61 protein-coding genes and 1 riboswitch (1 of these 62 cut by a window edge) are annotated in these 55,861 nt (G+C 47.2%); of the genes, 19 read left to right on the top strand and 42 right to left on the bottom strand.

Annotation, left to right across the window (positions count from 1 at the left end):
• From ACFYU8_RS23285 to ACFYU8_RS23255, 7 genes are all read right to left on the bottom strand, one after another.
• Positions 1–130, bottom strand: partial view of a tripartite tricarboxylate transporter TctB family protein gene (locus ACFYU8_RS23285; protein ID WP_390304263.1) — the start only. The gene continues 332 nt to the left of window position 1, outside the view; 130 of the gene's 462 nt are visible here — the first part of the coding sequence; it begins with the start codon at positions 128–130; the stop codon falls past the left edge of the window.
• A gap of 81 nt (positions 131–211) precedes the next feature.
• Positions 212–1,237, bottom strand: a complete 1,026-nt coding sequence (locus ACFYU8_RS23280) for a tripartite tricarboxylate transporter substrate binding protein (protein WP_390304261.1) — start codon at positions 1,235–1,237, stop codon at positions 212–214.
• Between the two features lie 201 nt (positions 1,238–1,438).
• The gene (locus ACFYU8_RS23275) at positions 1,439–2,506 is read right to left on the bottom strand and encodes an AbrB family transcriptional regulator (protein WP_390304259.1); all 1,068 of its coding nucleotides are present in this window, start codon (positions 2,504–2,506) and stop codon (positions 1,439–1,441) included.
• A gap of 288 nt (positions 2,507–2,794) precedes the next feature.
• Complete coding sequence (locus tag ACFYU8_RS23270) at positions 2,795–3,667, bottom strand: LysR family transcriptional regulator (protein WP_390304257.1); 873 nt, start codon at positions 3,665–3,667, stop codon at positions 2,795–2,797.
• A 2-nt stretch (positions 3,668–3,669) separates the two neighbouring features.
• Positions 3,670–4,371: a TerC family protein gene (locus tag ACFYU8_RS23265; RefSeq protein ID WP_390304256.1), complete on the bottom strand. Its 702-nt coding sequence runs from the start codon at positions 4,369–4,371 to the stop codon at positions 3,670–3,672.
• A gap of 138 nt (positions 4,372–4,509) precedes the next feature.
• Positions 4,510–4,806 (bottom strand): hypothetical protein, encoded by a 297-nt coding sequence (locus ACFYU8_RS23260; RefSeq protein ID WP_390304254.1) that lies wholly within the window; start codon positions 4,804–4,806, stop codon positions 4,510–4,512.
• Between the two features lie 37 nt (positions 4,807–4,843).
• A complete protein-coding gene (locus tag ACFYU8_RS23255) occupies positions 4,844–5,065 on the bottom strand; it encodes a hypothetical protein (RefSeq protein WP_390304252.1) in 222 nt (73 codons plus the stop codon).
• Between the two features lie 169 nt (positions 5,066–5,234).
• Here ACFYU8_RS23255 and ACFYU8_RS23250 point away from each other — a divergent pair, with 169 nt between their 5' ends.
• The gene (locus ACFYU8_RS23250) at positions 5,235–5,504 is read left to right on the top strand and encodes a hypothetical protein (protein WP_390304250.1); all 270 of its coding nucleotides are present in this window, start codon (positions 5,235–5,237) and stop codon (positions 5,502–5,504) included.
• A 62-nt stretch (positions 5,505–5,566) separates the two neighbouring features.
• On the opposite strand, the gene ACFYU8_RS23245 is transcribed toward ACFYU8_RS23250, so the two are convergent.
• From ACFYU8_RS23245 to ACFYU8_RS23220, 6 genes are all read right to left on the bottom strand, one after another.
• Positions 5,567–5,908: a GRAM domain-containing protein gene (locus ACFYU8_RS23245; protein WP_390304248.1), complete on the bottom strand. Its 342-nt coding sequence runs from the start codon at positions 5,906–5,908 to the stop codon at positions 5,567–5,569.
• Positions 5,909–6,045: 137 nt separating this feature from the next.
• Entirely contained in the window at positions 6,046–6,681 is a 636-nt protein-coding gene (locus ACFYU8_RS23240; RefSeq protein ID WP_390304247.1) for a hypothetical protein, read from the bottom strand.
• Positions 6,682–6,784: 103 nt separating this feature from the next.
• Positions 6,785–7,321, bottom strand: coding sequence for a GNAT family N-acetyltransferase (locus tag ACFYU8_RS23235; protein ID WP_390304245.1), 537 nt, complete (start codon positions 7,319–7,321; stop codon positions 6,785–6,787).
• Between the two features lie 118 nt (positions 7,322–7,439).
• Positions 7,440–9,419 carry a methyl-accepting chemotaxis protein gene (locus tag ACFYU8_RS23230; protein ID WP_390304243.1) on the bottom strand — a complete coding sequence of 660 codons (1,980 nt, stop codon included), beginning with the start codon at positions 9,417–9,419 and terminating at the stop codon, positions 7,440–7,442.
• Positions 9,420–9,635: 216 nt separating this feature from the next.
• On the bottom strand, positions 9,636–9,938 hold the full coding sequence (locus ACFYU8_RS23225; RefSeq protein ID WP_390304241.1) for a hypothetical protein: 303 nt from the start codon (positions 9,936–9,938) through the stop codon (positions 9,636–9,638).
• Positions 9,939–9,956: 18 nt separating this feature from the next.
• Positions 9,957–10,889 (bottom strand): 3-hydroxyacyl-CoA dehydrogenase family protein, encoded by a 933-nt coding sequence (locus tag ACFYU8_RS23220; protein ID WP_390304239.1) that lies wholly within the window; start codon positions 10,887–10,889, stop codon positions 9,957–9,959.
• A gap of 201 nt (positions 10,890–11,090) precedes the next feature.
• Here ACFYU8_RS23220 and ACFYU8_RS23215 point away from each other — a divergent pair, with 201 nt between their 5' ends.
• Positions 11,091–11,792: an SDR family oxidoreductase gene (locus ACFYU8_RS23215; protein WP_390304237.1), complete on the top strand. Its 702-nt coding sequence runs from the start codon at positions 11,091–11,093 to the stop codon at positions 11,790–11,792.
• Between the two features lie 27 nt (positions 11,793–11,819).
• Positions 11,820–12,587 (top strand): SDR family NAD(P)-dependent oxidoreductase, encoded by a 768-nt coding sequence (locus ACFYU8_RS23210; protein WP_390304235.1) that lies wholly within the window; start codon positions 11,820–11,822, stop codon positions 12,585–12,587.
• A gap of 493 nt (positions 12,588–13,080) precedes the next feature.
• On the opposite strand, the gene ACFYU8_RS23205 is transcribed toward ACFYU8_RS23210, so the two are convergent.
• The 3 genes from ACFYU8_RS23205 to ACFYU8_RS23195 all read right to left on the bottom strand — a co-directional run bounded on the left by ACFYU8_RS23205 (position 13,081) and on the right by ACFYU8_RS23195 (position 15,807).
• A complete protein-coding gene (locus ACFYU8_RS23205) occupies positions 13,081–13,608 on the bottom strand; it encodes a hypothetical protein (RefSeq protein WP_390304233.1) in 528 nt (175 codons plus the stop codon).
• Positions 13,609–14,067: 459 nt separating this feature from the next.
• Positions 14,068–15,489 (bottom strand): SpoVR family protein, encoded by a 1,422-nt coding sequence (locus tag ACFYU8_RS23200; protein ID WP_390304231.1) that lies wholly within the window; start codon positions 15,487–15,489, stop codon positions 14,068–14,070.
• Between the two features lie 135 nt (positions 15,490–15,624).
• Positions 15,625–15,807, bottom strand: coding sequence for a hypothetical protein (locus ACFYU8_RS23195; RefSeq protein WP_069846451.1), 183 nt, complete (start codon positions 15,805–15,807; stop codon positions 15,625–15,627).
• A gap of 368 nt (positions 15,808–16,175) precedes the next feature.
• Here ACFYU8_RS23195 and ACFYU8_RS23190 point away from each other — a divergent pair, with 368 nt between their 5' ends.
• The 3 genes from ACFYU8_RS23190 to helD all read left to right on the top strand — a co-directional run bounded on the left by ACFYU8_RS23190 (position 16,176) and on the right by helD (position 19,978).
• The gene (locus ACFYU8_RS23190) at positions 16,176–16,550 is read left to right on the top strand and encodes a DUF423 domain-containing protein (RefSeq protein ID WP_056497169.1); all 375 of its coding nucleotides are present in this window, start codon (positions 16,176–16,178) and stop codon (positions 16,548–16,550) included.
• Between the two features lie 184 nt (positions 16,551–16,734).
• Positions 16,735–17,358, top strand: a complete 624-nt coding sequence (locus ACFYU8_RS23185; RefSeq protein WP_390304229.1) for a DUF6143 family protein — start codon at positions 16,735–16,737, stop codon at positions 17,356–17,358.
• Between the two features lie 259 nt (positions 17,359–17,617).
• Positions 17,618–19,978 (top strand): RNA polymerase recycling motor HelD, encoded by a 2,361-nt coding sequence (gene helD, locus ACFYU8_RS23180; protein WP_390304227.1) that lies wholly within the window; start codon positions 17,618–17,620, stop codon positions 19,976–19,978.
• Positions 19,979–20,029: 51 nt separating this feature from the next.
• Here the strand turns inward: helD and ACFYU8_RS23175 are convergent, their stop codons facing one another.
• From ACFYU8_RS23175 to ACFYU8_RS23145, 7 genes are all read right to left on the bottom strand, one after another.
• Positions 20,030–20,368, bottom strand: coding sequence for a DoxX family protein (locus ACFYU8_RS23175; RefSeq protein ID WP_007722256.1), 339 nt, complete (start codon positions 20,366–20,368; stop codon positions 20,030–20,032).
• Between the two features lie 53 nt (positions 20,369–20,421).
• Positions 20,422–21,594, bottom strand: a complete 1,173-nt coding sequence (locus ACFYU8_RS23170) for a bis-aminopropyl spermidine synthase family protein (protein WP_390304225.1) — start codon at positions 21,592–21,594, stop codon at positions 20,422–20,424.
• A 373-nt stretch (positions 21,595–21,967) separates the two neighbouring features.
• Entirely contained in the window at positions 21,968–23,206 is a 1,239-nt protein-coding gene (locus ACFYU8_RS23165) for an MDR family MFS transporter (protein ID WP_390304223.1), read from the bottom strand.
• Between the two features lie 51 nt (positions 23,207–23,257).
• Positions 23,258–24,178, bottom strand: a complete 921-nt coding sequence (locus ACFYU8_RS23160) for an ArsR/SmtB family transcription factor (RefSeq protein ID WP_390304221.1) — start codon at positions 24,176–24,178, stop codon at positions 23,258–23,260.
• Positions 24,179–24,302: 124 nt separating this feature from the next.
• Positions 24,303–25,265 carry a metal-dependent hydrolase gene (locus ACFYU8_RS23155; protein WP_390304219.1) on the bottom strand — a complete coding sequence of 321 codons (963 nt, stop codon included), beginning with the start codon at positions 25,263–25,265 and terminating at the stop codon, positions 24,303–24,305.
• A gap of 180 nt (positions 25,266–25,445) precedes the next feature.
• Complete coding sequence (locus tag ACFYU8_RS23150; protein ID WP_390304217.1) at positions 25,446–27,236, bottom strand: M3 family oligoendopeptidase; 1,791 nt, start codon at positions 27,234–27,236, stop codon at positions 25,446–25,448.
• 125 nt (positions 27,237–27,361) lie between these two features.
• Positions 27,362–28,303: an MBL fold metallo-hydrolase gene (locus ACFYU8_RS23145; protein ID WP_390304215.1), complete on the bottom strand. Its 942-nt coding sequence runs from the start codon at positions 28,301–28,303 to the stop codon at positions 27,362–27,364.
• Positions 28,304–28,468: 165 nt separating this feature from the next.
• Here ACFYU8_RS23145 and ACFYU8_RS23140 point away from each other — a divergent pair, with 165 nt between their 5' ends.
• Complete coding sequence (locus ACFYU8_RS23140; protein ID WP_390304213.1) at positions 28,469–28,978, top strand: Crp/Fnr family transcriptional regulator; 510 nt, start codon at positions 28,469–28,471, stop codon at positions 28,976–28,978.
• 20 nt (positions 28,979–28,998) lie between these two features.
• Here the strand turns inward: ACFYU8_RS23140 and hmpA are convergent, their stop codons facing one another.
• Positions 28,999–30,216 (bottom strand): NO-inducible flavohemoprotein, encoded by a 1,218-nt coding sequence (gene hmpA / locus ACFYU8_RS23135; RefSeq protein WP_390304211.1) that lies wholly within the window; start codon positions 30,214–30,216, stop codon positions 28,999–29,001.
• A gap of 224 nt (positions 30,217–30,440) precedes the next feature.
• Here hmpA and pdxR point away from each other — a divergent pair, with 224 nt between their 5' ends.
• On the top strand, positions 30,441–31,883 hold the full coding sequence (gene pdxR, locus ACFYU8_RS23130) for a MocR-like pyridoxine biosynthesis transcription factor PdxR (RefSeq protein ID WP_390304209.1): 1,443 nt from the start codon (positions 30,441–30,443) through the stop codon (positions 31,881–31,883).
• Here the strand turns inward: pdxR and ACFYU8_RS23125 are convergent.
• From ACFYU8_RS23125 to ACFYU8_RS23095, 7 genes are all read right to left on the bottom strand, one after another.
• Positions 31,861–32,397, bottom strand: coding sequence for a pyridoxamine 5'-phosphate oxidase family protein (locus tag ACFYU8_RS23125; protein WP_390304207.1), 537 nt, complete (start codon positions 32,395–32,397; stop codon positions 31,861–31,863). The genes pdxR and ACFYU8_RS23125 overlap by 23 nt on opposite strands.
• A gap of 162 nt (positions 32,398–32,559) precedes the next feature.
• The gene (locus tag ACFYU8_RS23120; RefSeq protein ID WP_390304205.1) at positions 32,560–33,048 is read right to left on the bottom strand and encodes a DUF2199 domain-containing protein; all 489 of its coding nucleotides are present in this window, start codon (positions 33,046–33,048) and stop codon (positions 32,560–32,562) included.
• Positions 33,049–33,216: 168 nt separating this feature from the next.
• On the bottom strand, positions 33,217–33,735 hold the full coding sequence (gene mobB, locus ACFYU8_RS23115) for a molybdopterin-guanine dinucleotide biosynthesis protein B (protein WP_390304203.1): 519 nt from the start codon (positions 33,733–33,735) through the stop codon (positions 33,217–33,219).
• Positions 33,736–33,738: 3 nt separating this feature from the next.
• Positions 33,739–34,998: a molybdopterin molybdotransferase MoeA gene (locus tag ACFYU8_RS23110; protein ID WP_390304201.1), complete on the bottom strand. Its 1,260-nt coding sequence runs from the start codon at positions 34,996–34,998 to the stop codon at positions 33,739–33,741.
• A gap of 42 nt (positions 34,999–35,040) precedes the next feature.
• A complete protein-coding gene (locus ACFYU8_RS23105) occupies positions 35,041–37,389 on the bottom strand; it encodes an FdhF/YdeP family oxidoreductase (RefSeq protein WP_390304199.1) in 2,349 nt (782 codons plus the stop codon).
• A 194-nt stretch (positions 37,390–37,583) separates the two neighbouring features.
• Positions 37,584–37,949 (bottom strand): Na-translocating system protein MpsC family protein, encoded by a 366-nt coding sequence (locus tag ACFYU8_RS23100; RefSeq protein ID WP_007722503.1) that lies wholly within the window; start codon positions 37,947–37,949, stop codon positions 37,584–37,586.
• A gap of 53 nt (positions 37,950–38,002) precedes the next feature.
• Complete coding sequence (locus ACFYU8_RS23095; RefSeq protein ID WP_390304488.1) at positions 38,003–39,277, bottom strand: L-lactate MFS transporter; 1,275 nt, start codon at positions 39,275–39,277, stop codon at positions 38,003–38,005.
• Positions 39,278–39,680: 403 nt separating this feature from the next.
• On the opposite strand from ACFYU8_RS23095, the gene fdhD reads away from it, so the two are divergent.
• Complete coding sequence (gene fdhD, locus ACFYU8_RS23090) at positions 39,681–40,478, top strand: formate dehydrogenase accessory sulfurtransferase FdhD (protein ID WP_390304197.1); 798 nt, start codon at positions 39,681–39,683, stop codon at positions 40,476–40,478.
• Between the two features lie 145 nt (positions 40,479–40,623).
• Positions 40,624–41,085, top strand: a complete 462-nt coding sequence (locus ACFYU8_RS23085) for a hypothetical protein (protein WP_390304196.1) — start codon at positions 40,624–40,626, stop codon at positions 41,083–41,085.
• Between the two features lie 37 nt (positions 41,086–41,122).
• Here the strand turns inward: ACFYU8_RS23085 and mobA are convergent, their stop codons facing one another.
• Positions 41,123–41,755 (bottom strand): molybdenum cofactor guanylyltransferase, encoded by a 633-nt coding sequence (mobA, locus tag ACFYU8_RS23080; protein ID WP_390304194.1) that lies wholly within the window; start codon positions 41,753–41,755, stop codon positions 41,123–41,125.
• Between the two features lie 87 nt (positions 41,756–41,842).
• On the opposite strand from mobA, the gene ACFYU8_RS23075 reads away from it, so the two are divergent.
• Positions 41,843–42,280, top strand: a complete 438-nt coding sequence (locus ACFYU8_RS23075; protein ID WP_327949407.1) for a Dps family protein — start codon at positions 41,843–41,845, stop codon at positions 42,278–42,280.
• 99 nt (positions 42,281–42,379) lie between these two features.
• Here ACFYU8_RS23075 and ACFYU8_RS23070 read toward each other — a convergent pair whose 3' ends face one another.
• The 7 genes from ACFYU8_RS23070 to ACFYU8_RS23040 all read right to left on the bottom strand — a co-directional run bounded on the left by ACFYU8_RS23070 (position 42,380) and on the right by ACFYU8_RS23040 (position 47,134).
• On the bottom strand, positions 42,380–42,841 hold the full coding sequence (locus ACFYU8_RS23070; protein WP_390304192.1) for a hypothetical protein: 462 nt from the start codon (positions 42,839–42,841) through the stop codon (positions 42,380–42,382).
• A gap of 235 nt (positions 42,842–43,076) precedes the next feature.
• The gene (locus ACFYU8_RS23065) at positions 43,077–43,466 is read right to left on the bottom strand and encodes a hypothetical protein (protein WP_390304190.1); all 390 of its coding nucleotides are present in this window, start codon (positions 43,464–43,466) and stop codon (positions 43,077–43,079) included.
• A gap of 192 nt (positions 43,467–43,658) precedes the next feature.
• Positions 43,659–44,825 (bottom strand): dicarboxylate/amino acid:cation symporter, encoded by a 1,167-nt coding sequence (locus ACFYU8_RS23060; RefSeq protein ID WP_390304188.1) that lies wholly within the window; start codon positions 44,823–44,825, stop codon positions 43,659–43,661.
• A gap of 191 nt (positions 44,826–45,016) precedes the next feature.
• Positions 45,017–45,949 carry a hypothetical protein gene (locus ACFYU8_RS23055; protein WP_390304186.1) on the bottom strand — a complete coding sequence of 311 codons (933 nt, stop codon included), beginning with the start codon at positions 45,947–45,949 and terminating at the stop codon, positions 45,017–45,019.
• A 36-nt stretch (positions 45,950–45,985) separates the two neighbouring features.
• A complete protein-coding gene (locus ACFYU8_RS23050) occupies positions 45,986–46,351 on the bottom strand; it encodes a phosphotransferase (RefSeq protein WP_390304184.1) in 366 nt (121 codons plus the stop codon).
• A gap of 215 nt (positions 46,352–46,566) precedes the next feature.
• Entirely contained in the window at positions 46,567–46,695 is a 129-nt protein-coding gene (locus ACFYU8_RS23045) for a hypothetical protein (RefSeq protein WP_390304182.1), read from the bottom strand.
• 244 nt (positions 46,696–46,939) lie between these two features.
• Positions 46,940–47,134: a BhlA/UviB family holin-like peptide gene (locus tag ACFYU8_RS23040; RefSeq protein WP_390304180.1), complete on the bottom strand. Its 195-nt coding sequence runs from the start codon at positions 47,132–47,134 to the stop codon at positions 46,940–46,942.
• 179 nt (positions 47,135–47,313) lie between these two features.
• On the opposite strand from ACFYU8_RS23040, the gene ACFYU8_RS23035 reads away from it, so the two are divergent.
• From ACFYU8_RS23035 to ACFYU8_RS23025, 3 genes are all read left to right on the top strand, one after another.
• Positions 47,314–47,760, top strand: a complete 447-nt coding sequence (locus ACFYU8_RS23035) for a helix-turn-helix domain-containing protein (protein ID WP_390304178.1) — start codon at positions 47,314–47,316, stop codon at positions 47,758–47,760.
• A gap of 72 nt (positions 47,761–47,832) precedes the next feature.
• Complete coding sequence (locus ACFYU8_RS23030) at positions 47,833–48,357, top strand: ImmA/IrrE family metallo-endopeptidase (RefSeq protein WP_390304176.1); 525 nt, start codon at positions 47,833–47,835, stop codon at positions 48,355–48,357.
• Between the two features lie 33 nt (positions 48,358–48,390).
• Positions 48,391–48,789, top strand: a complete 399-nt coding sequence (locus tag ACFYU8_RS23025) for a hypothetical protein (protein ID WP_390304174.1) — start codon at positions 48,391–48,393, stop codon at positions 48,787–48,789.
• Here the strand turns inward: ACFYU8_RS23025 and ACFYU8_RS23020 are convergent.
• Together ACFYU8_RS23020 and ACFYU8_RS23015 are read right to left on the bottom strand one after the other, a co-directional pair.
• On the bottom strand, positions 48,767–49,519 hold the full coding sequence (locus ACFYU8_RS23020) for an alpha/beta fold hydrolase (RefSeq protein ID WP_390304172.1): 753 nt from the start codon (positions 49,517–49,519) through the stop codon (positions 48,767–48,769). The genes ACFYU8_RS23025 and ACFYU8_RS23020 overlap by 23 nt on opposite strands.
• A 105-nt stretch (positions 49,520–49,624) precedes the next feature.
• On the bottom strand, positions 49,625–50,182 hold the full coding sequence (locus tag ACFYU8_RS23015) for a CGNR zinc finger domain-containing protein (protein ID WP_390304170.1): 558 nt from the start codon (positions 50,180–50,182) through the stop codon (positions 49,625–49,627).
• A gap of 167 nt (positions 50,183–50,349) precedes the next feature.
• Here ACFYU8_RS23015 and ACFYU8_RS23010 point away from each other — a divergent pair, with 167 nt between their 5' ends.
• From ACFYU8_RS23010 to ACFYU8_RS22990, 5 genes are all read left to right on the top strand, one after another.
• Positions 50,350–50,844, top strand: a complete 495-nt coding sequence (locus ACFYU8_RS23010; protein WP_390304168.1) for a DinB family protein — start codon at positions 50,350–50,352, stop codon at positions 50,842–50,844.
• An 84-nt stretch (positions 50,845–50,928) separates the two neighbouring features.
• A riboswitch (Lysine riboswitch) is annotated at positions 50,929–51,115 on the top strand.
• A gap of 112 nt (positions 51,116–51,227) precedes the next feature.
• Entirely contained in the window at positions 51,228–52,676 is a 1,449-nt protein-coding gene (locus ACFYU8_RS23005) for an amino acid permease (RefSeq protein WP_390304166.1), read from the top strand.
• Between the two features lie 331 nt (positions 52,677–53,007).
• Positions 53,008–53,199 carry a hypothetical protein gene (locus ACFYU8_RS23000; RefSeq protein ID WP_390304164.1) on the top strand — a complete coding sequence of 64 codons (192 nt, stop codon included), beginning with the start codon at positions 53,008–53,010 and terminating at the stop codon, positions 53,197–53,199.
• On the top strand, positions 53,192–53,338 hold the full coding sequence (locus tag ACFYU8_RS22995) for a hypothetical protein (protein ID WP_390304162.1): 147 nt from the start codon (positions 53,192–53,194) through the stop codon (positions 53,336–53,338). Before ACFYU8_RS23000 ends, ACFYU8_RS22995 begins: the two co-directional genes overlap by 8 nt.
• Before the next feature lie 217 nt (positions 53,339–53,555).
• Entirely contained in the window at positions 53,556–54,611 is a 1,056-nt protein-coding gene (locus ACFYU8_RS22990) for a TolC family protein (protein WP_390304160.1), read from the top strand.
• Between the two features lie 72 nt (positions 54,612–54,683).
• Here ACFYU8_RS22990 and ACFYU8_RS22985 read toward each other — a convergent pair whose 3' ends face one another.
• Positions 54,684–55,595, bottom strand: coding sequence for an aminoglycoside phosphotransferase family protein (locus ACFYU8_RS22985; protein ID WP_390304158.1), 912 nt, complete (start codon positions 55,593–55,595; stop codon positions 54,684–54,686).
• Positions 55,596–55,861: the final 266 nt, after the last annotated feature.

Below are 55,861 nucleotides of genomic sequence, written 5' to 3'. Positions count from 1 at the left end.
CCATCGGAAAAATGTTTGGTCCGACATTGCTGCCGTAAGCACTCGCGGAGATGTTTTGGCTCCCAACCACAAATGCTACGCCCAACACGAGAAAAATCAGACTGGCGAAGCGGTCAAATGTTTTGCTCACCTATGTTCCCTCCTGTTCATACAAGATTCCAGAATGAAGGAGGAGAAGGATCGCTCCTTCTCCATCCCCCATCAAACCTTTTTATTTCGCCATTCCGAGCAAGCCCAGGATTTCCTTGAACATTTTTTCTTGCTCAGCCAGGTAGCTCTTGAAGTCTGCACCGCTTTTGTATCCATCGTCCCAGCCGTTTGCTTCCAGCTCTGCTTTCCACTCTGGAGTCTCTGTCATCGCTTTCAATTTTTGCTCCCAGTAAGCAACAGCATCTGGCGCCATTTCTTTTGGTCCGAATACACCGCGCCAGTTGATCAGCTCCGTGTCATAACCGGATTCTTTGTAGGTCGGGGTGTCCTTGAACATACCTTTCAAGCGCTCAGGGGAAGAAACACCCAGGATTCTTACTTTGCCGGATTTCAAGTATTCACCCGAACCGGATACATCCGTTGCCAGTACGTCAGCATTGCCACCTAAGAGTGATGCGATCGCTTCGCCTCCGCCATCGTAGGAGATGTATTTCACTGATTTCGGATCAATTCCCGCTTTTACAGCTGGCATCAAAAAGGTCAAGTGATCAAGCGAGCCAGGAGCAGAACCGCCTGCAACCGTTACTTTGGTTGGATCTGCTTTGATTGTATCCATTAACGATTTCAGATCCTTGTATGGAGAATCGGCTGCTACTACGATTGCGCCGTAATCTTTCGTCAATTGTGCCAATGGGGTCATATCATTGTAGGAATGCGGGCTGTTCCCTTCTTTTTTCACATTGTTGATAACGATTGGTGTAGAGGGAAGCAAGAGCTTATAGTTGTTTTTCTTATCCTTCGTCACGAAGTCAGCCAAGCCTACTGCCTGTCCGCCACCTGGCTTGTTTTCGACGGAGATCGTCTTGTCCACCAGCTTGGTTGCTGACATCACCTTTGCGAGGGAGCGCGCTGTTTTATCCAAACCGCCGCCTGCACCCGACGGAGCGATTACCGAGATTGGTTTTTCCGGATAGGTAGAAGCTCCTCCAGAGGATGCTGTCTGCCCACCGCTGCCTCCACAGGCTGCGAGGCTAAGTGCCAGTGCTGTAGTGAGGAGTACTCCGGTCCATTTCTTTACTTTTTTCATTTTATTAACCCCCTCGATTGTTAGCGTTTTCAATTAAGTTAAAGAGATCATAGCATTGGATGAAAACGCTTCCTAGTTTGTTCAGATTATTTGGATAAACTCCATATTTATGATTTTTTTCATTTTTTTCACGCCAAAAAGACCTGCCGTTCCGATCAGGGAACGTACAGGTCTTGCAATCAATTCGACTGTAAAACAGCTTCAGGCGCTGGTCTCCTTTGGCTGTTTTATCCTGCTGTGGCGGTTCGCCCACGCACGAGCACCGAAGGAAAATAGAGTAAGGACAAGAACCACACGAAACAAATGAAACGCCGTCACCAAGAGCGGATCGGCTCCTGTCGCCAAGGCAGTCAAGCTCATCTCGGCGAGTCCACCTGGCACTGTAGCCAGAATCGACGTCACGATATCGGTAGCGGTCACGTAAGAAATGCCGATGGCAAGCGCAATCACCATGACGAACAAGAACAGGGAATGCATCAGGCCGAACAGAAAGAATCGGCGGTTTTTGGCGATGTCCTCTCGTTTGAAGCCAAGACCGATGCTGACCCCGATGAATATTTGCGCCACTTGGACCAAGGTGCTTGGCAACACAGGAGCCTCTCCCACAAGGGATGTATTCATCGAAATCAAAGCGGTCACGAGTAAGGCACCTAGCAGGAACGGGGCAGGTATATAACAACGTGACGCAATCAGCGCTCCAATGACACCAGCCACTAGGATCATTACTGTTTGTCCAAGCCCCAGCATGTGTTCGGTAGTAGCCATCTGTATCGCAGCATGGGTAGGTAGAAATGTCACAAGATAGGGAGTACAAAGCACGACGCTGATCGCACGGATTGAGTGAAAAATCGTGATGACTTGTTGATTTCCTCCCGCCGTTTGCCCGACTGATACCATTTCCGATAATCCGCCGGGAATATTGCTGAAGATCGCCGTTATTCCGTCCACTCGGCAAACTTTATAAAATACCCAAGCGTTCACCAAACTGATCAAGATCGTCAAAATCGTAGTCACGAGCATCAATCCGATGTGCCCCGTCATCGTCTCCACGATTTCAGGTGTCATACGTAGTCCAAGGGTGATCCCGATCACAGTCAATCCAGCTTGACGAAACCAACGGGGAATCCACAGATTTTTGACCCCAATCATATTGCAAACAACTGTCGTGACCAGCGCTCCGAGCAGCCAAGGAAGTGGGCTGTGGATGGTAGCAAACAGCCAGCCTCCCAGTGATCCGAGCAGCAATGTAAACAGAATACGTAGCAGCATAAGCGTTCCCTCTCCTACTTTCTGACGTTGTACGAAGCTTCTAAGGTGGGGGTACACCTAGTGTAAAACAATTGTTCTCGCAGCAAAAATACAAAATGGTTATCGTTGGCGATTCCTTGAATGAATAACAACACGGTCATGACCGTGTTCCCCTCTCTTCGGGGGACAAAAGTGTTGACCACAAGCGGTCGCATCCACTTTTATGAAAAACGTCGAGACGTTTTTCATAGAAAAAAAACTGCTGGCTCCACAGATTCGGAGAGTTCCCAGCAGTTCCTTTTTCCTTGCTTAATCGATGAATGGTATCTCACCCTGCTCCATGAAGCCCACAAATGCCTTAACCATTTGCAATTCCATCGAGTCAGCATGATAAAACATCCAGGTACTTCGCTTGATCGGCTCCCCTTCTGCTGTAGTCAGCTCAATCATGTGCAGATCGTCTTTGCCATTCAGCACGCCTCGTGGAAGTATGGCGTACCCCAAACCGTTTGCTACCATTTCACTGCATGTATCTGCCTTGTCGACCTCCATGCCAATCAGCGGTGGTTGGGAAAATCGTTCGGTCCACCAGTTGTCCACTAATGCACGCAGCATCGGATCTGTCTCATAGTCGATTCGCGGCAGGGTGGGCAGATCATCGATATGAATAGGTTCCGTGGAAACGACATAGACCGATTCCTCGAACAGCAAATGCTTTTGGTCGGACCAGTTGTAGCTTCCCCGGACGAAGCCTACGTGCACGTCCTGATTGTACACGGACTTGTACACGTCTTTGCTCCATCCGGTCATCACCTTGTACTCGACGTTTGGATAGGCTTCCTTGAACTTTTTCAAGATCATCGGGAGCTTGTACCGTGCAAAATAGTTGGAAACCCCCAGCCGGAGTGTACCATTGACCTCGTCTCCCATGTTCAAGACATGCTCCTTGATATTGCGCAGTCTGAGGAGCATTTCATCCGCGCATTTGGCCAAATACTCGCCTTGAGGAGTGAAATGAACACCTCTACTCCCCCGTTGCACAATCTGTACGCCAAATTCTTTTTCAATCTGCCGCAGTCTTTTGGTCAGTGCAGGCTGGGACAAATACAAGCTTTCGGCTGTTTTGGTGATGTTTTGTTCCTGGTACAAGGTTTGGAGAATGTACCAATCGCGATATTCCATAGCTAAAGTGTCTCCGCATGATTATTTGTCACTTCTTTATTTAACACATTTTTCTCCTTCCGTTTCAAATAGTTTCCAATCACAATCACCAAAAGTGCCAATGCTACCGGCAAAATCATATGCAACGACGGCATTACCCCATCCAGGAAGCTGCCAACCGCTTTGTCTCCAACAATCATTTCTCCTGCTGTATATCCGAGCAAAGCCGCCCCCAACAATACGATGATAGGAAAGCGGTTCATCAACTTCATCAGCAGCTGGCTTCCCCAAATGATGAGCGGGATGCTGATTGCAAGACCGATGATGACCAAAACCAGATTCCCGTTCGCTGCTCCGGCTACGGCAATGACATTGTCCAGACTCATAATCAGATCGGCAAAAATAATGGTTTTGAGTGCCTCAACAAAACTCGATCCGCCACCAATATGACTGTCCTCTTCTTCACCTTTTAACAGCTTGACCGCAATCCAGATGAGCAAAAGTCCCCCGACGACTTGGACAAACGGAATATTCAACAGCCAAATGGCAATGAAAGTAAGGATGATCCGCAGTCCGATAGCACCGAAGCTCCCCCAAAAAGTGGCTTTCTTCTGTAGCTCTGGATTCAGGTTGCGACAGGCAAGAGCAATAACGACTGCATTGTCTCCGCTCAGGACCAGGTTGATCATAATGATTTGTAGTAAGCTAAGTAAGTATTCTGTCATGATGTCTCCCTCCAAAATTACTGATACTGACAATAATAGACCTATCTTTTTGTTAGTGCAGTATTATTTCTATTATTTGCATATATTTTTTTTGAAAGCGCTTGTCTGGAAATAGAAAAAACCTGTCTTCGGGACAGGCTACTTCTTGTATCCATACACAGAATAATCCGCCCGCACTTTTCGAATTGCTAGCCAAACCGGCAATCCCCTCGCTACCCAACGCAGAGCAGACATTATATTTTGTTCATTTTCAAACTGCTCGACAATGATGACGGTCTTTTCATTGATGTACGTCTGTAGCTCATCCCAGCCCATTGCCGAATAGCGGTCATTTCCGTACGTTTTCAACGCCAAAAAGTCTTCACGTTTCGGGTCCTTTAGCTGGAGGAGATGTTGTATGGCTCTCGCGCATTCGGGATGAATGGTATTATTCATGATGTCATGCCTCACTTTGGTACGGGATGACTTTATGTTAAACGATTGCAGCAAGCTTCGCACGCAAATAAAAAAGGCCATCATCACTTTGGTAGGATAACGACCTTTTGTGCTTCTGCTGATTCAGTTTTTCTGCTCTAGTCTTCGTCGTCCGTTGTCCCATGTCTGCGAATGCAAAGATGCTTCTGTTAAGCTCTGGATTTCTTTTGCCTTCACGAGCCAGTTTTTCCCGCTGCTTGCGTGCTTCGCTTTTTGCCATACGTCTTTCACTCCTTTTTGACGGCTCTTACGATGAATACCGTCCTTGGTGTTATCATAGAACGCTTCCTGCATTGTTGCAACGAAAATAGTGAAATCGCCCACAACACTTGTCCACTCTTTTTTCTATTCCCTGAATAGGATAGATTGACAGGAGGTGTTGATACTCGATGAAAAAGAAAAAAATCACTGCGACACGCGTGGAAAACCAAGTGTACTCCAATAGGGTTCTACGCTCTGAATTTGATCGCAACTGGCGTACCGTGATCTCCAGAACGGGTTACGTTATTTATATTGCAACAACGAATCGGGCAAAAATAACTGTCCTGCTCTCAGATGGCTCAAGGAAATTGCTCATCTTCAGACAGGGCGGAAGAGTATTGGTTGGCGGTGGAGGTACCAGTCATTATAGCAAACCACACATTGCAAAAGATTTGTAATGTATGGGAATCGCCCTGCCCTGTATTCCTTGAGGTAGGGCGATTTTCATTGAACGGATAGCTTACTTCGTCTTAATAATCACCGTCATTTTTTGCTTCATTTTTGTGTCCTGAATCAATCCAATAAGCTCTGCTCGTTTCCACACAACAAATTTATGTTCTTGTCCGTTATGCATCTTGATCTTCATTCCATTTGGGATCACGAACATAGTATTCCGCTTTTCAACCGACTCAATATCTTTCAAGCTTAGTTCGAGAAGTTGTGTTTGAATATTGAAACTGTGTGGTTGAAAATAGAGTCTTTCACTCGTAATCGTCAACTTTCCACCTACTCCTTCCATTCCTCTGAATAGGTTGGCGGCTATATCCTCTTTGACAATCGATTCGTTTGGCCTGAGTTGCATTGCATCCTCTCCCCGTTGAAATACGAGTATGTTTTGGTTCGAATTGGTAGGCATTATATATTACCATAATTAGTCATTCGTATGTACAAATGAAAAACACAACAGATTTTGTCCACGATCTGTTGTGCCTCAATATACTAATCACGGCATCTATACTTGAATGGAGGCTCTGTCTGAATATAAAACCCATTCCGCACCTGCGCCGCCCAATTGGCAAAAACTTCTCGCCATTGAACCGTGTTAAAGAATTCATCAACCGTTTGATTATCAGAATCCCACACAATAAACGTGTTGAGTGGAGCAATACCTCCTGCCCATATTCCATTCGTGGCATCAGTGTCGTCTTCTCTGATCAATAATATGGGCAAGCCATATTGAAAAGCCATAGAAGGCTCAATTTGCAAAAAAACGGACCCTTCCCAGAAAGGAGTAGTGGAAGGAGGAGGACCTACATTCGTTTGTTTGATTTCAACGAGAAAGCGTCGAAAGTTGATTGCCAACAGCCCATAGCTGGATAAAACTAGCCGTCGTATGCTCGTCAGGATGGTTTCGGGGTACTGTTCACTTACAGGTAGTGTACGAGGAAAGAGCAAAGCATTCTCAATTTCGGAAATAAGCCGGTTTTGAAACTGACGCTGTTTGTTGTTCAACGTATTTGTCGTGCTTAAAAAAACCGGAATGCGAAAGGCGCGATCTAGGCATTCCTCGTATTTTTGGGATGAATGAAGAGCTTCCGCGCTAAAGGAATCTTTTTCGCTTCTCACATTTCTCATCTCCTTTGCTCTCTATCTTATTAGGAGAGGAGTAAATAAGATTGGACATAACACCCAGACTTCTCGGCCTTTTTTGCTACTGTTTTATCCAACGCTCACTGCCTTATTCAAAAAAAGCGCTGGAATATTCAACTACTCCTGAAACATTCGCCAAAGCATTCACTTGCAGCTCCATCGCCATAAATACCTCATCGGGTACTTCGAAAGGTGCTTTTATGCCCCATCGGGAAGCTTTCTGAAAGCCAAACTTCGGGTAATATTGTGAATGCCCGAGGACAACCACCGATTGGTATCCCAGTTCTTTGGCTTTTTGGAGGGCTTCGAGAATTAACTTCTTTCCTATGCCTTTGCTTTGGTAATCGGGTAGGACAGACACGGGGGCAAGCGCAAGTGACTCTACGCTTTGAGAGTCATTGCGAATGTTTATTTTCGACAAAAGAATATGTCCCACGATTTCTTGATTCTCTTCATCCATCGCGACTAGTGATAGCGCTGGGATGAATGAATCTGATTTTCTGATGCGAGACACCAAATCATGTTCTTTTTGGTCGCTAAACTCCGCATTCGCGAATGCACTTTTTACGACGTGTTCCGTAACAGAATAATCATCTGTATGTTCAATTCTGATTCTCAAGTTCATCGTTCCCATCTCCTAATTCCATATCGCTTGTGTTGCCCATATGTTATCGCATCTATACGGCAAAACGCCCTGCTCGTATGTCTGGAGACAGGGCGCTTTGTTTGTTTAAAGACACAAATTAATAAGTAAACTTGTTGATCAAAACTTTCAGCTCTTCCGCCAATGACGACAAGGATTGAGCGGAGGATGAGATCTCTTGCATGGATGCGAGCTGCTCCTCAGTAGAGGCTGCTACTTCCTCTGCTGTTTCAGCATTGCTTTTCGCGATGGTAACGAGCACATTGGCTGTCGCGGTTACCTCCTGAACAGCAGCAGAGATTTGTTGCGCGATTGAAGAAACCTCTGCAATATGCGGATTAGTCAATCTGGTGCTTTCCATAATGCCTTCGAACTTGTGGATCGTCTCCTCCGAAACGTTCAAGCCTTCTGCAACATCCAGTCTGACTTTTTCCATGTTGTCGACGGATTGCTTGGTTTCGCGTTGAATCTCTGTGATCAATTCAGAAATTTGCTTGGCCGATTCTTGTGATTGCTCAGCCAAGAGTCGCACCTCTGTAGCTACAACCGAAAACCCTTTGCCATGCTCACCAGCCCGTGCCGCTTCAATTGCTGCATTCAAGGCCAGCAAATTCGTCTGCTGGGCAATCCCACTGATGACATCCGAGATCGTACCGATTTCTTTCGAGCGATCATAGAGCGATTTGGTCATGCGATCCGACTCTTCTACCGATTCATGAATCGACTTCATTTGACTCATAACCTGAGCGACAAAGTTGCCTCCTTCTTCCGCCTGAACCGTAGTTTGCTGGGCAGTATCCGACAACACATTGACACTCTCTACAATCCGTGTGACCCCTTCCGAAATGTCCTGCAATGAGTGAACATTTTGGTCGATTCCGCTCGTTTGTTGTTCCGCGTTGCCAGCTACCTCCTGAACGGCTGTCGTTACAAGCTCGGTTGCTATGCTCGTCTGCTGCGCACTTGCAGTCAATTGCTCCGAAGACGCTGCTACTTGCTCCGCTCTGGCTTCGACATCTGAAATGAGAGCACGCAGGTTATCCTGCATCGTGTTAAACGCATGGCCGAGCTCACCGATCTCATCGGTTGACCGCACGTTAATCGGGTCAGTTAAAATGCCTTGGCTTACTCTGACCGCATGTACCTTCACTTCCTGGATAGAATGGAGAAGGGAACGCAGTACAGCTGCTACAATGAGTCCCCCCAGCAGCAAGCAGATCGTGATCGTCCAAAACGTTTGCGCGAAAATCGGCTGTGCAGCATCCTCAACCTCTGACAGGTACATCGACCCGGCGATTTTCCAGCCTGTAGCCGGATTCGTCACATAGTAGATCTGTTTAGGGATGCTTTGCTCTTCGAAATTGAATTTACCTGCTTCTGCTTGGTACATGTTGTCGTAAAAACTCTCTTGAGCCTGCGTTCCTGCCTGATTTTCCGGGTGGACGACATACTTCTTATTGCTGTCCACTATGATGACATCTCCATCGGAACCGATGCTGACTGAGTTTGTCAGTTGTTTGATCTGTTCAATTCCAACTGTAATGCAGATAACCCCTGCGCCATCGTCCGTCGTTCTCGCTACCGCTACCAAAACCTCACCTGATACCGCCGAAATATATGGCTCCGTTACAACGACAGTTCCCTTTTTCTCCATCGCTCTTTTGTACCAATCTCTCGTACGCGGATCAAAATCTGCCTGTACTTCTTGCTTGGGAGCTCGGAAGTACTGTCCATCAACCGTTCCCAGACTGATACTGGCTGCATCCGGATGCATGCCCATATACGAATTCATATCATGCATAATTTTTTCTTGGACATCCGCTGATTTCACGCTTGGTGTGATATCTTTTGCCAAATAATCAGCATCCTTCTTTTTGCCCTCGAACGTACTGCTGACGATGGAATTAACCAAATCGACATTTTCGTTGGCGCTGTCCATGATCTGTCTTTCAATTTCTTGTCTCGCTTGATTGTAAGCCAGGCTTCCAACAACAAGGGAAGGGACTAGCAGAATCAAGAGAAACGTGATGATTAATTTGGTTCGATAACTTCTGAACCAATTTGATAAGTTCACTCTCACTTCATTTCATCTTCTTTCTAAGTTGTATTAGGATAAACGATTCACGGTAGAGAAATCCTAATTTTTTATATCGGTAACGGAGGAAGGTTAATTAAGTAAAAAATATATAGAACTGTAATAGTATAAAAAAAGCCGGGATTATACCGCCCCCGAAGACATAAGAAAACCGCCCTGCTTATGCGTGATAGGCAGGGCGGTCGGTATTGGCTGGCTTATTTAGTAGCGAAATTTATTGATCATCGCATTCAGCTCTTCCGCCAATGATGACAGGGATTGGGCAGATGCTGAAACTTCTTGCATCGATGCGAGCTGCTCTTCAGTAGAAGCGGCTACTTCCTCTGCGGTTTCTGCATTGCCTTTTGCAATCATCGCCAACTCGTTCGCTGTCACCTTCACTTCCGCAACAGTCGCTACGATTTGTTGTGCGATCGACGAAACCTCCTCAATCCGCGGATTCGTTTGTTTGGTGCTTGTCAAAATTTCCCCGAATTTATCAATCGTACCTTTAGAAATTCGCAAGCCTTCCGTAACATCGCGTCAACCGCGCTTCATCTTCCCCAAGCGGATGAACTGTTCGTCACGTGCACGAAGCTTTTCTGAGACAGACGTATCCGTATACGAGTAAATACCCGCTCCGGTCTTGGTGCCGAGATTGCCTTCTGCTACTCGTTCCTCAATGATGGCGGGTGCTTTTGTCGAGGCATCCAGCTCAGGCGCCAGGTTATCCATCACGCGCTTCCACGTATCGAGTCCGCCAAAATCTGCCGTCTCAATAGGCCCGACAAATGCCCAACGGAAGCCAATTCCATCCTTCATCACCGTATCGATCTGGGCTGCATCTGCCACGCATTCTGCGAGCAAATGAAAAGCTTCTCTCATCAAAGCTGTTTGCAGCCGATTGGCGATAAAGCCCGGTACATCCTTTTTCAACAAAACGGGGGACTTCCCGATTTCTAGCATCAACTGCATGGTTTTTTGAACCACTTCCTGCGCGGTCTTCTCGTGCCTGACTACCTCGACCAACGGAACCAATTGGGCCGGATTGAAAAAATGTGTAATCATATAGCGTTGTGGCGTGGTTGCTTTTTCTATTAGTCGTGCTATCGAAAACGTAGACGTATTGGAAGCAATAATGGCATCTGGCTTCGCGTATTGCTCCAGTTTTTCAAAGAGCTCCCACTTTAGCTCGATGACTTCTGGTACTGCTTCTGTTATGACTTCTGCATCAGATACTGCCGCTCGCAAATTTGTGGTCAGAACGATGTGCTCGAGCGCTTCTACTCTAGACTGGTCTGAAATCACTCCCTCTGCAACTAGTAGGGAAAGGCTATGCTCGATGCTAGCTCTCGCTTTCATCAAAAACTCTTCCTGCAAATCGTAAAGAGAAACACGAAATCCAGCCAATGCGTATAACTGTGCAATTCCATGTCCCATAACACCTGATCCGATAACAGCCGCATGCTTTTCCATAGAAAGAGCCTCCCAGGGTGAATTAGGTTTACGAACAAAGCTTCTACGATCAAATACCTAGTTCCTGCCCAGCAAATCCTACTACTTTTATCGAATTTCATCCCTATGGCGCTTGCTGGGGAAGTCAAATTTTTGTACCATAAAAAAACATGTTTACAAATACAATTATTAGAATATAACGTTTCGTATCCGGAGGTACATATGAAACTACTGAATAAAGTCGTGGTCATCACAGGAGCCAGTCGAGGATTGGGTCTTGAAATGGCAAATGCTTTGGCAAATGAAGGAGCGATTGTTTGGGCAACCTCTCGAACCGCACCTCATCCGAACGAAATCACTCACTGTGCACCGGGAAGTGTGACGGATGTACAGCTAGACGTGACAGACGAGCAAAGTGTATTAACCCTCTTTGGTCATGTCCAAAGGTTATACGGACGTCTAGATGTCCTCGTCAACAATGCAGGAGTCGGCGTGTTTAAGCCTGTTGAACAAACAAGCTTAGAAGAATGGGAAAATGTTTTCCGCACCAATGTTACCGGATTATTTCTTTGCAGCCGTGAAGGGTACAAGATAATGAAAGCTCACGGAGGCCGAATCATCAATATCTCTAGTGTCTCAGGGTATATTCCCATTGCGGAAAACGGTGTGTATGGTGCTTCGAAATTTGCCGTCCAAGGCTTTTCCCAAATTTGCAATGAAGAATGGAAAAACGACAATGTGAGAGTCTCCACCATTTTTCCCGGCGCCGTTCATACAAACATGACGGAAGACCGGCATTTTTTTGATCCGAGTGCGATGCTCGTCCCAAAAGATGTGGCAGATACCGTGTTAGATATCGCCTCCCGTCCCCTCCACGTTCGCATCGATGAAGTCAAAATCCTTCCGCCTAAAGGCGTTCTCTAAATGAAAAACTAAAAGGAGAGTTTACCTATGCAGCAAGTAGCAATCATCACCGGAGCAGGTAATGGGATCGGGGCCGCAGCAGCAAAGCTTTTGGCTCAGCATGAGGTCCGTGTCGCTGTCCTTGATGTAATAGAAGAACAGGCACAGTTGGTCGCCCAAGAAATCAAGCAAGCAGGCGGTCAAGCCTTGCCCATTTGCTGTGATGTCGCCCAACGAGAGCAGGTTGAAGAAGCCATCCAGCTTGTAGAATCGCTTTTCGGAGATATCACCATCTTGATCAACAATGCAGGAGTTGGCGGTCCATTCCACCGAGTGGACGAAGTCTCCGATGAAGAATGGGATTGGATCATGAATACCAACTTGAAGAGTGTATTCCTATTTTGCAGAAACCTGTTGCCCAAGATGAAAGAAAGAAACTACGGTCGGATCGTAAACATCGCTTCCATTCAGGGCTTGCTAGGCTCTGCCCATTCATCCACCTACGTCGCTTCCAAACACGGCATGATCGGCTATACAAAAACAATTGCCTCAGAATGGGGAGAACACGGGATTACATGCAATGCCATCTGTCCGGGATATGTAGATACGGCTATGGGGGTACGTCCGGAGGATATTTCGGATTACATGCACCGGGTCATCGCCAAAAGTCCAGTGAAACGCGTAGCTCAGCCCTTGGAAATCGCCCAGATGATTTACCATCTCGTCGGACCACATAGCGGGTACATCAACGGAGCGAGCATCACCATGGACGGCGGGATTAGTAGTCATATAGGGATTACGGATCAGTTGTCCTAGTAAGGACATATAGAAAAAGCCGCACGCTCGGTCAGCTTCCACCGGGCATGCGGCCTGTCTTTCCTCCACCCTTATAGTCCAAATAAGTCATCCAGAAAACCACCGCAACTGTGATGCCTACAGAAACTTTTTTACTTATTCCCATGCTAACGTCAAGATCGAAAAAACTGAATGCTAACAGTACAAGAAGTATAACCAAGAGAATTTTTTTGATAATATCACCTCATTCATCCTACTAAAAGGAGCAGAGCCATCTGCTAGTCCATTCCACGAAAAAGCTATCAATTTACCAAAGATCTCACTTACTTATACTTTCTTTTAACCATCGTACAGATCTTGTTACCTGATCACATTCCTCTTGCAAGCCAAGCGCAGTAGTCAAGGGCAAGAACATATGCCGATATGTGCTTCTCAATTTTACTTATTTATTTGGTTACCTGTTTCGTCGTGTTCAATGCGTTCCTCCAATCATAATAGAATTATTGGATTCTGATTAATTTTGTTTAATCTCATTAATTTCATTTGAAGAATATAATCTAAATTCGCCTATTACAGTTTTTCCATCTGATTCATACAGTGGGATCGGTCTGTAACCAGTAGCTTCTGTAATTTTTTGAAAAGCAATTGCCTCTTCTGGTGAAGAAACCGGTGGCCTTAGATCGGAAATATTTACATATCCTTCAACCCCATTTTCGCCCGTTGCCTCAAGCAAGTCTGGTTCTTGTGATGGTTCTATTGTTAAAGGATCGCTTCCATAAGTTTGTCCTTGTTCGTTGATTGGATAATTAGGAGTTGAATTTGCATTTAAAGTAAGTACAGTAGGTATACCAATGATAGTTAGTTCAAAATTGCGCCCAAAACTGTGATGTTTTTCTTCTTCATAATCAACACACTCCCTTTCTTTGATGCTTTCTAATGTTAATACAACGGATGATCGGCAGGTGCTAAGGGTTTGTTCAAAAAATCTGTCTCTGCTTTCAGCACAAGAAAGTTCAATGTCTCTTAGGCAATTGGAAATCATAATCTGGATTTATTAGTAAAATATAACTTACTCTGGTAGATTAACACGGTTATTGTAGGGAATGCTGTCGAATTGTGTTGTTCATATGAAGTTCTAATTTAGTTATGTTATCCAAATTACACTTCCTCTTGTAATTGACGGAAATAGCTTGTACAGTGTTTCATAAATTTACACAATATTACATCACCAAGCACTTGGGAATAGTAGTTTCGAAAATTATCTCTAAACGAATTAGCCCCCATCTCGTAACGTGCCCCCCTTAAAGTAGACATTGGAAATTGCCCAGATGATTTACCATCTCGTCGGACCACATAGCGGGTACATCAACGGAGCGAGCATCACTATGGACGGCGGGATTAGTAGTCATATAGGGATTACGGATCAGTTGTCCTAGTAAGGACACATAGAAAAAGCCGCACGCTCGGTTAGCTTCCACCGGGCATGCGGCCTTTTTTCCACCTATAAAAAGCGGCGATGCACTTTCTTGCCGTCGTACGTAAACAACACTTGTCGGTCCTCCACCATCGATTCCAGGTGAATGGATTTTCCCCACATGGTATAGATGTAAGGCAAGGTTTTTTCTACGTATTTGACATCCAGCTCCAGCCCCTCGAAATGATGCTTCAAGTACAGCTCGCCGGAGCGTAAGTAATCTCCATCGTGTACGAGTACATAAGGGAATCCCCCGTTAACCCGCGTGCCCGCAAGTCCATCGCGTACATTCTCCCACTGCTTTTCCGCGACAACCCAATCGTTGCCCTGCTTGCCGAACATATACAAATCCAGATCACTGACGAGGTCCTTGGTCAGGAAGTTGCGAATGAAGCTGATGTCGGACTCCAGCTCACGCACCTCGAAAATTTTCGCGCGTCCCTCCCCTGGCTTGCGTCCGAAGCGCTCCTGTTCTTCCTTCGTCGGATTATCCCAGCGCTTTTCAATGTCCTCCAAAATTTTCAGACCCAAATGATACGGATTAATGCTCGTCGTCGAAGGCTGAATGACGGAGGAATGCAGCTTGGCAAATTCAATCGTCTCCGATTCCGTCAGCTCCATTTCCCGCAGGATGCGCATGTGCCAGTAGGTGGCCCAGCCTTCATTCATGATCTTCGTCTCCATCTGCGGCCAGAAATACAGCATCTCATCCCGGATGATCGTCAGCACATCCCGCTGCCAATCGTCTAGGATATTGCTGTATTCCATAATGAACAGCAGCAGGTCTTTTTCCGGCTCTAGCGGGAATTTGCGTGGTGCTTTTACCGGCTCGGCATCTTCTTTTCCTCTGCGGTCCAACCCCCAGAGATCGTCATATGGGGAGTGCCGTTCGTTCTTCGTCTTTTTGCTCGGATCCTCTGGGTCTCGTTTCCAACGCAGCTTCGGACGTAACAAGCTCGGATCGATGTGCTCCTGAATCGCCAAGCTCGCATCGAGCAAATTCTCGACAGCCTCCTTGCCATACTCGATCTCATACTGGCGAATCCGCTCTCCGCTGGCCGCCATGCTTTCGACCATATCCCGATTCGTGTTGGAGAAGCGCATATTGTTTTTGAAAAAGTCGCAATGAGCAAGGACGTGAGCCACAATGAGCTTGTTTTGGATCAAGGAATTGCCGTCCAAAAGAAACGCGTAACAAGGATTGGAGTTGATGACGAGCTCGTAGATTTTACTCAGATTCAGGTCATATTGCAGTTTCATACGATAGAACGACTTCCCAAAGCTCCAATGAGAAAATCTGGTGGGCATTCCATACGCGCCAAATGTATAAATGATGTCAGACGGGCATATCTCGTATCGCATCGGGTAAAAATCGAGATTGAACCCTTTGGCGATCTCGGTAATTTCGTCAATGGATCGCTCCAGTTCTTTTCGCTCGTCGTTGGTCAAATCGTTTCGCCTCCCCCTTTTGCCGTCGGTCTACTTTATGTATATGGAGGACCGGGGTAAAAGACGCCAGCCTTCCGAAGAAAAAAAGGCATCCCCGATAGGAGACACCCTTGATTTGTTTTTCAGTCTACCTTCTTAACCCTTGAACCAGTCGCGTACACCAGAATAAATAAGAGCTCCTGCGAATACGACCACAGCGGTGAGACCAACTCCATCTATTAGCGGGTCCAATCCATTAAGGAAGGAACCAGCTACCGGTGCTTTCAGCAATGCGTAGCCACCGAGGAGACCACCTACGTTGGAAATCCATTTGTTCATCTTACGTCACCTCCCGTCGCAGCAGCCTGTAAGCGTTGCCACTGCGATACTTTACTTTATGACGGAGGTTGACAAGCGGCTTGTATGGTAGTCCAAGGCGTGTTCACCAAATTACAATTGGGCTTTAGCGGTTGTTCAAAAAATCGACTTTTGATCACGAAGTAATTCTGCATGCATATTCGACATCGAAAATGACGTTCACCTTCAAAGTCCGGTGCTCATGTAGGATGCCTACACTCCGCTCCTCCTTTTTCAGGTTCTCGTCACTTTCTCGGTGCTGAAAAGCCGACTTTTTGAACTTGGATTTTTGCGTTAAAATAAAGAACGGACAAATGTACAGGTTATATGAATAAAGGAGTGACGCACTCATGAAGCTGTTTTTGATGCTTGGCAGTATCAGTGGATTTCTTTCGGTTGCGTTAGGAGCATTCGGAGCACATGCACTGAAGGAAAAACTAGACGCCTATTCGCTGGGCATTTTCCATACGGGCGTGACCTATCAGACGACACATGCGCTGGCTCTGGTGCTGGTTGCCCTGTTGCTTAAATGGTACCCGGATTCTTCCGGCCTCGTCTGGGCAGGCTGGTGCTTTGCAGCCGGAACCCTGATCTTCTCCGGCAGTCTCTACACACTGGCAATGACCGGAATCAAGGTGCTTGGTGCGATTACGCCGATTGGTGGAGTATTGTTCCTCGCTGGGTGGGCTCTGCTTGCGATTCATGCTTGGAAAACCGTGTCGTAGACAAAAGTATCCATATACTTGCAAAAGGTTGGGATTTTTACTCCCAGCCTTTTTTTCTGGCCCACGTATTCTACATCGGTCACATGCCTGCTTACATGCGGTGCGCCAGCTGCTGACACCCTCCATAGACGATTGCCATATGCTGTAGGGTTAGCAGTTACCCCAATCACAAGGAGAGGAAATCATGACAAAGCCCTCCTATACACGCCCCTCGTACTTTTATGGCGGGATACCAGATGTCTACATGCAGATGGGGTACTATCCGTTTCCCACTCCTTCTGCTACGGAACAGCTGAGTCGGAGTATTCACATTCCGTATGCGATGTCGATGGCAGATCAATGTAAATACTTCATGGGGCAATCGGAAAAAATGATCGTGGGCGATGGTGCTATTGGGATCGCTTCCTTATCGAATCCCTTACGCTCTGGTGTTCATCTATTTGTCAATCACTGGATGATCACCAATCCATCCCCGCACCCGATAGAAGCACATTTCTTGTTTGGCAAAGCCTCCTCCCTCACTGGTGCGACTCTCTCACGTCAAGTGACAGCAGGTTATGTCCAACTACCCGCTTGTCCCGTCGCCCAAGGACAACTCTTGTATGGCGCTGGTATGACCGATACGTTCTCGGATCATATCCACACCGCCACACGAATCATTCCGGCGTCTTCCACCGCTGAGGCGACCCCTGGCGGACAATGGATTCTCGGACCAGGAATGGCACTCATCGTTCGCGTTCCAAACACAGGTGAGAAGACATCTTTTTATTTTTCGATAGACTGGTGGGAACAACCCGTATATGGGTAGCTCTCACCAGAATGCTTGGCGGAGGGCGGACAAGTCTAGCGGCAACAAAAAAAGGAACCCCAAAGGAGTTCCCTGTCATTTCACTTTGTATTTTTCCTACACCATGTTGAAAAGCCAATTTTCACGTGTTAAAATGAGAATTGGTCTGTTGGTCAATCATTAAAATTCAAATATTTTATCTCCAATATAATAGTACCACATTCACTTTCGATTGTCAAAGCTTCAGGCCAAAAATGGGGAACGAAAAAGGAGCGGTACCATGAGCGTGACTGATCAAGACAGGAAAGACGAACAACAACGTGTTGAGGGAGTCATCTCAGAGATAAAGAACCGAATAGATGACCTCAAAGAGCATGTGAATGTCGTGAGCGAGGATATCATCGGAATTCGCAAGCATTTTTGGGACGATGTGACAGTCAACTTCGAGGATGCCATCGAAGCTGTGGAGACTTACGCCAGTATCAAGCAGCAAGCGGAGGTCCTGTCCGAGCGTGAACGTATCCATCGCCATGCCCAAAATCAGTTGCGTACGATGCAGCGATTGTTGCACTCTCCCTATTTTGGCAGGATTGATTTTCAAGAGGAGCAGGAACCGAAGCCAGATGCCATCTATCTCGGCATCGCATCCTTGCTGGATAAAAACGACGAGGAGTTTCTCGTCTATGACTGGCGCGCTCCGATCTCCAGTCTGTATTACGACTATTCGCCGGGGCCGGCAGAGTACAATACCCCAAGCGGAAACGTAAATGGAGAAATTACGTGCAAAAGACAATACATCATTCGCGACGGCAAATTGCTACACCTGTTCGATACAGGCGTGACGATTGGCGACGAGCTGCTTCAGGAGGTACTCGGCAAACAGGCCGACTCGCAGATGAAAAGCATCGTGGCTACGATCCAGCGGGATCAAAACCGCATCATCCGAAATGAACGCAGCCGACTTGTCATCGTCTCTGGAGCTGCCGGTAGCGGAAAAACATCTGCGGCTTTGCAACGAATCGCTTATTTGTTATACCGTTACCGCAAAACATTGACCGCGGAGCAAATCGTCTTGTTCTCGCCTAACTCCTTGTTCAACAGCTACGTCTCGACCGTTCTTCCTGAGCTCGGCGAGGAAAATATGCAACAAACGACTTTTCAGGAATACGCCGAGCACCGTCTCGGTGACGACTTCCGCCTGGAAAACCCGCTAGAACAGATGGAGTATGTACTGACAGCAAGTGATCAGTCTGGATACGAGGCGCGTCTGGAAGGAATCCGTTTCAAATCAAGCGCCTTGTTTTTGCAGGCCATGAACGAATACGCGAATAGCTTGAAGCAATCTGGTATCATGTTTCGTCCCGTTACATTTAGAGACAAGACACTGATCAGTGATGCGCACATCCATGAGCTATTTTATTCTCTCGATACGAGTCTGCCGATCCCCAATCGAATGGTACTCGTTGCGAAATCACTGCTGGCAGAGCTGAAAAAACTGGAACAGCGTGAACGCTCAAAACCATGGGTAGAAGATGAAATGGAGTTACTTGACCGAGACGCTTACGTAGCTGCCTATCAATCGTTGCGCCGCAAAAAGCAGTTTCGAGAGGATACCTTCGATGACTACGAACGCGAGCAGGAGCTCTTGGCCACCTGGATCGTCAAAAAGCAGTTCAAGCCCCTGCGTGATTTTATCCGGGAGCTTCAATTTATAGATACTCGCGCTATTTACCGCGAGCTCTTCATGTCACCAGACTTGCTGGGGACGTTGGTACCAAACACTCTCCAACACGATGTAATGGACAAATGGCCCGCAGTGTGCGAACAGACAGTAGGGCGTTTAGAACAACAGTTTTTGGCTTGCGAAGACATCCCTTCCTATCTGTATTTGCAGGAACGATTGGAAGGCAAGCAGACGAACAACCTCGTCCGTCATGTATTTCTCGATGAAGCCCAGGACTACTCCGCTTTTCAGTTCGCTCTCATCAAGAGCTTGTTTCCACGTGCCAAAATGACCGTGCTGGGAGACTGGAATCAGGCGATTTACGCCCATGCGTATCATCAGGATAGCTTTGATGCTGTCACATCCCTGTTTGAGCCTGAAGAGACGGAGACCTTCGTCCTGACCAAAAGCTACCGCTCCACCTATCCCATCGTCTTGTTTACACGACAGCTTTTACGAGATGGGAATGCGATTGAGCCTTTTATGCGCGACGGTCGCTTGCCAACCATCACCAAACTGACATCGCCTCAAGCTCATGCCGATCAAATCGAAGCACGCATACGTGAGCTCACCGATCATGGTCATCAGACGATCGCTGTCATTACGAAAACGTTAGATGAAGCCCAAGTCGTTCATGACGCTTTACAAGAGAGATTGCCGATTCGCTTGATCAAGCCCACTACTCTTTCCTTTGAGAAAGGGATCTTGATCATTCCCGCTTACTTGGCAAAAGGGGTCGAGTTCGATGCAGTAATCCTTTATGATGCTTCCGCCACATGCTATGGCGAAGAAAGCGAACGCAAGCTTTTTTACACAGCATGTACACGAGCCATGCACGAGCTGCACCTTTACTATTCAGGTGAAAAAAGCCCATTTTTAGAGGGCATTTCTCCTGAGTGTTACGAGCTGTTTATTTAACACAAAAAAGAGATCCAGCTGACCGCTTACTGGTTCAGCCGGATCTCTTTTTCACCTTTTTAGACCCACACAAATCGTGACAAGCAGCAGGATCAAATTCAGCTCATAACCGCCAACAAACCCTTTCGCCCATTTCACTGTCACAATTGCTCCTGCCATGATCGCAGCTAATCCCCAGGCAGCATATCTCGCCCCGACCCCGATGATCAGAGCGAGACCACCGATCAGTTCTACGATCAACACCAGATAGGCCAGCCACCCCGGCAAGCCGAGATCTCCAAACGTCGTCACAACAACAGCCATCCCTTTTTGCAGTTTGGCTATGCCATGGATGAAAAACAAGATTCCCGTCCCGATCCGTAATAAAGCAAACGCTTTTTCGTAAGCCATCTTGTCTTTTTCTCCCTCCCCTCCACCACTACCATATGCCCACTTGCGTACAATCAGTCTTGTGCTCTCCGGCGGGACAACAGTTCAAAGCTCTGGTGCTTACAACGAGGGCAGCCGCGTTTTTTCAATTGTTCTATCGTCACTATTTTTGCCTGTGCCCCTACCTGGATCGATCTTTTGCAACGCTTGCATTGATACTCACGCTTGGAAGGAGTCTCTTCGCCTGTGTACAGCGACTCCAGAAATGGATGCTTGATCGTCGGAGCCGTCAGCTCTGTGGTGGTGAGCACGATCATCTGTCCCTTATTTCCAATCATTTGCGCCGCTTCGTATTCATTGAAATGACTGAGCACCTCTCGTACGGTCAAGCCTGCCAGCACAAACTCCCGTTGCATATTCAGCGTAAAATCGGGCGATTTATGTGCAAAGGACAGGAAAATGGACAGTCCTTTTTGCTTTTGCAGCCCACTGATTCCACGGGATAAAAACAAAGCCATTCCTTGCAGCGTATAAGGTGGATCGGTGAAAAAGCAATCGTACCCACCCTGCAGCTTCTTCGGCAGCGGCTGTCGCAAATCAGCCTGATGGCAGGCTACGGACAATGATTTTTGCTTGGACACATCCGTAATGTACTGGAGAAATCGTTCATCGATATCCACCACATCGATTCGTTCTGGACGCTCTAGACCTGTTGGAAACAAACGCTTGAGCAAAAGCCCCAGCGAGATGCTGACCAAATCATCATCGCCGACGCATAGTATTTTTTTGCCGACCAAGCTCTGATTCCGCAAGCATAAGATCGCCCTGCGCAAGCTCGTCTCAACTGTGCATTTGGACTGATCGATCTGTACATCGACTTGCGGACGACCGGCAAAAATCGCCTCCATCTCCTCTTGCAAGTCAGCCAGCTCGGTTTTCCAAGCTTCGTCGTCTCTCATCAGCTTCTCGTACAGCTCTCGATCCAGCCCGCCATATCCTAGCTTTTGCTCAATGAACACCTCCCCTTCTGCGGTGCATCTCACCCCGCTTCCCTGCAATATGGTTCCTGCCTTGATCAGCTCTTTTTTGATGGCAGTCGCCACAGGCATAGGCAAGAGTACCTTTCTCGCCAGTTCTTTCGTAGGCAAATCCGGATGAAAATAACACGCAAGCAGAAACTGCTCGATTACACGCTGCCCTTCTTGCAAACGTACTTGTTTATAGGTGTCTTCGATATAATTTTTCATATGTGGAGAACCTCTTTTCAAAAGGGATGGATCCATCGCTGCATGCAAAAAGGCAGAGCATGAACATTCGTTCATCTCCGCCTTGAGGGCATACGTTCGCTACGTGCGCGTGGATAGTCACGCAAAAAAACCGTGCGTAAGAGCACGGTTCCCGTAGTTGAACAGATGGGAAGATGGATGACCGTAAGTTCTTAACTAATCAAGGCCTCCTCTGTTCCGTAGCAAATAAGCTCACATGACATGAGATTTTTGCCAAAAAGAATGGGAGTACCCTATCCAATTGCCTAGTTAAGAACACACACCGACATCAAAACGTCCCCTTTTAAAAAAGTTACCACCTATTATACGGTACTCGCAACGAATCGGCAAGAAGCTACATGGCAGTCTCTACAATCACACTTCTAGGCTGCTTCCGCTTTTCATGCAACCTGCGTCCCAGCCAATAAAAGATTAAGCTGACCAGCGCCAATACTGACATGACCAAAAACATCACAGGGCCACCATATGCGGTGAGCACCATGCCACCTGCCCACGGACCAAGAAAACTGCCTAGCATCGTTGCGCTTTGAGCCCCATAGTAAGTCCCTCGCATATTCCCGGGACTGATCTCGTCGATTTGCGCATACTCCGCCGGTACAATCAAGATCTCCCCTAGCGTAAATACGATCATCGCAGTAATAAACCAAGCCCAGTCTGGCGAAAAAGCAAAGCCAACTTCTCCTATGGCCATCAGTACAGCGCCACCTGCTATCCGAGCAAACAAGGAATAACGCTCAACCAGCCTCGTTATAGGAATTTGCAACAGCAAAACGGTAAATCCGTTGACGCTCATCAGCGTTCCAAACAAGGCGACTCCCTCAGAAAAGTTTTCCCGCAAGTATTGGGAAAGCGTAACAGACATCTGACCGTAAACCGTCACTAACAAGATTCCACCTGTGACAAATGTAAGTAGAACAACATCCCTTCTGAGAACTTGCCAGATTTCAGCCAAACTGGCTCTCTCTACCTCTCCGTTCCCCCCGCCGTCATCGGTGACGCCACATCTCCTACACGCCACTAATAAAATGAAGGCAAAGCTCACCAAGGATACTGTCGTCAGAAAAAACGCCAGATTACTTCCGGAAATTCCCAAAAAAGCACCAAGCATAGGACCTATCGCGAAGCCAAGATTGTTTGCAAGATAGCGATTCGAGAACACTCGAAAACGTTTATGCTCGGGAGTCAAGTCGCCCATCAGTGCTTTTGAAACCGTCGCAAAAATCGAGGCCGCCAATCCCATAACCATGCTAATCAAAAGCAAACCGATCGGATGAGCCACTGTAATGAATCCAATAATCGAGCACGCCATAGCAAGTAAGGAAAAAAACATCAGCTTTTGTCTGCCAAACAAATCAGAGAGAATCCCTCCAACAAATCCCCCGACTGTTCCAGCTAAAGGACCCGCCCCGATAATCAGTCCAATATAGGCGTGAGAGAGCTTCGTCGTTTCACCGAGATAGATGGCCAAAAACGGAATACTCATGGATTGAGTGAGCTGAACGAACACCGTCCCTGCCATCAACAGATGAACTATCGGGTGATACGCCTCCCACATTTGCCTCATTTTGCTCATACTGATTCAACCTACCCTCTCAACAGAATCATGCAATCTCTATAAGCAAAACTACTCTGATGTATGGAAAAAGGAACGAAGCAAGACAGGAAGACGTTCGACGAACGATTCGCGCAAACTGTAGTAGGAAATCATCGTACTACCTGTGTAGTGAGCACGAATCAGCCCCGCTCTGCGCAGCGCCGTTACATGATGATGGACGGTACTTTTGGCCAGTGATACCTGCTTCTGTAATTCACCGAGGGTACAAGTCTTTTTTGCCAGACAGCGCAAGATTTGCAGGCGCTTCTCATCCGCCAAGCACTGTGTCATGGGCAACAGCTCTAGGAGCGGCTGTGGTCTGGTCATTGCCGCATCTTTGACAGGGTACATGCAGGTGGCAAGCCCCCGATAAAAGTCGAGAACAGAAGAATGAGCACTATGATATTGCGGGATCAGTACAACTTCACGCAAATCCGCCATCGGCTCAATCCAGATACCGTTCGTCACATGATCGACCAAATCGATTGGAGGCATTTCTTTGACGCGGGCTGTCAGCTCATCGGCACTCCTTTGCAAGCTCTGCAAAATGCGTGGTTCCAGCTTCGAAAAATAATGTTCATTCCACCGGGTAAGCAGCGATAAGCTGTGATCACGGATTTCCCCCAAATTCAGCGGGATTGTCTCCACCCAAGGCGCGAGACGCTCATAAATTTCACCAGGAGGAATGCTTTCTAGCCACCCAAGAAATTCTTCGACGGATTTGGTCCGGGGCGATTGCGCTACAAGCAGTACCAAACGGTGGAGTACCTCCCAGCGTTCATCTGCGAGTTCTTCTGCAAAAGACGCCGGGAGCATTTGTTTCGTCTCCTCTTTCCAAGCCGTACCAAGCAAATAATGTTTGCGCTCCTTTTCGTAAATGTAAGTGTAGAGGCTAACGATACATTCATACGCAGGAGACCATTCTACTCTAATCGAATACATATCATTCATTCTATCACCATCGAACGTTTAGTTTTTCTCAGTGTATCATTCTTTGTAGAGATTGCATAGCTACTTTTGTCAAAAACAGTAAAACCCCGCCAGATTTACTGACGGGGCTTATCTACCACTCATTTTATACAAACGGCGGGTCCCACGCTTTTTTTCGCCAGCCCAACCGATGATCAACCACGTTCAAATCACGGTCCAAGACAACATCAACGCCGAATGGCAGCTTGCGGTTGTACCAAAAGCGCACATCACTCCACGTGACTTCATAACCGCCCTGAATCTCCTTCCACGTAACGTGGATTCGTTGCGCAAACCCGAGAAAAGCACGAACTCCGTCCACGCCGACAGTAGCCTGGATGATCGCATCACGATGCTGTTTCGGATACACATCCTCCAGAATCACACGTGCAAACTCGACTCTCCCTGTGTAAAACAGTTCTTCCGTCTCCACAACGAATCGCCAGCGAAAAGGATGCAGGCTCGGGAATACGTGGGATATGCCTCTTGTTTCCAAGGCATTTACTACCCGCCTGACGTTACGATGATGCTGCCAAGCCCGCACGCCGATATACAAGAGCGTCATGCCATATGCTGCCGGAAATAGCACGGTGGGATCTCCTTTAAAAGCTATCCACCATATCGCCGCTACCAGATGAACTGCGAAAAGCAGTGGCTCAAAAATCGCGAGCACATCCAAATGCACCCAGCGCTTGCTAATAGGGCGAATACACTGGACTCCATAGGCGTTTAGCATATCGAGAAAAACATGCAGCACAACAGCCAACAGCGTCCATCCGTACAAAATCCCGAACTGCCCCATCAGGCCAAACCCCCAGGCAAGAGGAAGACTGATGATGAGAGGCCACAGAAACAGCGCGGGAATCGAATGAGTAATTCCCCGATGAAAGCGAATGTAAAAAGAAATACCGCGAAGTCTGGCCACAGTATCGAAATCCGGGGCATGAGATCCCACTACCGTTGCGACCATCAGCGCCTGAGCAAGTGCCGGATCATGTGCCACTGCCGGCGTGATATGGGCTAAGCCCGCCAGTGTGGCACCTAACAAAAGATGACTGCCAGTGTCCATTACGATGCCTCCCTTTGCTAGTATTCCCTTCCCTTTTACTGTACGAAAAAATGGCGAGGATTCTATAAACCGCAGGTAAAGGTTATCCGAAGATTTCGTCTGCGACGTTAACAATCTCTCAATGAAAAAGCAGCCTGTCAAAGAAGAGACAGACTGCTTGGGAACTGCTTATTCGTGTTATTATGCTTCGTCCGTCAGGCGCAGGAATTCGTCGATGTCTGCCACAGCCAGATCAACAGCTTTTTGCCAGAACTCGACTGTCGTCATATCCTCACCGAGATGCTTCTTCGCCAAGTCCTCTACCATCAGGCGGCCCGTATCTTGGAGCAGTGCATCGTATTTCGGTGCGAAGCTCTCGCCTTCTTCGAGCGCACGCGCATAGACACTCAAGCTGAACAAGTATCCGAATGTGTACGGGAAGTTGTAGAACGGATACGACGTGATGTAGAAATGCAGCTTGGAAGCCCAGAAATGCGGCTCATAATCTGCCAAAGCCCCATTGTACGCTTGCTTTTGCGCCTCTTCCATGATCCGGTCGAGATCAGCTGCGCTAACCAGACCTTCTTTGCGCTTCTCGTAAAAGTCTTTCTCGAAAATAAAGCGAGCATGGATGTTCATGAAAAACGCGATGATTGATTGCAGCTTATCTTCCAAGAGCACCAGTTTCTCATCGTCATTGGCTGCATTTTTTACAGCAGCGTCAGCGAGGATCATCTCCGCGAAGGTCGATGCTGTTTCCGCTACGTTCATCGCGTAATTTTGGTTAAGTGCTGGCAAATCCCACATGACTTGCTGATGGTACGCATGTCCCAGCTCATGTGCCAGAGTAGATACATTGCTTGCGCTTCCTGCATACGTCATGAATACGCGTGACTGCTTGCTGACTGGGAAGCTCGTGCAGAATCCGCCTGGGCGCTTTCCAGGACGATCCTCAGCCTCGATCCAGCCCTCATCGAATGCCTTTTGCGCAAATTCAGCCATGCTCGGATTGAAACGGTTGAAGTGTTCAACGATCAAAGCAGCTGCTTCATCGTAAGACACTTCTTTATGTACCTTTCCAACTGGAGCCCCTACATCATACCAGCTCAGCTTATCTACACCGAGCAGCTTTGCCTTGCGCTCCAGGTAGGCAACCAGACGATCTTTGCGATTGTCGATGGCCTGCCACATTGCATCGAGTGTTTTTTCCTGCATCCGCCCGATATCAAGCGGCTCACGCAGAACGGAATCCCAGCCGCGATGACGGTACAGAGCGAGACGGAAACCACCCAAGTGGTTCAGCGCCTGTGCGCACAGCTCCGCTTCCTTGCCCCATGCCTCGTTCCACTTTTCAAAAACATGGGCACGAACAGCACGGTCAGGGCTACTCATCAGGTTAGATGCTTGCCCAACGGACAACTGCTTCGTCTCCCCATTTACTTCTACCTCGATCGTCATACGTCCAACGACCGTATTGTACAAATCTTGCCAAGCGTGATACCCGTCTACGGCCAAATCATTAGCCAGCACTTCTTGTTCTGGCGACAGCTTTTCCTGTGCACGGCGACGGCGCTCATTCAGTACATAAGCAAGCGGTTGCAATTCTTCGTCTGCCAACAGACTCTCCCATGCACCCCCGTCGACAGCCAACAGCTGTTCTTCCCAACGCGTCAACACTGCACCAAACGCAGCCGAGATGCTCTTCACACGTCCACCCAGCAGTTTGGCTGGCTCATCCTTTACATTTTGAGCAGTCAGGCAAGAAATGAATGCACCTGCTTGTCTCACCCGCACGGCAATACTTTGTACATGAGTGACAACTTCCTTGAAAGCCGCTGTTTCATGCAAACCAGCACCAGATTGTTCCAACCGAGCTTTTAGGTTCGCAATGTCCCCTTCCAAAGTCCCTAAAAACGCCCGAAATTCCTCCGATTCACTACCACCAGGAAAAATCACATCCATATCCCAGCGTTGTGGCAATGCTTTTGACATATGTATCCCTCCTCAACAAACTCTTTCGATAAAAATATTTCTATAATAAGGTAGCTATTCCCTCCCCATTTATTCATATCGTTAGAAAAGCGACTGCCAAGTACGCAGTCGCCAACTTATCATTCTTATTGAACAGGGATCGAAAACGTCTCCCCTTGTTTTTCAACAACAATCCTGTCCCGCTCATCCCCCGCTACCGCTAACAGACGCTCGAACGGCTCATCAACTGGCTCACGCGAGAGTACAAACGTATTCCAATGGATGGGCACCAGCCACTTGGCACCCGTCTCCTTGAACATTTGCCATGCTTGCTCTGGCGTACAATGCGCAGCTTGATACGAGTCTGGCTTGTAGGCGCCAATCGGCATGAACACCAGATCGATGGGCCCGAATTGATTCGACAAATGCTCCATCGAGATATAAGCGGTATCACCTGGATAGAGGATGCGCACGCCATTTTTCTCAATCATATAGCCGTTGTAGCCATACTCATGATTCCAAGGGAAGCGGTTGCCCCAATGGCGAACTGGAATCGCTGTAACCGTCATTCCTTCTTTGGTTGTAATGGCTTCTCCCGGCTGCATTTCTTCATACGAGCCAAATGGCATATGCTTGAACAGCTTGCTAGTTTGGTGGGACGTAATGACATGTGTGGAGCGATTCGCTATTTTCCGCAAAGTAGGCAGATCGACATGATCTAGATGGGCATGCGATAACAAAATGATATCTACCTCGCCAATTTCATCAAAGCCGAGGGCAGGAGGAGTAAAGCGTTTGGGACCAAAATGAACACCTGCGAGCTTAATCCCTAGCTTCTCGCCCAATACTGGGTCCGTCAGTATTTTCGTTCCAAACATATTCAACAGAATCGTCGAGTGGCCGATCCATGTAAATGTAACCTCATCATGAATCCAGTCAGCAGGCATTGGTTTTTTCGTGTCCAGATGACGAAACTCCGGCTTCGGAAGCTGTCCCATATGGTACCAGTAGCGGTAAGCCACATAGCCAATCAATCCGATAAGGAGTACCCCCGCTATGGAGCCTACCCATGTAAAAAAGTTGAGCATCAGACAACTCCCTTTATCCAGCTGTGATTTCCCCATTATAGCAAAAGGCATCATTGGTGTAGCAAGCCTAAAAAAGCGGCAAACTGCTTTTTACGCTTGCTTACTTCCTCATGCCGGGCTTGCTATAATTGCTAGAGAAAGACTGAGAGAATCGAGGAGAAACCCATGATCCTGCACAAGGGAGAAGTCCTGTTTCGACAAGGAGAATCTGGACCGCTCTATCATCTGAAGAGCGGTCTGTTAAAAATCGTTCGGGTACATGCAGACGGCGCATTGACGTTGGTCAACATCATCGTTCCGGACGAGATCATTCCGCATCATTCTTTGATGAGCCCGAATCCCTATTACGGGACAGCAATCGCTCTCGTGACCTGTGAGGTCGAAGTGCTATCTGCCCCGGATTGGTATCGCCATCTGGATGACAATCCTGAAAAATGTCGCGATATCGCGCTACAGCTGCAAGGTAAGCTGCGGATGATGCAGCAGCGTATCGACCAATTGACCGAAGTCTCTCCTGCCGAAAAGCTTCGCAAGCTGCAGCTTTGGTTTCAGACATTCATTCCTGTCGCTTCGCTTTCGGAGTTGCTGACACAGGATGAAATCGGTCAGCTCATCGGGCTTCGCCGCGAGACGGTAAATCGGCTGCTGCGCGCTCAAGCTGCGAATCGTGAATGAGCTTGGGCCCTCTCAGCCTATTAGGCCAAGGTGGCTGCCGGGCCAAAGAACTCATAGTGAATATCGTCTGCTGTTACTCCGCATTCCAACAGCGCATTGTTGATTGCCTTCATGAAAGGGATCGGCCCACAGAAATAGTAGTTTGCGTCCTTCGTTTCCACAATGCTTTGCAGCCACGGCAAGTCGATATACCCCTCTTTGTGAAAAGCTCCGTTCAAGCGATCTTGCTCAGTCGGCTTTTCATAGCACCAGTGAACAGATAGCTGCGGATGAGTGGCTGCCAGCTCCTCTACTGCCTGCTTCATAGCGTGCACATTTCCGTTTTGTGCTGCGTGAATGAAGGTGATCGGACGATCTGTTCCCGATTTGAGCAGTGTGTTTAGCATGCTGATCATCGGGGTCAGTCCTACCCCTCCACTGAGCAGCACAACTCGACGGCTGTCTTCTTGATTCAATGTAAAATCTCCAGCCGGAGCCGACAGGAGCAAGGTATCTCCTTCCTTGACTTCTTCGGCCAAGTAGACAGACACTTTCCCTGCTGGCTTATCCTGCGTCGCATCCTCCCTTTTGACAGAAATGCGATAGTACGGATTGCCCGGAGCATCAGAGAGACTGTATTGGCGAATATGCGTGTACTCCTCTCCAGGTATCTCCAACTTTACGCTTACATATTGCCCCGGTTCAAAGGCAGAGATCGCCCCGCCATCCGCTGGAACGAGATAATAAGATGTAATGACATCACTTTCCCGTACCTTTTTCTGAACGATAAATTCTCTGAAATCAGCCCAACCCCCAGGTTCTCCACTGGCCTGCTCATACATTTCATGTTCCACACCGATAAAAGCATCCGCAATGACCCCATACGCTTCCGCCCACGCTTGTAAAATCTCGTCTGTAGCAGCATCACCAAGTACGTCTTTGATCGCAGCAAGCAGGTTTTCCCCGACGATTGGGTAATGTTCTGCTTTCACTCCCAAGCTGCGGTGCTTGTGTCCGATTTGCTTTACTACTGGCAAAATCGTTTCCAGCTTATCGATATACAGAGCCGCAGCATAAACCGCATTTGCCAGAGCCGTTTGCTGTCTTCCTTGCTTTTGATTGGCGTGGTTGAAAATATTGAGAAGCTCAGGGTGCTTGGTAAACATCATTTGATAAAAACGTTTTGTAATGGCAGTTCCGTGTACCTCTAGCACAGGAACGGTTGATTTTATGATTTCAATGGTTTTTGGGCTTAACATCGTAGAACCTCCTTGAAGTGCTTCGTACTTTCTATATTTCAAGTGTACGGGAGGCTCACAAATACACATGTGATTCTGGTCACAGGAAAAAGAAACGATTTGTGACAACTGCAAAACACTATAAGAAAAAGTCGTCCCCCAACTGTCTTGTTGCAAAAGAAACGATTGCCATGATAGCATATCAGCCAAATCCATCATTAAACAAAAACACTGAAGGTGAATGAATGCTAACAGTAAACCGAGAAGACGAACGTCCAATCTGGCAGCAACTGCTGGACCAAGCAATCCATAATATTACCACCGGGAAATGGCAGCCAGGTGAATTGCTGCTCCCCTCCCGCGAACTCGCTTCTTTAATTGGCGTTTCCCGTTCAACCATACAGATTGTTTATGAGGAGTTATTCAGTCGCGGATACACTGTCACCTCTCGTCGCGGCGGGACTAGAGTTAGCGAATGGACTTATGCAACTCGTCCTTCAGAGGATGCTGCGCCAGAAGGACCTGTCCCTCCCGAATTGCCTTTATTAAACGCTACAATCGGTCATTTGCATGGTTGGTTCGGGGACAATGATAGTCTAAAGGTTGAGATCGATTTCAGTCCCCATGAGCCATATTTGGACGAACATTTTCAAAAGAATTGGAGACGTTCGTTTTTACAGGCTTCCACAGAAACGAATCTGGACAGTTGGGCTTATGGCAATTCCTATGGATATCAACCGCTACGAGAACAGATTCAACGTTATTTGTCACTTGAACGGGGCGTTCATGTGACTATTGATCAAATCATGTTAACCTCAGGTGCACAACATAGCATCGATTTGATCGCCCAAGCCCTTTTACATGAAGGAGATACTGTTTCTGTTGAAGATCCTGGCTTCCCTGCTGCCTGGATGGCAATGAAGTATCGGCGTATGCAAGTTGTCTCCGTTCCAGTTGACGAGTACGGGTTATGCGTAGACCAGATTCATCCGGGGTCCAAGCTTGTCTATGTTACGCCATCGCACCAGTGTGCGGTTGGAGTAATTATGTCGGAACCTCGCAGGCAACAATTGTTACACATGGCTGCTGAGCAGCGGCTTTGGATTGTTGAGGATGATTACGACAGTGAATTTCGCTATCGCGGCGACCCACTTCCAACCTTGTTCAGTCAGCGACCTCAGAACACGTTGTATATGATGAGTTTTTCCAAAATGATTGCTCCTGGTATTCGGATATCGGCAATCGTTGGTACCAAAGAGGCCATTCGTCAACTCGCCCAAGTCCATGAATTAACCTATCGGCATCTTCCGATTATGGAGCAATTAACGCTTACTCATTTTATTGAGCATGGTCATTTCATGCGCCATATGAGACGAGTTCGAAATGTATATCGGCGCAGACATGAAGCCATGACGAAGGCCATCATCACGACAGGTCTCGGCGAACACTTCACACTAAGCGGCGTAGAAACGGGGTTACATATCCTTCTTGAAGCTGATAAATCGTTTGTCGAAGAAGCCGCGACGAACCTAGCACTCGACAAAGGAATCCGTGTTTATCCACTTAGCAAGTATTGCTTGAAAAGCGATCGAAAAGGATGGGTACTGGGTTTTGCTAAAGTAGATGAATCCACCATTGAAGAAGGCATTTTTCGTCTTGCGGAGATTACACGGTTTTACCAGGTTTGAACATTTTTTCTTCTTCCATTGGATTTTCTTTCGCAGTGATATGATGTGGATCTATTCGGTACACCTGAACCGGACTACCGAATACTGCTGAACGGTATTTGTCAACGTGCTGCTTGGGTAAAGGCCGATTAAAGTAGCCAGGCACATACTTATTCATCATTTCTTGCAACATGTGTGTAGCTTCATCCAGATCGACTATAGGCTGTGCCTTGCCAAAAATCATTACACTCATATACGCTGTGTCCGTCTTAGCTGGCACCGGATCAGTAATCGTTCCATATTCTTCACAAACCGTAAAACAGACCTCTGGATTAGCATCCATAACCTGATTTCTTCTCCCGCCGGTGGCTCCATGGAAATAAAGCTGCCCATTTGTCCAAACAAAATTGAGCGGAACAACATACGGCAAATGACCATCGACCATTCCAAGATGTCCGATTCTAGCTTGCTGCAAAAATGTCTCAATCTTGCTCTTATCCAATACTTCTCTAATTTTGTAACGCACTCCATCCATTGTTATCACTCCTATTATTTTGAAATATGCTGCAAGTTTATCAGCCATTGGAGTGAATATATACGTCCAAAACCATCAGATTGGAGCAATCCATAAGCTATCGTCTAAAGCATGAGAAAACTAAAAAGCTGCCGGAACATCCCGGCAGCAGGCATTTTCTTATTACTCAGTATGATTGATTAAGTGAGCAATTTCTTTAACTCTTTCCATTGTAATTCCTTCTCTTTGTTCAACTGCAAGTGGATGATCCGTTTGTTCTAATTCTATTAATGGAACAGCACCAACTTCTTGTGTATGTACCATTGTCTTTAATGATAATGTAGTTATTGGATATATGGAAAGTTCAGTCGATAACCAACCAAAATAAGGTTTTTCATTTTCCCTTCCTTCTACATGCAATAATTCATTAGATTTCAAAAAATTTTCTTCGCTAAGAGAAACCCAAACACTCCATATAAATTTCTCTTTACTATCAATTATTGGTATTTCAATATGTCCTCTAATAAAGAAATGCTGTTCATCAATTACACAAAAGTCTCTAATTAACTCTGTTCTTTTCTCTTCTGGTACCGTGTAAAAATAATAGGGTGCTTCCATTCCGTAACATAAAGGAAGTTCATTTAATTCGTTGGTACAGTAAGGACATTTCATATTTTCTGCTCCTTATCGTTTCTCGGCGACTTCTTATTTACATTACCATATATTTCATTACATGGATAATCTGCTTGCTAGTTTAATAGTTTGCAGTAAAAGTCTCTTCCCCCAATACTGCTACAAAAAAAGATCACCCCAAGCCAAGCTGGGATGATCTCAATTTTTCTATTCAGCTTTGAAATACCAAGCGGATACCCGTTCCCTTACAAAATTGGCCATGTTGTCTATGTCATTAATATCGAAAAATGGCAACCCTGGCTGACGATAGTCTGACCAACCCACGATCCCTACCAGATGGGTAACGATAGATAAAAGCTCCTCATCCTCCGGCCTGCGAAGCAAAACCAGCTTCGGATAGCCTTCACGCTTGAAGCCTTCTACCAAAACGAGTTCAGCCCCGGCATCTGCCAAGCGCTGGATAAGCACGGACAGTTCCTGTGGCCTTTGCTCCACGATCGCTGTCTTCGTTTTCGAAGTGATGGCGACAAGCGAGGCTCCTGCTTCTCGATAACGCCAGGTGTCCTTCCCCGGCTGATCCCACTCGAAATCGTGTCCGCCGTCATGTTTGATGACCCCGACTCTTATCCCTGCCTTTTCGAGAATCGGAATGAGCTCGGTGAGCAACGTCGTCTTGCCACTGTTCGAATAACCAACAATCTGCAAAACACAAGGCGGCTTGACCATTATCTATCCCTCTCTCCTCCAGGTTGGCGTGGCATGAGTGAACACATCAACCAGCTCTCCTGTTCTCTGCCCGCTTCCCCCGGCTGGTATGATCATAAAGCATTCGCTGTCTTTCAACGTGCCGAGATTCCCTGCCTTTTCGTTGAAATCAGGGATCGCATGCAAGACTCCGTCTTTTTCGAGGAGCTTCCCTCGCAGATAACGCGGGTATGGACAAGGCTTCGTATAATCGACACCCAGTCTCGCCTTGATCACCTGCTGCACTACATGGGCCTCTCCTGAGATGCGACGAATGGCTGCTCGTGCAAATAACTCAAACCCGAGAAAACAGGCACCCGGATTACCCGATAGGGCAATGAATGGTTTGCCTTCCATGATCATACCAGTCGTCGGACTTCCCGGACGTATCGCGATCCGGTTGAACAAAAGCTCTACCTCAGGCTCATCCACTAATGCCGCGATCACATCAAAATCCCCAACGGACACACCGCCGCTGGAAATGACCAGATCCACGCCTCGCAAGCATTCACTGATTTTCTCCTTCGCCACCGACAGATCATCCGGCAGTCTTGAAAACGAAACAGGGATGCCCCCTGCCTCGGCAATCAAGGCAGTCAGCATCACCGTATTACTGTTGCGAATTTTGCCTGGAACAAGCGGCTGATCAATCTCCAACAGCTCGCTTCCAGTCGAAATCAGACCGACACGCGGCTTGCAGAAGACCTCAACCTGCGAGTAGCCAAACGTAGCCAAGCTGGCAAGGGTACCTGCATTGATCCTCTCGCCAGCCTTGGCAATTACCGTTTCTTTGGCCATCTCTTCACCGCGACGTGATACATTTTCCCCAGACTTCATCTCCCGCTTGATCCGTACAGTATCCGCCTCTTCGGCTGGGTTGTACGTTTGCTCAAACATGATGACCGCATCCGCACCCGCAGGCATCATCGCACCTGTCATGATCCGCGTAGCGTAGCCCTTTTTCAATTCTCTAGTAGGTACTTGCCCAGCCGCAACCGTCTCTAGCACGGTTAGCGTAATCGGGTGGTCAACGGAGGCCCCAACCGTATCCGCAGCTCTCACGGCAAACCCATCCAGCGGCGATCGGTCAAAGTGCGGCAAATCGTATGTTGCATGTAAACCAGAGGCCAGAATCCGCCCGAATGCCTCCCCGATCTGCACTTGTTCCGTTCTCCCTGTCGACAATTTTGCCAACAGCTTGCTTATCGCTTCTTCAACCGAGATTGTTTGTCGCGAAAAACGCATGGCTTGTTCCTCCTAATCTTGACCACCCATTGCTGTAGCTCGTCAGCCGACGTTTACTTCCAAATCTTCAACTTCTCTCTCCACGTATTTCAAATCTTTGTTGGCGTGGAAAGTATCCGCTTTTTCAACCTTCACGGCTGTATTGTATTCGGGAATACCTGCGTATGTCTCGTATACACCCTTCGGAATCAATACGTTTCCTTCCGGCCAGTGTACTTGAATGTTTCCGCGTCTTGTGTCCTCGAATTTGGCCCGTCCCTGGAACGTTCCATATTTATTGTAAACGACGATGTTTTCGCCTTCTGCAATGCGCAGTTCTTTTGCATCCTCTGCATTGATCAGGATATCATAACGGTCCGCATTGTTGAACGGGTCTTTCTGGCTGTAAATCATCGAGTTGAACTGCTTACCGCGACGAGTCGTTACATAGAAGTGTCCCTCTGGCTTGTTCAAATCCGGAATTTCAGTCGGAATCAGATTCGCTCGGCCGTCCGATGTCGGGCATACGCCGTCTTCACACAACCAGGCACCGCCCCATTGGAAAACATCCCCGCGGTTTTTCAGATGCTGGATACCGTCGTAATTTGGATTTGCTTGGGCAATCTCTGCGCGAATTTCAGCCGCGCTTGAGAAGTGCATCAGATGCTTTTTCTCTGGATTTACCCGTGCCGCCAGATCAACGTAAATCTCCCATTCCGAACGCGCTTCTTCAATACGTGGCCCTTCCACTTCGGCACTGAAGAAAACCATACGCTCTGTGCTTGTCGACGTACCGCCACCCGGCTGCTCGTAACGAGTCATTGCCGGCAGTACGATCACTTCTTCCTTCGCGTCTACCAGCGTAGATGTATTGAAAATGATGTCCTGATGTACACGCACTTCTATGCTCTCCAAGCATTTTTGCATGAAGTCCGGATCTGGCATCGTCTCCAGGAAGTTACCGCCGCTCGTGTAGAACAGTCTAGTCTTGCGCTCGTGTCCATCTGGCAACACTGCATTCTCCAAAGTAATACCGACGATATCTCCTTGCCATTTCGGGATTGGGAAATTCCAGATCTTTTCGATGCGGTTCCATGACTTTTCTTCAAAATCTCCACCTGGCAAGCTGAACGGATCGGCACCCATTTCACCGGAGCCTTGTACACCAGAGTGACCGCGAATTGGCATGAGACCAGTGTGCTTGCGACCCAAGAATCCACGAAGGATTGCCAGATTGGCTACCTGAGAAATATTGTCCGTACCGAATTTGTGCTGGGTCAGACCCATACTCCATACGAATACACCATTTTTGGAGTTGGCGAGCAGTTGCGCGAATTCTTTGATGCGCTCGCGGCTGAGACCGGAGGATTCCACGATCTTCTCCCACGATTCATTCATCACATGTTTGCGCAGCTCTTCGATTCCGTTCGCGTGCTCCTTGATGAATTCATGGTTGATCGCAGAACCTGGCTTCGCTTCTTCCATCTCGAACCAAATCTTCATCACGCCGTTCATGAACGCGATGTCGCCGCCAATGTTCACTTGGTAGAAATCATCCGCAATCTTCGTTCCGAACAAAGCACTGTCCGGTACAGATGGAATCCAGTACTTCTCCATCGCTGGCTCTCTGTACGGGTTGATCAGGATGATTTTCGTTCCTGCCTTTTTCGCTGCATACATGTATTTCGTCGATACAGGCTGGTTGTTACCTGGTACAGAACCCCAGAATACGAGCACATCAGTCCCGATCCAATCCTGATAGTTACAGCTCGATGCACCGATACCAACCGAACGCTTCAATGCTGTCTTACTCGGCGAGTGACAAATACGGGATGCATTGTCGATGTTGTTGGTTCCGAGGAAACGAGCCATTTTAGCTGCCGTGTAGTATACCTCGTTGGTAATCCCACGAGCGGTCAAGAAAAAGGCCAACTGTTTCGGGCTGATGTTTTTGATTTTTCCCGCGATGCGGTTTAGCGCTTCATCCCAGCTAATGCGGGTAAACTTGTTTTCGCCTGGCTTTCTTGAAAGCGGATACGGAATTCTTCCCAGCTTGCGCAATTCTTCGCTGGACAGCTTTCGCAGCGCATTCACATCTTCAAACCATTTGGCATCCATGGCAGGCATGGTATTGAGACGCAATACGTTCAGTCGCGTGGTGCACAAATGCGGACCAGTCAACGTCTGATCGTAGAGACCGGATACGCCGAGAGCGCAGCCATCACATACCCCTTGCGTTAAGATGCGATAGGCGTAACCCAAATTATCGCGATTGTCATAGGCCACCTTCATCGTATCTCGAATGTGATGCGGCTTGATTTTTCCGAGTCCCATCGGCATCAGTGAAGCCCATAAGGACGGCTTCCACGAAGTATCCAGCTTAATTGGTCCGCTATGCTTGGTCTTGCCCATTTCTTTAATCTCCCCTCTAATAAACTCCATTAAGACGAAAAAACCACCATGAAACAGTCCCTTGTCCTATTGGAAAAGAGCGTGTTCACGGTGGTTGTCTACGGCAGGTTCGCTACCTAGTCTCAACTTCGTGTTTGCTTTCGCGAATTCCGTTACGTCTAAGCCGGTGAACAGGAACGCTGCTTCGTTTAGACTTACGGTTCGTTTTTCATTCTTTTTTCGATGTCTTGATCAAAAACAAAGATCGACATTCCAAAATCCCGTTCAATGTCAATATCGACGAATAGATCAACGAGTTTTGCTCCAAGAAACGCTTCCATGTCAACTGGCTGGTGTTTCCGATAGATCTCTTTGACCATTTCGGTTCGGGCAGCTCGTAATGTCTGCTTTCCGTCTTCCGAAGTGGCGATGAACTTTTCCACCGGAGAAAGGTTGCCTTCCATCTCGCAGATCGCCCAGTTCTTGCAGAACGTGGTGCTGATCTTGCTAGGTCCCTTTCCCATATGGCGCTTTCGGAAAGCCCTGACCAAATTACTGAATTCTGCTTCGAACTTATTCATCGAGGAAAATCACCTTTACTTCAAATCATTCTCTACTTAAACTTTACCATTGATTAACTAGCCAATTCAACAGACTTTTCTCTTTGTTTGGCTTCTTCCTTCAGTTTTTTGATATCCAGACGGACTACTAGCGAGATCACCAGAGCGACAACGAACATTCCTGCGAAAACACTCATCGTTCCTGTATAGCTTTCCGTCGTCTTGCGAACCCATGCTGCAAAGATCGGTCCTGCCAAGCCAGCAGCAGCCCATGCCGTCAGAATATAGCCGTGAATCGCACCCAATTGCTTCGTTCCAAACAAGTCACCAATGTACGCCGGAATGGACGCAAAGCCACCACCGTAACAGGTCATAATGATGAACATCGCCACCATGAACAGGATTGGATTGGACAGATTCGGCAGTACGAAGAACAATACCATTTGGATGGCGAAGAAAGCTGTGTACGTATTTGGTCGTCCAATGAAATCAGACAAAGACGCCCATCCGATACGTCCACCTCCGTTGAACAAACCGTTCAGACCTACCATGAGGGCTGCTGTTCCGACAGACATGCCCACCATTTCTTGCGCCATCGGCGAAGCTACCGAAATAACGGCGATTCCACATGTCACGTTGATAAACAGCATCAGCCACAGCCAGTAAAAACGACGTGTCTTAATCGCTTCATTGGCAGTCAATTGGCACAAATCTTTTTTGATTTGCTTGCTGCCAGCTGTTCCCGAATTGGAAAATCCAGCCGGTACCCAGCCTTTTGGAGGTGGCGCCAAATATTGAGCCGAAGCCAACATCACAACGAAATAAATAATGCCCAAAATATAAAAGGTGTTCGCGATTCCTACATTTGCAATCAAAGCGTTCATAATCGGACTGGCAATCATCGAGGCAAAACCGAAGCCCATAATGGCAAGACCCGTTGCTAAACCACGGCGATCCGGAAACCATTTGACCAAGGTCGATACTGGCGTAATATAGCCTACACCAAGACCGATACCGCCCAGCACTCCATAACACAAGTACAACAAAGGCAAGCTGCTCAATTGAATCGCCAAGCCAGCCCCGACAGTTCCTACTCCAAAAAAGATAGATGCTAGAATGCCAGCTTTGCGCGGGCCGTGTTTTTCTACATAATGACCGAGGAAGGCAGCAGACAGCCCCAAGAACAAGATCGCAATACTAAACGTAAATTGAACGTCTGGCAAGTCCCAGCCGAACTGCTCGGTAATTGGCTTGGTGAATACACTCCAAGCGTATACCGATCCAATCGAGATGTGGATGCCTACCGCAGCCAACGCGATGAGCCAGCGGTTTTTCACTTTTTGTTCCAAATCATTCATCTCCTTCTCAATGGTCTTTAACATGCTTTGGATCCATCAGCAGCTTTCTCGAAAAAAAAGAAAAACTGCTGATTTCACCGACTCACCCAGGTCTCCACAAAGAGAACGAGGGCTACGATGAAACACAGCAGTTAATCATCAGCAGGAACGCTACATCAGCATCAACAAGCATTGTGTTCACTATGTAATTCGCTGTAAGGCTACAAAATAATCGGTGGCAGGGTCGCTGCTCCGTGTCAATCTGTCCTTACGCCATGAATACATGGAAAGACGAAAAATTTATGACACTTTTCATCTCACATAGTATACTACCATGTAAGCGTTCACTCGACAATATTTTCCTCACAAAATAGCCATAAAAACTTCATAATTTCGACGAAAAAGGGAGGCCCGCATGTCCGAACTAACCATCACCACCCGATTGCCCGTGTTGAAAATTTCGGCTGACCAACATGGCTGGGAAGACGACGAAATCGTTACCGAGTACCCCCTCACCATTTTCCTCAATGATGAGGAATTCGCTACAATCGTATGTACTCCGGCCGACCTGGAAGAAATGGTCATCGGTTTTCTCGCAGCCGAGGGCGTCATCAAGAGTTACTCGGAAATCAAACAGCTTACGATTAATGAGGCCCAAGGGTTTGCTTACGTTGATTTGCATAAAGAAACAATTTTGTCGCAGAGCTTTTACTCCAAACGCAGAATTACTTCCTGCTGCGGAAAAAGCAGACAGTCCTTTTACTTTTTTAGCGATGCACGCACAGCAAAGTCTGTTGAAAGCACAGCAATTGTCACCCCCGCTCAATGCATGCGCCTGATGAAGGAATTGCAAGCATCGTCTGAGATCCATCGCCAAACAGGTGGCGTCCATAATGCAGCCCTCTGTACACCGGATGAAGTTTTGCTTCAATTCTCCGATATCGGGCGTCACAATGCTCTCGACAAAATCTATGGGAAATGTTTGCGAGAGAACATTTCCACCACGGACAAAATTCTTGTCTTCAGTGGACGAATCTCGTCTGAGGTGCTGCTCAAGGCTGCCAAAATCGGTGCTGGCATCATTCTGTCCAAGTCCGCTCCAACTGATCTCGCCCTGCAATTGGCAGATGAGCTGAAGCTCACCGCAGTCGGATTTATCCGCAATGACAAAATGAACGTGTATACACAAGCCGAGAGAATCCTCCTACCTTAAAGAAATCAAAAAAGTGGGACGAGCTTCGAGCCATCCCGCTTTTCTATGTTTTTTCAACTGGTATTATCAAAGCCCGAGTTAGCCTCTCGGGCTTTTGTTCTTTGTACGTGGGGATTTTTTATTTGCAGCAGCAATGTTTCTTTTTATGATGCTTGCAGTGGTGGTGATGGTCGTCATCATCCTCGTCGTCGTCATCTTCTTCGTCTTCATCATCTATGTCATGCTTCTTGCAACAGTGATGGTCATGTTTTTCAAAGCATTTGCAATCATGGCGTTTGCAGCGACAGCAGTGATCTTGGCAATGTTCATGCTTTTTGCAGCAACAATGCGACTCATCGTATTGGCTGTGTTTTTTGCAACAGCACTGTGGCTCGTAGTAATTGTCGGGTTTTTTGCAACAGCAGTAGTGGTCGTAATATTTGTCGGGTTTTTTGCCGCAACAGTGGTGGTCGTAGTATTTGTCGGGTTTTTTGCAACAACAGTGGTGACCGTAGCTTTTGTCCTGTTTTTTGCACTTTCTTGTCATTGCGTTTCCCTCCTTTCATTAGCCATCACTACTATTCATACGGTTTGTCCAGAAAAACGCTTGTATGATTGCCCCCTATGAAAAGCCCCTTTTATCCAAACAAAAAACAGGACACACCTCAAGCATGTCCTGTCTTTCTGCGTTCTTCTTCAAGTTTTGCCTGTTCGTACTCTTCAGGCGTGTTGACATTAAATACAGCCCAAGGGTCCAACCATTCATCAGGCAATGGCACCACCCGCAGCTCATCTAATGTCCGCATCAGTTTTCGCTGTCCATGTAACAGCGCCTGCTCCCAATTAGCCTGCGTTCTCCGATGATACACTGCGCATAGCGGATGCGTGCGTCCCTCTGATTGGGTGACGATCACATCCCAATCGTCCCTCTCCCTCGCAAATTCAATAAGTTTGGCTATTTGCACACGATCCATAAAAGGAAGGTCACAGGACAACACCAGTAAAGCATCCTCGGAACTTACGCGAAAGGCAGTAACCAGTCCACTAACAGGACCACAGGATGGTACCAGATCAGGTGTAATTGTGACGGTCTGTTCATCAATTTGTTCCTTTTGTGTCACTTGAGTGTCTGAAAAATCGTTCGCTACAATGAAACAAGACAAACCAACCGCCTGTACTTCTTTTACCAGCTCTGTTAAGAAGGTTCCGTCCCTCCACGGTAATTTTTGCTTTGGCGAGCCCATTCTGCTGCTTTTTCCGCCAGCTAAAATAACCGCACTGATACGCAGTTGCTGCATAAATTTCCTCCTGGGTGTTGACAATAATCCTTATTAGTTTATAATAAATTTAAACAAATAATTATTATAAATAAGGAGAGATTCTCGATGGAAAACACACTCTACAGCGTTCTAAATAAACAAGTGGCGAACTGGACAGTCCTCTATACGAAACTACACAATTTTCACTGGAATGTAAAAGGACCTCACTTCTTTACGCTCCACGCAAAATTTGAGGAATTGTACAACGAAGCAGCAGCAAATCTCGATACCCTCGCTGAACGTGTCCTCTCCATCGGTGGAAAGCCTGTAGCGACTTTGGCTGCATGTCTGAACACAGCAAGCATCACCGAAGCAGAAGGAAGCGAAACAGCTGAGCAAATGGTAGAAACGATTGCGAGAGACTTCTCCATTCTCGTAGATGAACTGAAGCTGGCTATGGAAACGGCAGACCAAGCCGACGATGAAGCGACAGCCGATATGCTGCTGGGAATCCGCAGCAGCCTGGAAAAACACATTTGGATGCTCAAGTCATTCTTGCAATAATCAAGTAATTCGATAGACACCAAAAGGCGATTGTGCATAGACACATCGCCTTTTTTTGATCTTGCCTCCCGCGAAACTGCTTGTCCCACCCTGCTTGCACTAGAGTGAAAAAATCAGTTTCCGCCCGTCTTTTTCTACTTTTACTTGGGGTAAATACTTTAATGACTTCTGTACACCAATGTAGGGACTCGCAAACTCTACCTGATGTCGTACTTTCAACACGGAACAAAGATCAGCCAATGACATCGGAGACATCGCTTCCTGTAACAGGTTTTCGATGTGCTTCGCAACTTCCAAATAATCATGACGAATGTGCGCCTTTCTCACCTTCATCCGCCTCATCAGATCATCGGAAAATTCCTCAGTTGACATAGCTTCATCCTCTGGGCTTTCATCGTCTCCGATCCCGGCTTCGTTATCCAACTCGCGAATACGGCTCAAAAGCTGCTTGATGTCAGCTCCCAACTGCTTGTCCTGATCGACATACTGTCGACGCAGTGCCATACGCTGCTCTAGCATGGCCTGCAATGTCATTTGTAACGCTTTCCGTTCGTTAAACATTGCGTTATGTATTCCCCTTTTCGCAAAAAGTAGAATGATGGAATTATATCCAATGATAATATAATTCTCACTAGTTGAAAACGGGGGAATTTGGACAACCTCACCCCTATCTATTCAGCTGCAACAGAATTTGTAGATCCATGATTTTCATATCTTCAGCCATCAAGACGACCTTTAAACAAAAAAACCCATCCAAAATTGGACAGGTTCCTTCTATTACATAGACAATCCTTGATTACAGATTTTCAGCGGACACAGTATAGGAAGGGGAACCAATTATCCCCAATACTTGTACATAGTATTTCTTACCGGCAACTACATTGATCTCCATAGGGGTACTGTAGTCAGATGTTCCAATCTTTGTTCGGTCAGATTCAAATACTTGGAATGCTGGCGACCCTTTGTCATTCGTATGTGTAAGTGTAACGCGAACTTTCCCAGTCTTGTTTGCTTGAAAAACAAAATAATCACGGTCATCGAAATCAGTGGTTCCTGAAATGCTTGAGTTTATTGTAAAGGAATCGGCCGTATCAAAAGTATTGTTAGGCTCTGATTCAGAACTTGCAGCAAATGCAGAGGAAGATACAGCGAATACTAGAGTCAATGCTAGCAGGACTTTTTTCATGAAAATCACCTCCTAAATTTTGGGTCAAGAAAAATATACCATCTATTTTATTAATTGTCAAAATATAATATTTTTTGAAATAGATTGTCGCTTTTGGTAAAAATTTGTTTTTTTATGACTACAAAATTTTTATTCCACAAAAAATAGACCTATCCACAATTGGACAGGTCCTTGTTCCCAATAACAGCATGTTTAAGCTGCCTTCTCTTCACTCAATCGATCCGTAATCACTGCAATCGCACCATCACCCGTTACGTTACAAGCAGTACCGAAGCTATCCTGCGCGATATACAGAGCAATCATCAACGAAGTCAACGTGGTGTCAAACCTGAGCATGGACTCCATCAATCCGAGTGCCGCCATGACTGCTCCGCCCGGTACACCTGGTGCGGCGATCATCGTTACACCAAGCATCAAAATGAATGGAAACATCACGTCAAATGATGTCGTCATGCCATTGAGCATCATGACTGCCATGGAACAGCTGACAAGTGTAATCGTACTCCCGGATAGATGGATCGTCGCACAGAGTGGAACAACGAAATCCGCGATTTTTTCGCTCACACCGTTTTTCTTGGTCTGGTTCAGTGTCACAGGAATGGCGGCCGCAGATGATTGTGTTCCAATCGCTGTGAAATAAGCGGGAAGCATGTTTTTCATCAACGTGAATGGGTTTTTGCGTCCCATCTGGCCTGCTACCAAGTACTGCACGAACAGATAGAATAGATGCAAGGCAATAATCATGACGAAAACTTTAACGAATACGGACAAAATCATGGTGACTTGTCCGCCGTATGTCAGGTTGGAAAATACAGACAGGATATGTAATGGAAGCAACGGGATAATGACGGAAGCGATCAGCTTCTCTACGATATCTCTCAAGTCTACCATCACATTTTGCAGCGCGTTTCCTTTGATGACAGTCGCTCCAAGACCAAGGGTGAAGGCGAGCAATAATGCTGTCATCACACCTACAATCGGCGGCATGTCCACGGTGAAGAACGGCTTCACCAGTGCTTCCTCCGGGTTGGCATACTGATTCACCAGTCCACCTACCTCAAGAATGTGTGGAAAAATACTCGTACTGACCAAATAAGCAAGCGCTCCAGCAATGATCGTAGACAAGTAAGCAACCCCTGTGGTTACCCCAAGCAAACGCCCTGCCCCTTTGCCCAGCTCACCGATGCCTGGCGCGATAAATCCAATAATAATCAACGGAATCGCAAATCCGAGAAAATTTCCAAACAGGCCACTAAAAGTAGCCAATCCCTTCACAACCCAAATCGGCGAAATGGAGCCGATCCCGATCCCAAGGACAATGGCGATCAGAATTTTAGGTAGTAAACCTAGCTGTTTCATGACTTGAACCCCCGTTACGTGTTGGTAAACAATGTCCACACGGAATGGACTATGTCTCTTTTGCGTGGACTAATGAATAACAAGGTAACACATTCGGGATGAAGTTGTCATGGATCGTAAAAAAGTAATAATATTTCAAATTTTAAAAAAATCCCCCAATGAGCGTTACTTACTCACTTGGGGGAATGTTATTATTTGGCGCAAAGCACCTGGCGAAACTCTTCTTCGATGTCTGCCAACACGCGCATGGCTTTCGCAAGCTCTTGCTCATTCTTTTCCACGATCAGTGTGTGACAACGCCCGAATTGCTTCGCCTGCTTCTCTTTGATCGCTGCCAGCTCTGGCGCATACTTCGAGAAAAACACAGCGAAATCCATGGCTCTCCTCGCCCCTAACTGAAAAGCAAAATAGGAGAAATGACCAATTTCAGCTGGGGAGAGTCCACCTTCCTCTTCTATCCGTTTCACTACCCGCAAAATCGCTTCCTTTCCGTATAGGACCGAAGCGTTTTGTTTAGCTGATGCACTTTCCTGATAAATCTCCTGGAATAAACGAAGCGCATTTGCTGCCAACTCCGCTTCAGACGGACTGCCAACACGCTTTGGTGCTGTCCAATAGTGGTAGGAAAAGAGGCGATCGAAGATTTTTTCGGCTTTCCACGCCAAAACAAACTGGGACAACGGCAAGCTCACAAAAGGGAATCCTGCGGGATCATGCAGATAAATCGCTTGCTCATCCATCTCGTACGCGAGAACAAAATGGTCAGCGCCACCCAAGTAAGCAGCATTTGGATTATACGTCAAATAGCCCATATCAAGCGGTCCTAGCAAAACGGGGCCATGTTGCAAATCACGCCGTAATTCCTCCAAAGGTGGCTCGCCCTCGGCATCTCCTGATCTTTCCGTCCAACGATAGCCAAGCAGTTCCAGCGCATGACTCACACCACGATCAGGAATCACTTGTCCGAAATAAATGACTTTCTGCTCTTCATGCCACATCGCTCCGATGCCTACACCAGAGAGTACTTCAAGTACAGCTGGCGATACTTTCTCCCCAATCGTCTCCAAAAGCATAGCTGAAGAATTTGCGTAGCAATACGCTCCATTTCCGATGTACGGTAACATGCGTTTCTCCCTCTTTCTCGTCAATGTATAGCTTACCTATCCTTGACTTCGGATCGCATGTTTTTCTGACAACGCTTTAAAAAACGCTTTCTGTTCGATGTCTGCCATGAGCGACACCGCAGCCCGATCGTTTTCAGACAAGGGACGAACCTCGGTATATCCTTTTAGGAAAGCATTCCATAGCGATTCGACCAGTTCGTCATCTTCCTCGATCAATATTTGGCTCAGCTTGAAAGCAGCCAAATCATACGCTCGCCAGCCATAACCGCACAGGTCGAAATCAAAGTGGGTATAAGTGTTGTCCTCGCAAAAATTCGTATTAAAATTCCCTTGAAGGTCTCCGTGGCATGACGTGCCTCGATGATGGCTAACGGGCGATGAATCAGCGTCTTGACGTCCCATACCTCACGAGCTTGTTGTGTGGAAAAGCCTTCCCCTTTGACATGCAGCTCGGCAACAGCTCGGCCAAATCGTACACTCAGTTCCTCGTTATCGATCTCTTGCTCCTTGCCCTCGGCATAAGTGAACAGCGCACCAAAGCGATTGCCCTCTGCTGCTTGCAGTTTCAAGACGTGTTTTCCTCTGCAATCCACAATTGGCACAGAAACAGATACTCCTTATCTGTCCAAATGTAGCAACAGCTCCATCTCGAACGTGACTGCTGCCTCCTCCGTTCGCCAATCGCTGCGATACAGCCTGAATATTCGTTTTTGATCGATCGTCTCCACGAGGTACGTATCGTTCATGCCTCGAAGCATGTAGTGAACCGAATGTATTTGTTCGGTTGGGTATGCTTCCTGAAAGAAGTAAAAAAGGACCTTGAAGGGCTAAAGGCCGATCAAGGTCTGGTACAGACTGAAACGATTTGTTCCCTTTGCTGTATAAGCTCTTCAAGTAATCGGGCAACATAAGTATTGTATTCGTATTCGTCACGCTCATCAGAAGGTTTTATGTCGAGAAAGGTCTCTGGAGTATCAGCAGCCGTCATCGTTATTTCTTCACTTTTCCTTTGATCTCGCGCAATTCATCGAGGATCAGATCGTATTTGTCGCTGTATTTGTCCAGCAAGTCTTGTAAACGCCCCTCGCGTTCGCGATTTGCTTTCATGATATAAAACAACAACCAGACAAACAAAGCAGCAAATGGCCCTTGCTGAAGTAATACGGTTGTTACTTGATCTTCCATGTTGATCTCCCCTTTTCTCAATGTACAGAACGAGCGTTCCCGATTCGTTCTTATCCGTATTTTGTACAAAGTGCTTGTACATAATTCATTGAAAGCAAAAATAAAATCCATACTTTTCTTTTCTCCTCCCATTTAGTACAATAAGTTTGTACATCCTCACAGGAAGGACTGGCACGCTCATGCTATCTCAGCGCTTACGCACAGCTCGTAAGACAAAAGGTCTGACCCAGGAAGAGTTGGCAGAGCATGTCTGCACGACCAAGGGGACGATCAGTAACTACGAGAACAACCACAGCACACCACCGAACGACATGCTGCGGCAATTGGCTGATGTGCTGGACGTCACGACCGATTGGTTGTTGGGCCGCACAGATGAAGTCACGGCCTATATTCTCTCAGAAACAGGAGAGACTAATCAACGTTCGCTGGACGAGCTCTTGCAGGAAAAGATCGATGACCCGGACGACTACTATTTCCTGGACGGGTATCTGGATGCTACAGAAGAGGAGAAAAAAGAAATTCGCCGCTACTGGTACGACTTGAAGAAGCAGTGGAAAGTCCGTAAAGTACGCGAAGAAAGACCTCCGTCTTTGTTTGACATCACGGAAGACATCAAAAAAAAATAACCCCAGTGCGGGGTTTTCTTTTCAACGAAAATTAGAACATACGTTCCTCACCATTCTTTTAGGAGGTCCTTGATGCTTCACTCCATTTTTCAAGAAATCTGCGAACCGCAAACATGGCTCGAGAGTCGCGTGTACTTGTTACTCCAGCATCACGGCATCGACCGGCCCGAACAAATCGATCTGCATCTGCTCTGTGAGACGTACGGCATCGAGATCCATCGTATTTGCGGCCGGAGTCGTGCACACGCGCATCCCTTTTTGCCGGGACGTTATATCATTGCTGTGGACGAGCGACTCGATCCGGCTGCGCAGCGTGTTAAAATCGCACATGAACTCGGACATTTGCTTCTCCATGAAGGCATTCAGCCCCAGAGCAGCGAATGGATGATTGACTGGCAAGAATCGCAGGCGAATCATTTTGCCGAGCATTTGTTGCTTCCCATTTACATGATGAGCACCCTGCTTGCCGATTGTTCTCGATACAACGCCCCGGCTATGTTGGCTCAGCGCTTTCAGGTGCCGATGCCGCTTGCTCGTGCCCGTTTTGAGCGCATACTAAGCCGTCTGTATGCCAAAGGCTTTCCCGTCTATGGGTAAATTACGACTCTATTATGTAGGAGGCGATACCGAATGAAACGAGTCTTTATTGCCGGAGATGCATACACGACTCATTTTTTTGATCTCGCCTTGGACCAAGACGAGGAGCTGTCGCTGTTACCCTCCTTGCAGGTAGCCAACTATCATGTGGCCCGCTTTGCTCTTATTATGCGAGATGACGGCCTTAGTGGTCTCGGTATTTTTCCTGGAGACGCCGTCTTGATCTCAGACTTTTCAATGGAGCCTGTAAAAGACAGACCTGTATTGATCCGGCAGGAGGGGCAGTTCCTTTTGCGTATCGCAGCAGACGTCAATCCATTGGAGAGTCTGTTTACAACCACACGCGAACAAGACTCTCCCATGCTGCTCCCCTCGGAAAACATTCGCATTACAGGTGTTGTATCCGGTATTATTCCACGTTCATCATCGTAACCTCATGAAGAAGCCAATCCTTGATCGCTGCCACCGTTTGCTGCCACTGCTCCTGCGGGGTAATGGCAGCGGGCTGGTCGCCCTCCTGCGATCCATAGCTTCCGAACTGGGAGTGGTTCCCCCCTTCTATGGACATGTACACGGTACGCTCCGGCAAATATTGCTTGCTATCCATAAACTTTTCCATATTGATCACTCCATCGCGAGAACCGAGCAAAGACAGCACAGGCAAATTCACCTTCTTCAAGTTCCCCTGACTGTTCGGATACGCTCCCAGTAAAAATACACCACTGATTCGGTCCGAGTGGTTCGCTGCGAATTGAGCTGCCATAGTACCACCGAGCGAATGTCCTCCGATGACAAACGTTTTATTCGGGTATGCCTTTAATACTTGTGTGGCTCGCGTCATATCACTTACAGCCAAATTCAGCGGCATTCGTGCGAGAAAAACATGGTAGCCGGAGCCGGCAAGGGCACGGGCAATCGGTGCATAGCTCTCCGGTTTGACCAGTGCTCCCGGATACAAGATGAGTCCCGGTTCGCGTGACTCCCCGCCTTGGAAAATAATCCAGTCATTCGTATCCATGACCGTAATCCCTTCACCACCTTGCATGGCCGTTAACGCTGCCTGATCAGGCTGATATGGCTGCAAATACCATATAGCCAGACAAATCGCTCCAAGTACCACCAATACGAGTGCCTGAAACCACTTTTTGCGTGCTTGACTCATCCTACCCACCTCGTTTCCGTTCCCATGTATATGCTACTTATTATGTCTCAAACATAAAAAAAACCGTCAGAGACAAATTCCCGACGGTCGTTGGTAATGGCTCCATTAGCCTTTTTCCTTCTGCCGCTCGCGAAAACGACGCACCTTCATCAGGTTGCCGCACATTTTGTCATCACACCAGCGACGCACCCGGTTACGGCTTTCATCATAAAACACCCAGCGGCAATCCTCGTTGTCACATATTTTGATTCGCTCCAGATGCTGCGGGGCAAGCAACTCCGCGAAAGAAGCCGCAATTTGTGCCATGACGAGGGACCAGCCCTCTGTTGAGCTGGATTGCTTTTGCCTGTAGCCGCCCTCCTCATCTACATACAACACCTGCATATGAAAAGGGACCATAGCCAAAACTTTGTTCAATTCCGCAAGGTCCTCCTCTTGGAATCGGTCTCCACGGACAACGTCTTCCAACATACGTCTCAAACGTTCGCGCAGCTGCAAAAGAGACGCGGCACACTCCTCATCCATCGGCAGCGGAGCGGTTAAATTGTATGTCTGCAAAAAGGATGACAGCCATTCTTGGTTCTCCAGGCGATTTTCCCCACGACCAGAACCACGCCAATCCCGCCAATCACTATTTAAAAAATCGATACAAAGCCAGTCCATGTCATCATCTCTCCTGATTAATCCTTCATTTTTCTCTCTTGTAAGACCATACAGAATATGGTAATCTATATCCGTAACTATCGTTATTAATTTAACTGGTTACAAACTCATTTCTTACTGCTATTATAGCGTTTCGGCAATCTGTTTCACAGACGAGGAGGAAGCCTATGAATCGGAAGGATTTGCTTTTGCACGGATGGGAATGTACGTATGACAAGGAAGACTGGTATCCACCCTTAAAAGAAGCACTATCCGGAGTATCAGCAGCCGAGGCTAGCTGGTGCCCTGTGGGAGAAGCAGCCAACACGATCTGGGAAAACGTCAGCCATCTGCTTTATTACAAAGAACGCCTGTTGCATCGTCTATTGGGCACGGAATTTCCTGGCTCCGCTGAGACGAACGATGATACCTTCACCCCGTCCGGTGGTCCAGATGACGAAAACGCTTGGCAAGCTACCCTTTTACGGATGGAAAGCGTCCATCGCCACATTCATGAAAAGCTTTCCTTACTGACAGATGAGGAGTTGAACCAGACGGCTACCTATACGCCCATTTACCAAACCGTGATGAGTCTCGTTCTGCACGATGCGTTTCACACGGGGCAAATTGTCCAAATTCGCAAGCTCCAAGGCTCCTGGCCTGCCAGACGATCATATGAATAACAAAAATTCACATTGATTAATCATAAACAATCCTTTATAGTTGATGAATCACAAAATTTCATACATGTTATCCTCATCTTTCACGGTGAGGATAGAGGTCGCGGCTTTTATATCATCCTGTACGAGATTCAGAGAAAATCAATGACTCCAGGTAAAGGAAAATCCGCCGAAGCTCATATCGCGTCTCTGTGCGATTGGGTTGGGGCTGTACTCGAAAGGGACAGAACTGTCACGTTTGCATGCCAAGCAAGCGTGGTGAGCTATCTTCAGTGAAGGCTTGGTGGGGATTGGATGATACCGCCCTATGCCATTTTTTGGCTATGGCGGTTTTTTCGTTTCCGACCTTCCTTCTCAAAAATCAAGAAAGGTCGTGCAAGTAGCTTATGTCACAAAATCAATTGCAACGTGGTTTAAAAGCCCGACACCTGACGATGATCGCCATCGGCGGCTCGATTGGGACGGGATTATTTCTCGCAAGCGGAGGCTCGATCCATTCCGCCGGACCTGGTGGAGCATTAGCCGCATATGTCGCCATTAGTATCATGGTTTACTTTTTAATGACGAGCTTGGGGGAAATGGCGGCCTTCATGCCTGTGTCCGGTTCGTTTTCGACGTATGCCACACGGTTCGTCGATCCATCTCTCGGCTTTGCTCTCGGCTGGAACTACTGGTACAACTGGGCCATTACCATTGCTGTCGAGCTGTCAGCTTCCGCACTCATTATGAAATATTGGTTCCCGGATACCCCAGCGATAGTGTGGAGCGCTTTGTTCCTCGGATTGCTGTTTGCCTTGAATCTCCTGTCTGTGAAAGCCTATGGAGAATCTGAATATTGGTTTGCTTTGATCAAAGTCATAACCGTTATCGTCTTTATTATTGTTGGTGTGATGATGATTTTTGGCATTATGGGCGGCCAAGCAGTTGGCTTCCAAAACTTCACCAAAGGCGACGCACCATTCAATGGCGGCTTCATGGCCCTGCTCGGTGTGTTCATGATTGCCGGATTCTCTTTCCAAGGGACAGAGCTGGTCGGTGTCGCGGCTGGTGAGAGCGAAGACCCTGCCCGCAACATTCCAAAGGCCATCCGTCAAATTTTTTGGCGTATCCTGCTCTTCTACATCCTTGCTATTTTGATCATCGGGTTATTGGTTCCATACGATAATCCAAATCTGATCGGTGGCGACATTACGGATATTGCGATCAGTCCGTTTACGATTGTATTTGAAAATGCCGGATTTGCTTTTGCAGCATCCGTGATGAATGCGGTGATTCTCACGTCTGTGTTGTCTGCTGGTAACTCTGGAATGTACGCCTCTACACGCATGCTGTGGAACTTGGCGAAAGAAGGAAAAGCACCAAAATGGTTCGCAAAAGTAACAGGTAACGGCGTACCGATCAATGCCTTGATCTTGACTGCGCTTATCGGTGCCCTTGCGTTTCTGTCCTCTCTGTTTGGGGAAGGCGAAGTGTACGTATGGCTTTTGAATGCGTCCGGTATGTCAGGCTTCATCGCTTGGCTGGGAATTGCCATCAGTCACTACCGTTTCCGCAAAGCGTTTATCGCTCAGGGCCGTGATTTAAACGAATTGCCTTATCGGGCAAAGTGGTTCCCGTTTGGCCCGATTTTTGCCTTCATCCTTTGCTGTATCGTTATTTTGGGGCAAAACTACTCCTCATTCATGGGTGGAACGATCGACTGGTATGGCGCCCTGGTCTCTTACATTGGCCTGCCACTCTTCTTAATCATTTGGCTCGCTTATAAAGTCACCCAAAAGACCAAGCTCGTCCCTCTAGAACAAGTAGACTTCAGCATGGATGAACACACGAAATAATCGAAGAAACAAATTACGGACTTCCGTTATCTAAACGGGAGTCCTTTTTATGTTTAAAAACTCCGTTTCCTTCCGTTCTCACAACTCATACCAGTCATCTGATAAAAGGTAACCATGATCTCCTGCCTTCACACCATTGCTTCAAACGAATCTTGCCTCTTTTATGAAGATCCTGAGATAACTGCAAAAAGATGATGATCACAGCCTCTGCCCGAACTCCCCTCGGACTGGGGCTGTTTTTTCTGGTGTAGTACCAGTCACTTTCCTTTTCCATTTAAGGAAATTTACAGGCAGACGGTGGACATACTAACCGGTAAAGGAGGGGACGAACATGTATGATAATCGTGAAAACGACCTGCCTGATTTTAAACAACTGGATGACAGACTGATCGCTCAACCTCCAACTAGCCCAATACTCGCAATCCGTACCAATCTGGACAAGGAACCAAATGACGTCGACAATCCGTATGTGCAGCAAGAGCCTAAACCTACTGGACAAAATAAGGGGGAAGCAAATGACTGATCGCAGATCAAAGGAAAAACCGGACATGGGTTATAACGGAAGCAATATGCATGGTTATTCTATTACAGAAAAGGAAGGGACATTGGACCAAACTGTCAAGGCAGCTGCGGAAAACCAAAAAAACAGGGACAAAGAATAGTTCTTTTCCCATTACAACTATAAAATCCCCTTTAGGGAAACAGGCAGATGCTCATTTTGCTTTTTCCTGAAGGGGATTCTTTTTGGATTTCTGACCAAGAACATGGTGAAAAAACATTTTTTTATTGACGAAATACTGTTGGAAATATATACTTTTCATGGATTTGATAATGAGAATCGTTATCAAATTCTTGTATATACGATCAGGAGGTTTCCCCATGAAATCCAGGCTCTTCAAACACATTTACAGCACAACATTAGTCACTTCTCTACTCACAGGTGGCGCCCATTTGGCTCTGGCCGCTCCACTCGTGGCCACTGCTGAACAGACGGATGTTTCCCCTTTGTCGCTAGATTTCGCAGTTGAACAGGCACTAAAGAACAGCGTTGATCTGGAGCTGCTTCGACTTGAATTAGATATTACCAAGTACGAAACATCCAGCACACTGAGAGAAAAAGCAGAAATCAAAAAAGCCGACATCATGACGCTAGCTGACGCAAAAAAGAAATTCGAAGACTCAGCTAAAGCGATCAAAGAAGTGGTCGTCGATGAAGTCGCCCTGAATACGCAAAAAAACACCCTTCAACTGCAAGTGCAAAAAGCTTTCTTCGAAGTCCAATCATTAGAAAACAAAATCAAAGCGCAAAAGAAAAGCTTGCAAAGACAGTACTGGTTGGACTCGCAAGAAACAGAAGCTCATAAAAATCTTGCTGCCCTTGAAGCCAGCTACAAACAAGCATTGGCCAAGCTCAACGATTTATTGAATGAAAAAGCAGACAGACAATGGAAAGTGATCACCACTGATCTGACCCAGCACGAGCTGCTTTCCCTGGAGCAATTGCAGGCAAAAGCTTATGAAAAACGTCCCGAGATGATCAAAGCACAAGCAGAAATAGATTTTGCCCAAGTAAGAATTGACTACACGGCAGAGTATTCCGCACTCAGCACACTTAAAGGCACGGTCGCCAAAAATGAGCACAAAAAAGCGGGGCTGCAAAAACAAAAAACACAAAAGAAAATCGGACAAGAAGTAAGTGACAACTATGCGAAGGTGCTGGCAGCGAAAAAGGCATTAGAGGAAAGTACAACAAAGAAAGAAACCGCATTGGAGCGCTATCAGGCAACCATCGACCAATATAGATTAGGAAAAGCATCGATGAAAGAACTGATGGAAGACGAAGCAAACCTGTTTGACTCCGAAACAAAAGCAATCGAGTCCGTTTATCAATACAATCTCACTGCTACCACATTGAATCAGTCGACTGGCTATTAATATTTCGTGCAACGAAGGATCTCATTTATTCATTTAAAATAAAGAAGGCTTCATCCCTAAGGATGAAGCCTTTTACTCATTTATTAGCCTCTCAAAAACTTTCGGCATCATCAGACGGCCACCGTCTACACCAAAATCCTCTATAAACCACCAAGCCGATAGTACACTATGGCAATATGCCCACGCCAACACTCTCTCTTTTTGCAAAGACAGCGCCTTCGTCAGTCCATCGACCCGTTGCTTCATTACTTCTTCTACCCCATCCTCTGGCAAATGGTTCAGCAAAAACGGAATCACCTCATATTCCGTCTCTCCGATCAGCCCCTTTGGATCAATTGCCAACCACGGCTCTCTTTCTGCGCGCAAGATATTTTCATGATGAAGATCACCATGCAGCAGGCACTGTTCTTTTTGTGTGGAGAGAAGCTTTTTGTACCATTGCAGGGCCCGCTCCACCATTTGCTCGGGAATTGGTCCTGTCCCTCCTTGGAAATGAGGGCGAATCTTTTCCAGTCCCACAGCCCAGTCGGCTATCGTCGGAAACGTAGACGCAAGCTTATCAGCGTTCGGCAGGGGTGTATGCATCCTTTTGATTACGTCCGCCAAGCATTGAATCCGTTCATCTTCGCTGCTCAGCGTGTCCAGTGTCTCCCCTGGCATGATGCGCTCCAAAAGCATGATCCCTTTTTTCTCGTCAGCATCGAGTAGCTGCACCATTCCCCGCCCCGCAAAAGCCCGAATCGCCGTCAGCTCTCTCTGCCAATCCAGTCCAGGCACGCCCAGCTTCAGCACTGCGTTTCTCCCATCCTGCAACACAGCAGGTGCGACAAAGTTATAGGAGAGTGGAAACGGCTCAAGCACTTTTAAAAACCAGCGTGCTTCGCAATCGGCAATCAGCTCATGAAAGGAATCCAGCCAGAGACGACCTGCTTCTTTATGTACGCCCACAACGGTTTGGGTAAAATGCGTTGGCAGTGAAATCATTAAGAATCTCCTCCTAAAAAGCTTGTGGAATGAAAACTTCTCGAACTACCTTCAAAGCATTCTTTTACACCAGCTTTCAAGCTGTTCCCTTACCACAGCCGCGTAAGAAGAAGCGCATTTCCAGTCAAGCGCCTCTGGAGCCCATCCTAGCTCAGGAAAAAATGGCGGGGTTTTCAGCTTCACTGATATGAACGAGGACTGTCAATAGCATGACGGCCCCGTTTTTTCTTTTGCTTTTTTCTTGTTGCTTTATATGGAGAGGCGGG

The sequence above is a fragment of the Brevibacillus sp. NPDC003359 genome, from assembly GCF_042878995.1.
GTDB lineage: Bacteria > Bacillota > Bacilli > Brevibacillales > Brevibacillaceae > Brevibacillus.
The sequence above is the reverse complement of the archived record's forward strand: the minus strand, read 5'-3'. Positions and strand labels throughout refer to the sequence as shown.

Coding starts and splice junctions, on each gene's coding strand:
- ACFYU8_RS22995 (WP_390304162.1), top strand. CDS start 53,192: ATGACTGATCGCAGATCAAAGGAAAAACCGGACATGGGTTATAACGGA.
- ACFYU8_RS23020 (WP_390304172.1), bottom strand. CDS start 49,519: ATGAGTCAAGCACGCAAAAAGTGGTTTCAGGCACTCGTATTGGTGGTA.
- ACFYU8_RS23275 (WP_390304259.1), bottom strand. CDS start 2,506: ATGCTGCTACGTATTCTGTTTACATTGCTGCTCGGATCACTGGGAGGC.
- ACFYU8_RS23205 (WP_390304233.1), bottom strand. CDS start 13,608: ATGATTTCCAATTGCCTAAGAGACATTGAACTTTCTTGTGCTGAAAGC.
- ACFYU8_RS23220 (WP_390304239.1), bottom strand. CDS start 10,889: ATGGAAAAGCATGCGGCTGTTATCGGATCAGGTGTTATGGGACATGGA.
- ACFYU8_RS23040 (WP_390304180.1), bottom strand. CDS start 47,134: ATGGAAGATCAAGTAACAACCGTATTACTTCAGCAAGGGCCATTTGCT.
- ACFYU8_RS23160 (WP_390304221.1), bottom strand. CDS start 24,178: ATGAATGATATGTATTCGATTAGAGTAGAATGGTCTCCTGCGTATGAA.
- ACFYU8_RS23010 (WP_390304168.1), top strand. CDS start 50,350: ATGAATCGGAAGGATTTGCTTTTGCACGGATGGGAATGTACGTATGAC.
- ACFYU8_RS23050 (WP_390304184.1), bottom strand. CDS start 46,351: ATGGGACGTCAAGACGCTGATTCATCGCCCGTTAGCCATCATCGAGGC.
- ACFYU8_RS23245 (WP_390304248.1), bottom strand. CDS start 5,908: ATGCAACTCAGGCCAAACGAATCGATTGTCAAAGAGGATATAGCCGCC.
- ACFYU8_RS23265 (WP_390304256.1), bottom strand. CDS start 4,371: ATGACAGAATACTTACTTAGCTTACTACAAATCATTATGATCAACCTG.
- ACFYU8_RS23045 (WP_390304182.1), bottom strand. CDS start 46,695: ATGAACGATACGTACCTCGTGGAGACGATCGATCAAAAACGAATATTC.
- mobB (WP_390304203.1), bottom strand. CDS start 33,735: ATGGTCAAGCCGCCTTGTGTTTTGCAGATTGTTGGTTATTCGAACAGT.
- ACFYU8_RS23055 (WP_390304186.1), bottom strand. CDS start 45,949: ATGTTACCGTACATCGGAAATGGAGCGTATTGCTACGCAAATTCTTCA.
- ACFYU8_RS23240 (WP_390304247.1), bottom strand. CDS start 6,681: ATGAGAAATGTGAGAAGCGAAAAAGATTCCTTTAGCGCGGAAGCTCTT.
- ACFYU8_RS23060 (WP_390304188.1), bottom strand. CDS start 44,825: ATGAAACAGCTAGGTTTACTACCTAAAATTCTGATCGCCATTGTCCTT.
- pdxR (WP_390304209.1), top strand. CDS start 30,441: ATGCTAACAGTAAACCGAGAAGACGAACGTCCAATCTGGCAGCAACTG.
- ACFYU8_RS23270 (WP_390304257.1), bottom strand. CDS start 3,667: ATGGAATATCGCGATTGGTACATTCTCCAAACCTTGTACCAGGAACAA.
- ACFYU8_RS23005 (WP_390304166.1), top strand. CDS start 51,228: ATGTCACAAAATCAATTGCAACGTGGTTTAAAAGCCCGACACCTGACG.
- fdhD (WP_390304197.1), top strand. CDS start 39,681: ATGTCCGAACTAACCATCACCACCCGATTGCCCGTGTTGAAAATTTCG.
- ACFYU8_RS23030 (WP_390304176.1), top strand. CDS start 47,833: ATGCTTCACTCCATTTTTCAAGAAATCTGCGAACCGCAAACATGGCTC.
- helD (WP_390304227.1), top strand. CDS start 17,618: ATGAGCGTGACTGATCAAGACAGGAAAGACGAACAACAACGTGTTGAG.
- ACFYU8_RS23075 (WP_327949407.1), top strand. CDS start 41,843: ATGGAAAACACACTCTACAGCGTTCTAAATAAACAAGTGGCGAACTGG.
- ACFYU8_RS23150 (WP_390304217.1), bottom strand. CDS start 27,236: ATGTCAAAAGCATTGCCACAACGCTGGGATATGGATGTGATTTTTCCT.
- ACFYU8_RS23025 (WP_390304174.1), top strand. CDS start 48,391: ATGAAACGAGTCTTTATTGCCGGAGATGCATACACGACTCATTTTTTT.
- ACFYU8_RS23105 (WP_390304199.1), bottom strand. CDS start 37,389: ATGGGCAAGACCAAGCATAGCGGACCAATTAAGCTGGATACTTCGTGG.
- ACFYU8_RS22985 (WP_390304158.1), bottom strand. CDS start 55,595: ATGATTTCACTGCCAACGCATTTTACCCAAACCGTTGTGGGCGTACAT.
- ACFYU8_RS23015 (WP_390304170.1), bottom strand. CDS start 50,182: ATGGACTGGCTTTGTATCGATTTTTTAAATAGTGATTGGCGGGATTGG.
- hmpA (WP_390304211.1), bottom strand. CDS start 30,216: ATGTTAAGCCCAAAAACCATTGAAATCATAAAATCAACCGTTCCTGTG.
- ACFYU8_RS23260 (WP_390304254.1), bottom strand. CDS start 4,806: ATGAATAATACCATTCATCCCGAATGCGCGAGAGCCATACAACATCTC.
- ACFYU8_RS23215 (WP_390304237.1), top strand. CDS start 11,091: ATGAAACTACTGAATAAAGTCGTGGTCATCACAGGAGCCAGTCGAGGA.
- ACFYU8_RS23255 (WP_390304252.1), bottom strand. CDS start 5,065: ATGGCAAAAAGCGAAGCACGCAAGCAGCGGGAAAAACTGGCTCGTGAA.
- mobA (WP_390304194.1), bottom strand. CDS start 41,755: ATGCAGCAACTGCGTATCAGTGCGGTTATTTTAGCTGGCGGAAAAAGC.
- ACFYU8_RS23210 (WP_390304235.1), top strand. CDS start 11,820: ATGCAGCAAGTAGCAATCATCACCGGAGCAGGTAATGGGATCGGGGCC.
- ACFYU8_RS23170 (WP_390304225.1), bottom strand. CDS start 21,594: ATGAAAAATTATATCGAAGACACCTATAAACAAGTACGTTTGCAAGAA.
- ACFYU8_RS22990 (WP_390304160.1), top strand. CDS start 53,556: ATGAAATCCAGGCTCTTCAAACACATTTACAGCACAACATTAGTCACT.
- ACFYU8_RS23110 (WP_390304201.1), bottom strand. CDS start 34,998: ATGCGTTTTTCGCGACAAACAATCTCGGTTGAAGAAGCGATAAGCAAG.
- ACFYU8_RS23140 (WP_390304213.1), top strand. CDS start 28,469: ATGATCCTGCACAAGGGAGAAGTCCTGTTTCGACAAGGAGAATCTGGA.
- ACFYU8_RS23165 (WP_390304223.1), bottom strand. CDS start 23,206: ATGAGCAAAATGAGGCAAATGTGGGAGGCGTATCACCCGATAGTTCAT.
- ACFYU8_RS23190 (WP_056497169.1), top strand. CDS start 16,176: ATGAAGCTGTTTTTGATGCTTGGCAGTATCAGTGGATTTCTTTCGGTT.
- ACFYU8_RS23120 (WP_390304205.1), bottom strand. CDS start 33,048: ATGAAATGTCCTTACTGTACCAACGAATTAAATGAACTTCCTTTATGT.
- ACFYU8_RS23065 (WP_390304190.1), bottom strand. CDS start 43,466: ATGAAAAAAGTCCTGCTAGCATTGACTCTAGTATTCGCTGTATCTTCC.
- ACFYU8_RS23280 (WP_390304261.1), bottom strand. CDS start 1,237: ATGAAAAAAGTAAAGAAATGGACCGGAGTACTCCTCACTACAGCACTG.
- ACFYU8_RS23235 (WP_390304245.1), bottom strand. CDS start 7,321: ATGAACTTGAGAATCAGAATTGAACATACAGATGATTATTCTGTTACG.
- ACFYU8_RS23195 (WP_069846451.1), bottom strand. CDS start 15,807: ATGAACAAATGGATTTCCAACGTAGGTGGTCTCCTCGGTGGCTACGCA.
- ACFYU8_RS23185 (WP_390304229.1), top strand. CDS start 16,735: ATGACAAAGCCCTCCTATACACGCCCCTCGTACTTTTATGGCGGGATA.
- ACFYU8_RS23125 (WP_390304207.1), bottom strand. CDS start 32,397: ATGGATGGAGTGCGTTACAAAATTAGAGAAGTATTGGATAAGAGCAAG.
- ACFYU8_RS23070 (WP_390304192.1), bottom strand. CDS start 42,841: ATGTTTAACGAACGGAAAGCGTTACAAATGACATTGCAGGCCATGCTA.
- ACFYU8_RS23035 (WP_390304178.1), top strand. CDS start 47,314: ATGCTATCTCAGCGCTTACGCACAGCTCGTAAGACAAAAGGTCTGACC.
- ACFYU8_RS23175 (WP_007722256.1), bottom strand. CDS start 20,368: ATGGCTTACGAAAAAGCGTTTGCTTTATTACGGATCGGGACGGGAATC.
- ACFYU8_RS23155 (WP_390304219.1), bottom strand. CDS start 25,265: ATGGACACTGGCAGTCATCTTTTGTTAGGTGCCACACTGGCGGGCTTA.
- ACFYU8_RS23100 (WP_007722503.1), bottom strand. CDS start 37,949: ATGAATAAGTTCGAAGCAGAATTCAGTAATTTGGTCAGGGCTTTCCGA.
- ACFYU8_RS23000 (WP_390304164.1), top strand. CDS start 53,008: ATGTATGATAATCGTGAAAACGACCTGCCTGATTTTAAACAACTGGAT.
- ACFYU8_RS23085 (WP_390304196.1), top strand. CDS start 40,624: ATGATGCTTGCAGTGGTGGTGATGGTCGTCATCATCCTCGTCGTCGTC.
- ACFYU8_RS23250 (WP_390304250.1), top strand. CDS start 5,235: ATGAAAAAGAAAAAAATCACTGCGACACGCGTGGAAAACCAAGTGTAC.
- ACFYU8_RS23145 (WP_390304215.1), bottom strand. CDS start 28,303: ATGCTCAACTTTTTTACATGGGTAGGCTCCATAGCGGGGGTACTCCTT.